Consider the following 55314-nt stretch of genomic DNA (forward strand, 5'->3'; position numbering starts at 1 on the left):
GACCTCAGCAACGGCGTCGACACCCAGGTCACCGTCGACGCGTCGTTCGTCGAGGCCCTSACGACCCTCGGCCTCACCCCCGCACCCGTCGGCGACGGCACCTTCGACGCCACCACGGGRACSTTCGCGTTCCCGATCACCGGCGGCAACGTCGACTACTACGACCCCGCCTCCGACGTGCGCCCCTACGTCCAGGGCGAGATCGACCACGACGGCTCGGGCCTTCGCGTTCCCGATCACCGGCGGCAACGTCGACTACTACGACCCCGCCTCCGACGTGCGCCCCTACGTCCAGGGCGAGATCGACCACGACGGCTCGGGCCTGTCGCTGACCGCCGGCGACACCGTCGTCGAGCTCACCGACTTCCGCATCGACCCGGGCGAGTCCAAGCTCTACGGCACCGTCACCGCCAACGGCGAGGTCGCCGCCGAACCACGACGGCTCGGGCCTGTCGCTGACCGCCGGCGACACCGTCGTCGAGCTCACCGACTTCCGCATCGACCCGGGCGAGTCCAAGCTCTACGGCACCGTCACCGCCAACGGCGAGGTCGCCGCCGAGGACGCTTACCTGTTCAACCTCTACGGCGGCAGCCTGAAGCCCCTGCAGATGGAGGGCTCGAACGCCGTCCTCGAGGGCACCACGGTGCACATCAGCCCCGATGCCGCCGCGCTGCTGAACCAGACCTTCAACACCGACGCCGTCCAGGACGAGATGCTCGTCGGCGTCGCGAAGATCACCGTCGCGACCGAGTAGTCGGCGNGCACATCAGCCCCGATGCCGCCGCGCTGCTGAACCAGACCTTCAACACCGACGCCGTCCAGGACGAGATGCTCGTCGGCGTCGCGAAGATCACCGTCGCCACGGAGTAACCCTCCCGGGCGGATCCGTGACGACGAGCCGGCTCCGCCCTGACGGGCGGAGCCGGTGATCCCGGTGGGCCCCCTCTCGCACTCTGTGCGGGAGGGGGCTTCTCCCGTTGAGAGGGGCGGTGCTCGGGGACGGCGGCTCCCCAGACGCCGAGGTCGGAGCGACTAGCACGAAGCGCAGGTGCCGCCGGCGTCGCGAGGTCACCTGTCGCCGGAGGTGGACGTCCCCGGCCCTGTCGTTCAGATGAGAGCTTCGTCGCGCTGCGATGGACAGCGACACGCCCGGGCTGTACTGTCTCGTCTCGTGCCGACAGTCGGCACGTTCGTCGCCTCGTCGACGTCGAGCACCCCGAGAGAGGACTCCACCGTGTCGAATCGCACCCTGACCGACATCCGTGCACCGCGCCTCCTCGGGGGCACCGGTCCGAGCCGCTATCTCGCGCAGCACGCACTGCCCGAGCAGCAGCAGATCACCGTGCTCGAACTCGACACCCTCTCGTAGGCCGCCCGCGTCATCCGACGCCCCGCGCCCACGAGGGCCGGGGCGCATCTCTCGCATCCACCGACACTGCAGGGTCGGCGTGCGTCCGTCCGCCCCGGACGACGACACCCCACCCCACAGAGGACCGAGAGGACCATGGAGAAGATCACTGCCCGGCTGTTCAGCTGGGCGAGCCTGCTCGAGGACAAGACCGAGCAGCAGGCCAGGACGACGTCGACGATGCCGTTCATCTACCCGCACCTCGCACTGATGCCCGATGCCCACCTGGGCCTCGGCGCGACCGTCGGGTCGGTGATCCCGACACTCGGCGCCGTCATGCCGGCCGCCGTCGGCGTCGACATCGGCTGCGGCATGATCGCCGTGCGCACGCAGTTCACGGCGGACGACCTGCCGTCCGACCGCAGGCCCCTGCGTGAGCAGATCGAGCGGGCGGTGCCGACCTCGGCCGGCGCCTACAACCGCAAGGTCGTCGCGACCGCCGAGCCACGCGTCGCGGAGCTCGAGGCGCTGGCCGCCGAGTCCGGCTTCGACCCGGCGTCGTACGCCCGCAACTGGCAGCTGCAGCTCGGCACGCTGGGCAGCGGCAACCACTTCATCGAGGTCAGCCTCGACGAGACGGATGCGGTGTGGCTGTTCCTGCACTCGGGCAGCCGGGGCGTCGGCAACAGGATCGCGCAGGCGCACATCAGGATCGCCCAGGCGGCCATGAAGCGCTGGTGGATCACGCTGCCCGACCCCGACCTCGCCTACCTGGTCGAGGGCACCGCGGAGTTCGACCGGTACATCGCCGAGCTCGGCTGGGCTCAGCGCTTCGCCCTGCTGAACCGCGAGGAGATGATGGACCGGGTCGTGCGCCAGTTCACCGACTGGGTCGGCTCGCCGGTGGAGGAGCAGGAGCGGATCAACTGCCACCACAACTTCACGCAGCGGGAGCGGCACTTCGGCAAGGACGTGTGGCTCAGCCGCAAGGGCGCCATCTCGGCGCGAGCGGGGCAGGCCGGGCTGATCCCCGGCAGCATGGGCACCGCCTCCTACGTCGTCGAGGGCAAGGGTCATCCCGTCGCCCTCGAGTCGTCACCGCACGGCGCCGGGCGGGCGTACTCGCGGAGCGCCGCACGCCGGAAGTTCACGCACGACGAGCTCCGCACCGCGATGGAGGGCATCGAGTACCGCGACACCGACGCGTTCCTCGATGAGATCCCCGCGGCGTACAAGCCCATCGACCAGGTCATGGCCGACGCGGCCGAGCTCGTGACGATCCGGCACACGCTGCGCCAGATCGTCAACGTCAAGGGCGACTAGCCGGGCGCGCAGGAGGTGCGGGTCATCTCGGACGAGGATTCTTCCGGCTGGGAGACCGAGATGATCCGACACCTGCGAACCGGGGTCGGCCCCGCAGGAGGTCGCGCGGTCTCCGTCGTGCGAGGGATATTCCCCGTGCGGTGAGCGACGATCCAGGGCCCGGTGCCAGGGTGAGGGGCATGCGTGTTCGTCTGAGCCCCCTCGTCGCCACCGCGTCAGCCGCCCTCCTGGTCGTCGGTCTCGCCGGCTGCACCTCCGAGGGCGCGGCGCCGCCCACCGAGACCGTCACGGCGACGGAGACCGTGACACCGACACCGACACCGGCGCCCACGGCATCCGGAACCCCAGCCCCGGCGCCCGCGCCCAGCGCCCCGGTGACGTCGACGCCCGGCCCTGACGGGGCCTCCGGAGGCGGGGGAGACCTCGGCGACGGGGCGGCAGGCTCCGTGGGCGACCGCTGCACCGTCGACGAGCTGCAGGGCGGCATCGACGACGGAGGCGGTGGTGCCGCCGGCAGCGTCGGCGTCGCACTCATCCTCACGAACGTCGGCGACCGCACCTGCGAGCTGCAGGGATGGCCCGGCGTCTCGTTCGTCGGCGGCGGCGACGGCACCCAGCTCGGAGCCTCCGCGACACTGGACCGCTCCACGGCGCATCCGACCGTAGAGATCGCCCCCGGCGGCTACGCCCAGGCCATCCTGACGATGGTGCAGGCGGGGAACTACGACGACGCCGAGTGCGAGCCCCAGCAGAGCGAGGGATTCCGCGTCTACCCGCCCGGATCGACGGCGTCGCTGTACATCGAGGCCGGGGGACGGCTCTTCACGGCCTGCACCTCCCCTGACGTGCAGCAGCTCTCGGTCGGGGCGATCGAGCCCGGCCCCTGACCGCCGTCCGGCCCGATCCGAGCACCATCGAGAGGAACCCCCATGCCCGCCAGATCGCGATCCCGGGTCCTCGCCGTGCTCGTCATCGGTGTCGTCGTGGCGGGCGCGGCCTCCGGGTGCACGGGCGTGCCCGGAGACGCCGACGGGCACTCGACCGGCGCCGGTCCCTCCGTCGCCGCGTCGCCGACGGCGGAATCGGAGACCCCCTCAGGAGGCGCGGAGGCCGGCTCGGACGCGCTGCCCCTCCCTCGCGACGAGATACCCGACTGGGCGGCGACGGCCCTCCCTCCGCAGGGCGGGGCGCCTCGCGTGATCGCTCAGAGCGGAGGGCTCGGCCCCAGCACGTCGACTCGGCTCACCGTGTCCGCGCCGGAGGCGCCCGCGGGTCGATACGCCGTCGACGTGGCGTGCCTCGGCGCCGGGACCGTCACCGTCCACCTGACGGAGCCCGAGGACGCCGCCTCTCCGGACGCCCCCGACGCGACCTGCTCCGATGAGACGATCAGCTTCGAGTACGACAGCAGCCCCGATGCGCCTCGCCTCAGCCTCGGCCTCGTCGGCGATCCGACCGTCTACGCCGTGGCCGTCGCGCCCGTGACGGACTGATCGGTCGCCCCCGGGTCCGGCCGGGCCGCACGCCGATGGGCGGCGCACCGCCGCGCGGCGTAGCGTCCACTGCTGTCGCCCGATGCACCTAGCGCTTCGGACTCACCGCACGGTCGGCCCGACACCGTGCGACGCGGCAGGCGTCCCCCGTGGCCCGAACCACGGGGGACGCCACCCCCTGTACCCCTCGCATTGCCAGCTAGGCGACACCTGTCGCGCGTAGTTTGGGAGCGTCGATCGGGGATTCGGGTCCTCGGTCGACGGGCGGGGCCACCACGTCGGGTACGTGATGCCGGCCCCGCCGCCTCTGTCCTCAGGGTCTGCGCGATGTGGCGTGTCGCGCTCCCTCGGGCTGTTCAGGCGTCAGCCGTTCCCGCACTCCCTTGAGGTCTCGAACTCGCCCTCGAGGGGACCGCGGGGTGATCGTCCGGCCGTGACGATCCGCGTCCGGACTTCCCGTCGTGTCGGGAGTCGGCGTCTTCGGCTGGGTCTGGCCTTCCGCTAGTCGGGGCGTCCGTTCTGCGGTTCGTCCGTCGGGACGAGCACGTCGCCCACCACGACCTCGGTGTTGCAGTCGAAGGGGCCGGCGGTGGCGGGTCGCGAGATCTGCCACCAGCGCCGGTCGAAGCGGTCGCAGACGGCGCTGGTGGCGTCGCCGGCGACGGCGACGTACTCGAGCGTGCCGCCCGGAGTCTCGCGGACGACTCCGGCAGCACCTTCCCTCTCGCCTCGATCGACGATGGACGCGGCCGTCGGTGCAGGCGTCGGAAGCGCGTCAGTCGCGCTCTGCGGAGTGGCCGAAGCCGAGGGGGTGGTGGGCGGGGGCGCCGAGTCGCTCGTGCACGAAGCGGATGCGAGCACCAGCGCCGCAGCGAATACAGGAGTCACCAGCCGGAATCTGATCGTCACACGATGAGATTAGGTCACCAGCCCTGCCCACTCGTGCAATGTCTTCCGTCCTCTGAGCGCGTGCTCGGCGAGTTCCGGGGCGGCATCGCGGCCGGTGAAGAGCGGGGTGACCGGTGTCGAACGTTCTCGCCCACGAGAATCAGTCCACTTCACGGACGGCCAGGGCGTTATCGATGTGATGGAGGCGCGAGGCACGCTCCGTGACCACAGGTGGCCGTAGACGACCATCTCGTCGTGACGGAGGACGATCCGCACCCGGTGGTTGCGAATCGCCGCCACGACTCCGATGACTGCTGCTGAGGCTCCCGTGACGGTCTGAGGCCAGCCCGGGGAGACCCAGGTGCCCTGCCAGATCGAGACCCCTCCGGCGACGATCAGGAACAGAGCCACCCCGAGACCCATCCGTCTGGCGAGTCGCAGCGGCCGGATGACGATGTCCGAGCCTGGGTCCCGGCCCTCGGAGTCCATGCACATCAGAGAACTCCCGCATGAGGCGCATGTCAAACGGTGAACAGGGTCGACATCGTCAACGGCACCATCAGTCCGAGCATCGTCCGCTCGATCACGACACTGGATCGGTGTCGTCGGGCGAGTGCCTGCACGACCGTGCGCTTCCGGGTGCCGGGTGCTAGCTTCCCGCCATGACCTGGCCCGCCGTGCACATCTCGCGACCCTTCGACCATGACGTCGAGACGGTGTCCGGGGTCGCCGGGCATCCGGAGGATCTCCCCCTCTGGGCGGCCGGTCTCAGCGCCGGCATCCGAGAGGAGGACGGGCGATGGTTCACGGACTCGCCCATGGGCGTCGTCGAGGTGGCCTTCACCGGCCCGGTCGCGTCGGGGATCCTCGATCACGACGTGACCCTGCCGGATGGGACGGTCGTGCGGAACGCCTTCCGGGTCGTCGCCAACGATGGCGGCAGTGAGGCGATCTTCACCCTGTTCCGCCGCGACGGCATGTCCGAGGCCGAGTTCCAGGCCGACGCCGACGCCGTCCGCGGCGACCTCGACAGGCTGGCGCTGCTGCTCGAGAAGCGCTTCCCGTCCGCCCGGTAGGCGGTCCCGCCCCCGCCCCGTGTCGAGCGCGATGCCGGACGGGTCCGCGGACCTCGTCAGGGACGAGGTGACCGGGCTCAGTGCCCGGCGCCGAGCTCGCCGGCGAGGCGGGCGTGCATCCCGCGGGAGGCCTCGTTCATGCCCTCGATGACGGCGTGTTTGCCGTGCCGGTCGTACCTGGTCGTGATCGCATCGAGCGCTGCCACGGTGGAGGCGTCCCAGATGTGCGAGCCGGAGAGGTCGATGACGACGTCCTCCGGGTCGTCGGCGTACTCGAACCGGGTGGTGAGGTCGTTGCTCGAGGCGAAGAACAGCGCGCCGGTGACCGTGTAGCGGGCTCGGCCGTCGCCCTCGTCGTTCGTCGCGAGCGTCCGCTCGACCGTCGCGAGGTGCGCCACCCGGTGGGCGAAGACGATCATCGCGGCCACGACGCCGAGCACGACGCCGATCGCGAGGTTGTGCGTGATCACGACCACGGCGACCGTGAGCGCCATGACGATCGTCTCGCCGAGCGGCATCCGCCGGAGTGTCGACGGCCGGATGCTGTGCCAGTCGAAGGTGCCCACGGAGACCATGATCATGACCGCCACGAGGGCCGCCATGGGGATCATCGCCACGACGTCGCCCAGGCCGACGACGAGGATCAGCAGGAAGACGCCCGCCATGAAGGTCGAGATGCGGGTGCGGGCGCCGGAGGCCTTGACGTTGATCATCGTCTGGCCGATCATCGCGCAGCCGCCCATCCCCCCGAAGAGGCCGGAGAGGATGTTCGCCCCGCCCTGGCCGAGGGTCTCGCGGGTCTTGCCGGAGCGGGTGTCGGTGATGTCGTCGACGAGCTTGGCGGTCATGAGCGACTCGAGGATCCCGACGAGCGCCAGTGCGACGGCGTAGGGGGCGATGATCGTGAACGTCTCGAGGGTGAGCGGCACCGACGGGAGGAGCAGCGACGGCAGGCTGTCGGGCAGCTCGCCCTGATCGCCGACGGTCGGGACGGCGATCGCAGCGGTCACGGTCGCCGCCGTGAGCAGCACGATCGCCACCAGCGGTGCCGGGACGACCCTGGTCAGGCGCGGCGCGAACACCATGATGCCGATGCCGACCGCCACCATCGGGTAGACGATCCAGGGCACGTCGACGAGGTTCGGCAGCTGTGCCGTGAAGATGAGGATCGCGAGCGCGTTGACGAAGCCGACCATGACGCTGCGCGGGATGAAGCGCATGAGCTTCGCCACGCCGAGCAGGCCCAGCGCGACCTGGAGGACCCCGCCGAGGATGACCGTCGCGATGAAGTAGTCGACCCCGTGCTCGCGCGCGACCGGGGCGATGACGAGCGCGATCGCACCGGTCGCCGCGGTGATCATCGCCGGCCGGCCTCCGAGGAACGCGATCGACACCGCCATGACGAAGGAGGAGAACAGGCCGACCCGCGGATCGACGCCGGCGATGATCGAGAACGAGATCGCCTCGGGGATGAGGGCCAACGCGACGACCAGGCCGGCGAGCACCTCCCGGCTGAGGATCCTCGGGCTGCGCAGGGCGGTCAGCACCGAGGGCTCGGCGCGAGACCGGGCCGAGACGGGCGCTTCGGGGGAGATGGTCATGGGGGCTCCTGACGGAGACGGGGCTCTCATCGTGGGAGCCGATCGGATGATGTCGGGGGTCGGGCGCGTCATCGCGCACGTCGCCTGCTCGACCGCACCGGAGAGCGCGGGAGAATGGCGGAGGAGGTCACGTCGACCGGCTGTCCAGCCGGTGACCAGAACTCTACCCTAACGTAAGGGTCGATTTGGAAAGGCGGTGTCCGATGGTCTCCGGGCGCAGCATGATGCACATCGGCGAACTCGCCGAGCGGTCCGGGATGTCGCTGCGGAGTCTGCGGCACTACGACGAGATCGGCCTCGTGTCCGCCTCCGGCCGGACCGAGGGCGGGTTCCGCCTCTACACCGAGACCGACTACGACCGGCTCATCCTGATCCGGCGGATGAAGCCTCTCGGCTTCAGTCTCGACGAGATGGCCGACCTCCTGCGCATCATCGACGCACTCGAGGAGGACCCCGACGGCACCGATCGATCGGAGCTGCGGGCCGGACTGACCGGCTTCATCGAGCAGGCGGTCGAGCGGCGGGAGAAGCTGCGCCGTCAGCTCGACATGGCCGACGAATTCGTGGAGCTCCTCCGCACCCGCTGACGCTCGGCCGGGCGTCACCTGGTCGTGGCGGCGGATGTCCTGCGAGCACGGTCTAGGTTGGGCCCGGGGCACCCACGGAAGGAACCGCCATGAGCATGGAAGGCGCGGCCTGGAGCTCGCTCTACAAGATCTCGACCGCCCGAGACGGCGATCACGGCTTCTCCCGCGAGTCCGTCCGCCGGATCATGACGTTCGCCGTGCCGTACCGCTCCAAGCTGGTGGTCTTCATCATCCTCTCCGTCGTGGGCGCGTTCCTCGCGGTCGCGACGCCGGTCCTCGCCGGTCGGGTGGTCGACGTGATCGTCGCCCGCGGCGCGGTCTCCACGATCGTCCGGCTCGCGGTCGTCATCGCCCTCGTGGCCGTGGCCGACGCCGCCGTGTCGCTCGTGACGCGCTGGTACTCGGCACGGATCGGCGAGGGCGTGATCCTCGACCTCCGCACCGCCGTGTTCGACCACGTGCAGAAGATGCCGATCGCGTTCTTCACGCGCACGCGGACGGGCGCCCTCGTGAGCCGTCTCAACAACGACGTGATCGGTGCGCAGCAGGCCTTCAGCGGCACGCTGTCGGGGGTGGTCACGAACCTCGTGGCGCTGGTCCTCACCTTGAGCGTCATGCTCAGCACGTCCTGGCTCGTGACGGTGCTCGCGGTCGTCATGCTCCCGATCTTCCTCGTGCCCGCGCGCCGCATGGGCAGCCGTCTCGCCGCCCTGCGCCGCGAGGCCGCCGATCACAACTCCGCCATGAGCACCCAGATGACCGAGCGCTTCTCGGCGCCCGGAGCCACCCTCGTCAAGCTCTTCGGCCGCCCGGACGAGGAGTCGGCGGAGTTCCGCGTCCGCGCCGCCCGCGTCCGCGACATCGGGGTCCGGACCGCGCTCCTGCAGTTCGTCTTCGTCACCGCGTTGACCCTCGTCTCCGCCCTCGCCCTGGCGCTCGTCTACGGGCTCGGCGGTGCCCTCGCGCTCGCCGACCAGCTCGACACGGGCGAGGTGGTCACCCTGGCTCTCCTCCTCACCCGCCTGTACGTGCCCCTCACCGGTCTCGCGAACGCGCGGGTGGAGATCATGAGCGCCGTGGTCAGCTTCGAGCGCGTCTTCGAGGTGCTCGACCTGGAGCCGCTCATCCGCGAGAAGCCCGACGCCGCCTCCGTCCCCGAGGGCCCGGTGAGCGTCGAGTTCGACGACGTCCGCTTCGCGTACCCGTCCGCCGACAAGGTGTCGCTCGCCTCGCTCGAGGAGGTCGCGACGCTCGACACCCGCGGCGGTGAGGAGGTGCTGCACGGCGTGTCGTTCCGCATCGAGCCGGGGCAGACCGTCGCCCTCGTCGGCACGTCCGGTGCCGGCAAGTCGACGATCGCGCAGCTGCTCTCGCGCCTGTACGACGTCGACGGCGGCGCGGTGCGGCTCGCGGGGACGGACGTGCGCGACGTGACCTTCGCCTCGATGCGCCACACCCTCGGGATGGTGACGCAGGACGGCCACCTGTTCCACGAGACCATCCTGTCCAACCTGCGCCTCGCGAGGCCCGAGGCGTCCGAGGACGAGGTCTGGGACGCCGTCCGCCGCGCCCGCCTCGAACCGCTCATCCGGTCGCTGCCCGATCAGCTGGACACCATGGTGGGCGAGCGCGGCTACCGGCTGTCCGGGGGAGAGCGCCAGCGGATGACCATCGCGAGGCTCCTGCTCGCCCAGCCGCGGGTCGTCATCCTCGACGAGGCGACCGCCGCGCTCGACTCGACGTCGGAGGCCGCCGTGCAGGCCGCGCTCAGCGAGGCGCTCGAGGGCCGGACGGCGATGGTGATCGCGCACCGTCTCTCCACCATCCGCAGCGCCGATCAGATCCTCGTGATCGAGGACGGCTCGATCATCGAGCGCGGCACGCACGAGGAGCTGCTCGCCGCGGAGGGGCGCTACGAGGAGCTGCACCGGACCCAGTTCGCCGTGCAGAAGAACGTCGCGGCCGACGAGGAGGCGCGGAGCGGGTCGTAGCCCCGAGCCCCAGCCGCGGCGGGGAGCGAGCAGACTGGGCTGATCCTCCTCGAAGAAAGAAGACCATGTCAGCGCTGACAGTCCTGTTCATCGGCGGCACCGGCATCATCAGCTCGGCGGCCGCCGTCCGAGCCGTCGAGCTCGGTCACGAAGTCACCCTGCTCAATCGGGGGTCGTCCTCGCTCCGACCCGCGCCTCCCGGGGTCGAGGTGCTGACCGGCGACGTCGCGGATCCGGCCTCGATCCGCTGGGCCCTCGGCGACCGGTCGTTCGACGTCGTCGTCGACTTCGTCGCCTTCACCCCCGACCAGGTGCAGGCCGACATCGACCTCTTCACCGGTCGCACCGGCCAGTACGTGTTCATCAGTTCGGCGTCGGCCTATCAGAAGCCGGTCGCCGCGCTGCCGATCCGCGAGTCGTCGCCGCTGCGCAACCCGTTCTGGCAGTACTCCCGCGACAAGATCGCCTGCGAGGACCTCCTCGTCGGCGCCTACCGCGATCAGGGCTTCCCGGTCACGATCATCCGGCCCTCGCACACCTACGACCGCACCTCCCTCCCCGTCACCGGCGGCTGGACCGTCGTCGACCGGATGCGCCGCGGCCTCGAGGTCGTCGTCCCGGGCGACGGGACGTCGCTCTGGACCCTCACGCATCACGCCGACTTCGCACGGGCGTTCGTCGGACTGCTGGGACTCCCGGCCGCGGTCGGCGACGTGTTCCACATCACCTCCGACGAGGCCCTGCCGTGGGACCAGATCTACACGACCCTCGCCGCCGCGGCCGGGGTCGACGACCCGAGGCTCGTCCACGTGGCGAGCGAGAGCGTCGCCGTCGTCGAGCCCGAGTGGGGCCCGGGGCTCCTCGGCGACAAGGCGCACTCGGTCGTGTTCGACAACTCGAAGGTCAAGGCGTTCGTCCCCGGCTGGCAGGCGACGACGTCGTGGGCCACGGGCGCTCGCGAGATCATCGAGTGGTTCGACGACGACTCGTCACGTCGCGAGACCGACCCGGCGGCGGAACGGGCCTTCGACCGCCTCCTCGCGGGCGCTCGCGGCTTCGGCGGAGAGGGAGAGGACCCCCTCGGCACCGGCGAGTGAGACACGGCCGACGCGACGGGGATCAGAGCCGTCGCGGTGGCCGGTCGGGGTGGACGGTCGGTCCCGAAACCGAGGCCGTTCCGGCGCGTGAACCGCGCGCCTCCCTGGATGATTACAACGCATGGACCTCGGGTTGTCGACGTGGCCGTGAACGTCCCTCGCAATTCGTACAGAGGCGTCGACGGAACCCGCTCGGCATCCGATCATCACCCCGCGGATGCCTCTCGGACCGCCGCGTCCGGCACGTCGGCGCGGAGGCGTCGCACGCTCGGTGCCGAGAGCGCTGCCGCGGTCGCGAGGACGATGACGAGTGCGCACGCGACGAGCGTCGACCGCGCGCCGAACACGTGCGCGGCCGGGCCCACGAGGATCTCGCCGAGGGGGATGGCGACGAACGAGCCGACCATGTCGTACGAGTACACCCGGGCCAGCGCCTCCCGGGGGATGCGGGTCTGCAGCGACTGATCCCACGAGATGGCGAAGATCTCGAGGGCGACGCCCCCGAGCAGGAAGGCCGCGACGAGCACCGGCAGGGCGGGAGCCAGCCCGAGGGTCGCGACCGGCACCGCGGTCACGGCCATGAGCCCCACCCCGACGGCCAGTGCCCGGCGCGGGCGCCAGCGGAGGGCCACGAGCGCCCCGACGGCCAGGCCGACGGTCTGGGCTGCGACGACGAGGCCCCAGGCGGCGCGCCCGAACGACTCGTCGGCGACGACGGGGCCGAGCACCGTCGTCGCTCCGACGAAGGCGGCGTTGAGGACGGCGAACTGCGCGACCACGATCCACACCCACGAGCGGCGGGTGAACTCGTGCCAGCCCTCGCGCAGGTCGGCGAGCACCGTCGTCGGCCCTCCGCCCTCCGAGACCGGGCGAGCCGCCGCGGGCAGTCGCAGTCGCGCGAAGAGGGCGCCGGCCACGGCGAAGCCCGCCGCGTCGACGGCGAGCCCCCACCCCGGTCCGACGACGGCGACGAGACCGGCTCCGGCGGAGGCGCCGAGGATGCCGCCCGTGCTCAGTCCCAGCCGGAGGAGCGCGTTCGCCGGTCGCAGCAGCGCCGGCGGAACCGTCTCGGGCACCAGCGCCGCGGCCGCCGGCAGGCTGACGGCGGCGACCGCTCCGTTCAGCACGCTCAACACCACGAGCAGCGGGATCGTCGCCGCCCCGGTGATGACGAGCGCGGCGACCACGGCCTGGGTCGCCGCGGCCGCCAGGGAGGCTCCCACGAGCACGACGTCGCGCGGCAGCCGGTCGGCGATCACGCCGCCGAGCAGCAGCACCGCCACGTTCGCGATCGACCGGGCGGCGACGACGAGGCCCAGGTCGGCCGCCGAGCCCGTGAGGTCGAGCACGGCGAAGGCCAGCGCGATGGGTGCGACGGAGTTGCCGAGGATGCTGGTCGTCCGCGCGGCGAGCAGCCACCGGAAGGCGCGATGCGCGAGGGGACCGCCTCGCGCGCCGGCGGTTCCGGGAGCCGAGGAGGCGCCTCCTCGGTCTCCGGTCATCGTCGCCTCATCGGGAACAGCGCCGCCGTCATCGACACGGGCCGCGTGCCCGGCGTGCGCGGGGGCTGCGCCGCCGCGTGCAGGAGGGACGACGCCTGGCCCACGTGATGGACGACGCGACGCCAGGTCTCGGGGTCGACCCACAGCTCGGCGTCGGTCGAGATCTGGTGCCCTCCGGTCCTGAGGCGCGAGCGCCGACGGAGCTCGTCGACGAGAGCCTCGACGTATTCGGCACGCAGGTCGTCGCCCGCGACGGCCGGAGTCGGCTCGGGCGGGAACGGCCGCGCCGACGACAGATGCCGGTAGCGCTTCGCGTCGCCGCCCCGGATCCGCACCACGTCGACGACGGTCACGAGCCCGACGCGCTCGAGGACGCGCAGGTGGTAGCTCGCGGTCGCCTGCGAGACCCCCAGCTCGCGTCCGGACTCGGCGGCGCTCATGGCCGCCCCCGTCAGGAGCGAGAGGAGGCGGAGGCGGATCGGGTGAGCGGTGGCGCGCAATTCGTCGAGGTCGGACATGCGGCAATCGTGGGCGCTCGCCGGCCGACCGTCAAATGTCTCTTTGGGGGTCGTGGCGGGAGACGAGGAGGCGCCCCGCTCGGCTGTCGAGCGGGGCGCCTCGGGGGATGGTGCGGCGGTGCGAACGGATCAGGTGCGGTCGCGGCCTGTCCGGTCGTCCGCGCTGCTGCCGGGTGCGGCCCCCTCGGCCACGGTCGCGTCGGACTCGGACTCGGACTCGGACTCGGACTTGGCCGTCGCGTCCGCGTCGGTCGTCGCCTCGGCCTCGGCCGCGGCGTACGAAGCGCTGAGCGCCTCGTCGGGCTCGTGCTCGACCCAGGCCAGATCGTCCTGCGAGTGGTCGTAGGCGGCGGGGACGAGCGCGAAGTCGTCGCCGTACTCCTCGAGGCCGTTGCGGACGCTGTGCCGCACGACGCGTTCGGCGTACTCGTCGCGGAGGATGAGCGGGTCACGACGGAGGTCCTTCGTGAACGCGATCATGATGAACGCCATGATGATCGCGAACGGCAGCGCCGCGATGATCGTGACGTTCTGCAGCGCGCTGAGACCCGCCCCGTCCTCACCTCCCGCGACGAGCAGCACCGCCGCGATGGCCCCGACGAGGACACCCCAGGTCACCGTCACCCAGCGCGACGGCTCGGGGCGGCCCTGCTGCGACAGGGTGCCCATGACCAGCGAGGCCGAGTCGGCTCCGGTGATGAAGAAGATGGCGACGAGCACCGCGGCGATCACCGTCGTGACACCGGCCAGCGGCAGGCTGCCGAGCATGCCGAACAGGACCTCCTCCGGAGGGCTGCTGGGCAGCGGCGCGTCGTTCATCCGCTGATCGATGGCGGTGACGCCGAAGATGGCGAACCAGATGAACGACACGATCGACGGGACGACCACGACGACCGAGACGAACTGGCGCAGGGTGCGGCCGCGCGAGATCTTGGCGATGAACATGCCGACGAAGGGGGACCACGAGATCCACCAGGCCCAGTAGAAGATCGTCCAGCTGGAGAGGAACGCCTGCGCCTCCTCGCCCTGCGAACCGGAGCGGCCGATCATCATCGGCAGATCGCCGACGAACTGCGCGGCGACCGACGGGATGACGTTGAGGATCAGCATCGACGGTCCGACGAAGAAGACGAACAGCGCCAGCAGGAGCGCGACGACGGTGTTGATGTTCGACAGCGCCTGGATGCCCCGCGAGACGCCCGAGACGGCGGAGATGATGAACGCGATCGTGAGCACGGTGATGACCCCGACGAGCAGGGCGTTGCCGGCCTGGCCTATGCCGCTGATCAGCTCGACTCCGTGGCCGATCTGGAGGGCGCCGAGACCGAGCGAGGCCGCCGTGCCGAAGAGCGTCACGATGATCGCGAAGATGTCGATGGTCTTGCCGATGGGGCCCTGGGTGCGGTCCTCGCCGAGCAGCGAGGCGAAGATCGAGGAGATCAGCGGCGTCCGGCCACGACGGTAGGCGCCGTAGGCGATCGCCCCGCCGATCAGGGCGTAGAACGACCACGCCTGCGGACCCCAGTGGTACAGGACCTGCGTCAGGGCCGTGTGCATCGCCTCGACGGTCTCGGCCTCGTCGGTGCCCGGCGGCGGGCTCTCGAAGAACGTCAGCGGCTCGGCGGCGCCCCAGAAGACGAGGCCGATGCCCATCCCGGCGGCGAACAGCATCGAGATCCACGAGAACATCGAGAACTCGGGGGCCTCGTCGTCGCGGCCGAGGCGGATGCGACCGAAGCGGCCGAAGCCGACCCAGAGCATGAAGACGAGGATCACGGTCGCGATCGAGGTGAAGAACCATCCGGTGTACTCGATGATCCAGCCGAGCACGGCCGTCGCCGTCGAGGCGAGGCTGTCGCCGCCGAGGACGCCCCAGGCGAGGAACGCGACCGTGAAGAGGATCGCGACGCCGAAGACGACCCGATCGGTGCGGAACACGCGACCGGTCTGCTCGACGCCGAGACCGGGTATGAGGGCCGGGTGGACGCCGACGGGCGGTGGTTCGGTGAGGTCACGGACGAGGCGTCGGGCGCCTCCGGCGGTGCGTTCATGCGGGTTCGCGCCGGTCGGATCGGTCGGTTTCGGGGCCTGCTCGTTTCCTTGCATGAGATGAAATTGTCCGTGATGCGAAGGGAAACGTCTAATCGAGGTGGCCGAGCGGACCGGCGGCGAGCCCTGAGAAGCGACCGGGATCCGCCCCGATGTCATCCTCCCGGCGGGCCGGTGGTCCTCGAGACCGACGCGATCACGACGCTCTCCCGCGATCCTGGTGACATGACACGACGCCTCGGCCACGCCCTCGTCTGGTGGTCGCTCGCCGCGGCCGTCGGTCTGCTCCTCGGGGGAGCGACCTCGTTCGCGCAGCAGCACCTGCCCGACGGGCTCCGCTCGTTCGCGAACTCGAACAGCGGGTGGACGCTGCTGGCCTTCGCCGTGGTCGTGGTCTCTACGCGGTGGTCGAGCGCCCGCCCCTGGTGGGTCGCCGCGGGCGTCGGACTCGTCGTCTTCCATGCTCTCCTCCAGGGCTATGCGATCGTGTCGACCCTCCGCGGATTCCCGGACTCCTACGGGCCCGGCGACTTCTTCTTCGTCGTGGCGTCGCTCGCGGGCCCGGTCATCGGGCTGGCGGGGCTCTGGTGGCGTTCCGCCTCGGGCGTGCGGCGGGCGGTGGGGGCCGCGGTGTTCGCGGCGGTCATGATCGGCGACGGCGCCTGGGGGCTCCTCCGGGTCGTCGAGACGACGGGGTGGCTCTACTGGGTGCTGAGCATCGCCGTCGGCCTCGGCTTCCTCGCCTGGACGGCGAGCCGCCTCCTCGCGGCCCGGCGCGACCGGGGGCTCGCGGTCGGCCTGACGATCGTGGGCGCCGCCCTGTTCGCGGCGCTCTTCAGCGCCCTCTGACCGGCCGGAACGATCCGTGACGGGCCGTTCCCTCGCGGGTGCGGAAGCGGACCCCATCGGAGGCGCGGCGTCCGGGAGGAACGCGGAGTACTGTGGCCGAGCACGCCGCGGATGGCCGCGGATCGTGCCTCGGATCAGACCCTGCCGAGTCCGTCGACGGCGACCGCCGCTCGACGGTCGTCGTCTCGGGGCCGGTGCTCCGCAGACCCGATGCGCACGAGGTCCGCATGATCGTCTCCCCCCGTCATCTCATCGCCCGGCCGCTCATCGGCTGGTGGCTCTCGACGAGCGCCGCATCGTGGCGTCGCCACGACATGCCCGCCGACTCCCCGCACGTCAACGCACGAGGAGCCGACCCCGACCGCGTCCTCCTCGCGGGGGATGGAGCGGCGACCGGCCGCGCCGTGCTCACCCACGACCTCGGGCTGCCCGCATCCCTCGCGCGGGCGCTCACCGGGCGCACGGGTCGGGCGACCGACGTCGACGCCGTCGTCACGGGCGACATGACCGCGCACAGCTGTCTGTCCGCTCTGGCCGACGTCGATCTCGAGCGCTTCGACGTCGTCGTCCTGATGGTCGGCGCGAACGAGGCCCTCGCCCTGACACCGGTCCCGGCGTGGGAGGAGGCCCTGGGCGCCCTGCTCGACGACGTCGCCGGGCGGTCGCCGGCGGCCACGCGCATCCTCGTCCTCCCGATCGCCTCCTTCGGGGCCGTGCCGGGATTCCCGCGATCACTGGCGCGCGTGGTGGATCGGCACGTCCGGACGATGAACGAGGCGACGTCGGCGCTCGTGGCGCGCCTCCCCGGGGTCGAGGTCGTCCCCGTCGACGCGTCGGCAGCCTCAGAGCCCGAGGGGTCCTCCGCGTACCGCCGCTGGGCCGAGGCGATCGCGGTGCGCGTCAGCGCCTCCCTCGATCCGGCCCGGGCGGCTGCGCGCAGCACGGAGGAGGACGACGAGCGGAGGCGTCAGGAGGCGCTCCTCGCCCTCGCCGATCGCCGCCCCGTCACGGAGGAGGACGCCGGGCTCGACGCCCTCGCCGAGAGGGCCCGGCAGGCGTTCGGCACGTCGATCGCCGCGGTGACGCTCGTCGAGAGCGACGTTCAGGTCATGCGCGCGGCTCGGGGCATCGACCCGGTGGTCCTGCCCCGGGACGAGGCGTTCTGCGACCTCACGATCCGGCGCGCCTCGCACTTCGTCGTCGAGGACGCGAGTCTCGACTCCCGATACGCCGACTACTCGATCGTGGCCGGCGATCCGGGCGTCCGATTCTATGCGGGATACCCGATCGAGTCGCCGGACGGACACCGCGTGGGGGCGCTGTGCATCATGGACACCGAGCCGCGGAGGTTCACACCCCACGACGCCGCGCTGCTCCGCAGCATGGCCGAGGGGGTCCAGGCGCACCTCTGGCGCGACCGGGACTGACCGGTCGCGGCGTGCGCCGGCGCGGTCGGACGGGTACCGCCTCGCCCCGGGACGACGACGCGGCACCGTGCTCCCGCACCCGCAGGGGTGGCGAGGCGCACGATGCCGCTCGTCGTCAGACGTCGATCTGGGGCGGTGTCAGCGCTTCTTCACGTTCGACACGGCGTCCTCGGAGTGGCTGACGCCCTCCCGCTTGTCCTTCTTGTCGGCGCGCTTCTCCTTGAGTGAGCGGACCGCCGTCTTGGCTGTTCCCTTTTTCGCTGATTTCTCTGCCATGGTGGTGCCTCCGTACCTGGACCTCGATGGTCCGGTCGCTGGAGCCTAGGCGCAACGGGCCCCGCCGCACGCCCCCGCAGGCGGGTTGGCAGCTTCGGGCCCGGCCGTGTCGGTGCCGGACGCTACCGTGGTCCCCGCGCATCCGCCTCCGACCCGCGCGCCCCGCCCGCCCCGAGACCCAGGTGACCGACATGAGCGACGACCTCGCCGACCGCCCCCCGACTCCGCCCTCACCGGCCGCGACGCCCTCCCGCAGCGACCGTCTCGACGACCTCCCCTTCACGTCGAAGCACCGCCGCCTCCTCGTCGGCTCGGGCGTCGGCTGGGCCCTCGACGCCCTCGACGTCGGTCTGCTGTCGTTCGTCATCGCCCAGCTCGCGGTGGTGTGGCGCGATCAGGCCGGTCAGCTGGCCTGGGTCGCCTCCGCCGGCTTCGCGGGGATGGCGATCGGAGCCGCGGTCGGCGGTTCGCTGGCCGATCGGCTCGGCCGCAAGACCGTCTTCGCGCTGACCCTGCTGCTCTACGGGCTGGCGACCGGCCTCTCGGCCCTCTCGTGGTCGGTCGGCGTCCTGCTGGTGCTCCGGTTCGTCGTCGGGCTGGGTCTCGGGTCGGAGCTCCCCGTCGCCTCGACGCTCGTCAGCGAGTTCTCGCCGCGCCGCATCCGCGGTCGCGTCGTCGTGCTGCTCGAGGCGTTCTGGGCCGTCGGCTCGATCGGGGCCGCCCTCGTGGGCTTCCTGGTCATCCCGACCAGCGACGACGGCTGGCGCTGGGCTCTGCTGATCGGGGCGGCGCCCGCCCTCTACGCCGTGTTCGTCCGCCTCCGCATGCCCGAGTCGGTGCGCTACCTCGAATCGCGGGGGCGTCACGCCGAGGCCGAGCGCACGGTCCGCGACTTCGAGGAGGCCGCGGGCGTGGCCGCCCCGGCGACGATGCCATCGGAGGAGGCGCGGGTCGTCGCCTCATCGCCCCGCACCTCGGTCGCCGAGCTCTTCGGCGCCGGGATGGCGCGCCGTACGGTGCCGATCTGGATTGTCTGGTTCATGACCAACTTCTCGTACTACGGCGCCTTCGTCTGGCTGCCGACGCTGCTCGTGGCGCAGGGATTCCCGCTCGTGCGCTCGTTCGAGTACGTCCTCATCATCACCCTGGCGCAGCTGCCCGGCTACGCGGCCTCGGCCTGGTTGATCGAGAGATGGGGGCGTCGGGGCACGCTGGCGTCGTTCCTGCTCGGCTCGGCGATCGCGGCCGGGTTCTTCGGCTTCGGCGCGGTCAGCGGCAGCGTGACGCAGATCCTGGTGTCCGGGATGCTCCTGTCGTTCTTCAACCTCGGCGCGTGGGGCGCCCTCTACGCCGTGACCCCCGAGCTCTACCCGACCGCCCTGCGCGGCACCGGGGCCGGGTGGGCCGCCGGCGTCGGCCGCCTCGCCTCGATCGCAGCGCCGCTCTCGGTGCCGCCCGTGCTGGCCCTCGGCGGTCCGCCGACCCTGTTCGTGGTCTTCGGCGCCGTGTTCGTGATCGGGGCCGTCGCCGCGACCCGGCTCCCCGAGCTGCGCGGCACGAGGCTCGCCCGATGAGCCCGCGCAGGCGTCGCCGACCCCTGACCCGTCGTCGCGCCGTCGGGCTGGCCGTCGTGCTGCTGGCCGGGGTCGTCCTCGTGGCGTTCCCGCGCCTCCTCGACGGGGGCGCCGGCGGGGGATCGGGCGATGGCCCCGGCGGGGGAGCCGTGCCGACGAGCGTCCCGACCGAGGCGGCCGAGGCCGTGGTCGAGCGGGTCGTCGACGGCGACACCGTGGTGGTCCGCGTGCAGGGCGAGCGGGAGCGCATCCGGCTGATCGGGGTGGACACCCCCGAGACGGTGAAGCCCGACGCGCCCGTCGACTGCTTCGGACCCGAGGCGAGCGACGAGACCACCGGTCTGCTGCCCGGGGGGTCGACGGTCTGGCTCGAGTCCGACGCCTCGCAGGGCGACGCCGACCGCTACGACCGGCTGCTGCGCTACGTGTGGGCTCCCGACGGCACGATGCTCAACGAGCATCTGATCGCCGACGGCTTCGGTCGCGAGGACACCTACGACGACCCCTACCGCTACCGCTACCGCGACCGGTTCGTGGCGGCCGAGGCCGAGGCCGAGCGCGCCGACCTCGGCCTCTGGGGCGCCTGCCGATAGGGCCCGCGGCGGGTCGCCGTGCCCTCGGTGGGGTCAGCGCGGACCGGCCACGGTCGACGCGGGCGAGCCGGCGCCGGACGTCGTCGCCCTGCGGAGGCCGGGCCACCAGAACCGGTCGCCGAGCACGAACACCAGGGCCGGGACGAGCACCGTCCGCACCACGAGGGTGTCGAGCAGCACGCCGATGCAGACGATCACGCCGACCTGGGTCAGCGCCACCACGGGCAGCACTCCGAGCACGGCGAACACCGCCGCGAGCAGGATCCCGGCACTCGTGATGACGGCCCCGGTCGACGCGAGCGCCCGGATCATGCCCTCGCGGGTGCCGTGGACCAGAGCCTCCTCGCGGGCCCGGGTGGTGAGGAAGATGTTGTAGTCGACTCCCAGGGCCACCAGGAACAGGAACGCGTAGAGCGTCACCGCCGTGTCGAGCGCGGGGAACCCGAGCACGTTCTGGAACAGCCACGTCGACGCCCCGAGGCTGGCGAAGAACGTCGCCAGCACCGACGCGATGAGCAGGACCGGAGCGACGAGCGAGCGCAGCAGCACCGCGAGGATGGCGAAGACGATCGCGAGGATGATCGGCGCGATGAGGTCGATGTCGGCCTGCGCGGCGGTCTTCGTGTCGTAGGCCGTCGCGTCGCTTCCGCCGACCAGCGCCTCCGCCGTCTCGCCGCCGTCCTCGGCGTACGCGGTGCGCAGGCGCTCGATCGTGGCGAAGGCGGCGTCGCTCTCCGGCTCGGCGGTCAGCTGCAGGTCGACGCGGGTGAGTCCGCCCGACGTCTCGGCGGCCGTCGCCGTGTCGACCCCGTCCGTCCCGGCCGCGATCGCGGTCGCCCGGTCGCTCGCGGCCGACGGCACGAGCACGGTCGTCCGACTCGTCAGACCGGCCGAGAACGAGTCGTCGACGATCTTCTGCGCGGTGACCGACTCGGGGTCGCCGAGCAGCTGATCGGTCTGCGAGAGTCCGACGGTGTATCCGCTCAGCCCCAGGCAGAGCACCGCGATGCCGGCGACGGCCGACACCGCCACGACGGCCGGACGGCGCGAGACGCCCCGACCGAGACGGTCCCAGAACCCGCGTCGGGGGGCCGTGCGGCGGGTGACGCCTCCTGCGCTCTCGGCGGCGTCGCGCGAGACGTCGGCCGGGTCGACCGGGCCCACCGAGGAGGCGCGGGGCACGAAGGGCCAGAAGAGCCCGCGACCGCAGACCACGAGGGCCGCCGGCAGCGCCACCAGCGCGAAGACGATGGCGATGACGACTCCGACGGCGCAGGCGAAGCCCAGCGCCCGGTTGCCCGAGAGCGAGGCGAGCAGCAGGGTGAGGAGGCTCAGCGCGACGGTGCCGCCGCTGGCCGCGATGGCCGGGCCCGCGCTCGTGACCGCGGTGCGCATGGCACGGTGCCGATCGGGCTCGCGCAGCAGCTCCTCGCGATAGCGGGCCACGAGCAGCAGCGCGTAGTTCGTGCCGGCGCCGAAGACCAGGACGGAGAGGATCCCCGAGATCGACGCATCGATGGTGATGCCGAGCGGCGCGGCCAGAGCGGCGGCGACGCGCCCGGCGAGGGCGTCGGCGGTTCCGACGACGGCGAGCGGGACGATCCAGAGGACGGGGCTCCGGTACGTGACGATGAGCAGCACGGCGACCACGATCACGGTGACGAGGAGCAGTCGGAAGTCGGCGCCGGCGAACGCGTTCGCGATGTCGTCCTGGAACCCGATCGGGCCCGTCAGAGAGGCCTCCAGACCCTTCGGCAGATCGGCCCCCGCGGCGTCGCGGAGGGACGTCGCGGTCGCCGCCACGTCGGCGTCGGCCTCGTCGGCGTCGAGGGGCACGGCCACGAGCGCGGCCGTCCCGTCGTCGCTGATCTGCGGGCGCACGGCCTGCGGCGTCGTCGACAGGTCCGCGAGCGCGCCGGCGCGCTCGTCGATCGCGGCGAGGTCGTCCGCGTCGAGGGTGTCGCCGCCGTGGCTGAACACGAGGATCCCCACGGTCGTGTCGGCGCTCGGGAAGCGCTCGAGCAGGGCCGTCACCTCGGCCGACTGGCTCGAGGCCGGCACGCCGGAGGGGGGTGCGGCGTCGCCTTCGCTCGAGGGCAGGAAGGCGAAGAGGAGGGCGACGGCCACGGCGGTGGCCGCGAGCACGGCCCAGGCGGCACGGGGGCCGCTCACGAATCGGGCGAGGGTGCGCACGGTGATCCTTCGTTCGGTGAATGTCTTAGCTGCTAAGACTATTGCCCATCCCCGGGTCGGTGCGCAAGAATCGAGGGGCAGGAGGCCCGATGCCCGACCCGACCCACCCGACCGACCCGACCCCCCAGACCCGACCGATCGACTCGACCCGACCGACCGACTCGACCCGCTCGCCGCTCGCGGACGACATCGTCACGTCCATGCAGCGGCTGACCACCGAGTCGCAGAAGGTCGCGCAGGCGTTCGCGACGCAGCAGGGCCTCGGGCACATCGACCTCGAGGCTCTGCTGCACGTCATGCAGGCCGAGCGGGGCGGCGACCCCGTCACGGCCGGCCGCCTCGGCGAGCTGCTCGGCGTCACCTCGGGTGCGGCGACCGGGGTCATCGATCGTCTGGAGCGGGTCGGCCACGTGCAGCGCAGTCGCGACGACGCCGACCGCCGCCGGGTCCTCGTCCGCTACTCCGACCGGGCCCGCGCCGTGGCCGGCGCCTTCTTCGGCCCCCTCGGCGTGATGAGCGACGAAGTCATGTCGGGATTCGACGAGGCGGAGCTCCGCACCGTCCGCCGATTCCTCGACGGCATGTCGGCCGCGATGGCCGAGCGGGCGCGCGAGGTGGGGCGCTCCGCCTGAGCCGACCCGCGCCTCCTCGGCGGCAGCGGGTAACCTCGTGCGGGTACTCGGAAGGCAGGTGGCACGTGACCGACCACGTCTCGGCGCTCGACCTCTTCTCGATCGGCATCGGCCCGTCGAGCTCGCACACCGTCGGACCCATGCGGGCCGCCCGGCAGTTCCTGCTGGCGGTCGAGGCCGACGGCCGACTCGCCGACGTCGCGAGGGTCGAGGCCGTCCTGTACGGCTCGCTCGCCGCCACCGGCGCGGGGCACGGCACTCCCTCGGCAGTCCTCGCGGGTCTCGCCGGGATGGAGCCGGAGTCGTGCGACCCCGACGTCGTCACCGGGATGCAGAGCTCGGTCGAGCACGGCGGCGGTCTGCGCCTTCTCGGGCGGCACCAGATCGCCTTCGCGCCGAACGACCTCCGCATGGCGCCGCTCACGCGCATGCCCCGGCACCCGAACGCCCTGAGCGTCGAGGCCTTCGACCAGGCCGGTGCGACCATCGCGCGCGAGGTCTACTTCTCGGTCGGCGGCGGTTTCGTCGTGCGAGACGGCGACGACGACGAGCACGCCGTCCCGACGGCCGAGGCGCCCTTCGCGTTCGTCGACGCCGACGACCTCCTGCGGCTGTGCGACGCCGAGGGGGCCACGATCGCCGAACTCGCCTGGCGCAACGAGGTCGCCCTGCACGGAGCCGAGGGCGCCGCGGTCGGTCTGGCCTCGCGCTGGGCGGCCATGCAGGCGTGCGTCGACGTGGGCCTCGAGGCGACGGGCGTCCTGCCCGGCTGGATGAAGGTCCCGCGCCGCGCCCGCCAGTTCGCGACGATGCTGCGGCAGCACGAGCAGCGGGCGACCGGCTACGCCCTCGGCGGCTCCGCGCTCGAGCAGGGCCGCGCCTCCTCGCTGCTCGTCTCGGACCTGCCCGCGCAGTGGTTGCAGGCCTACGCCATGGCCGTCAACGAGGAGAACGCGGGCGGCGGCCGGGTCGTCACGGCTCCGACCAACGGCGCCGCGGGCATCATCCCGGCCGTCGGCTACTACGCGATGCGGTTCCACGGGGCGACGGTCGACGAGCTCGCCCGCACGTACCTGCTGACGGCGGCGGCGATCGGATCCCTCTACAAGCGCAACGCGTCGATCTCGGGTGCCGAGGCCGGCTGCCAGGGCGAGGTCGGGTCGGCCTCCTCGATGGCGGCCGGCGCGTTGACGGCCCTCCTGGGAGGCACGCCCCGGCAGGTCGAGAACGCCGCCGAGATCGCGATGGAGCACCACCTCGGCCTCACCTGCGACCCGGTCGGCGGATTCGTCCAGGTGCCGTGCATCGAGCGGAACGCCATCGCGGCCGGCACGGCCGTCGCCGCCGCCCGGATGGCGCTGCTGGGCGACGGCAGCCACGTCGTCAGTCTCGACACCGTGATCGAGACCATGCGGCAGACCGGGCGCGACATGAAGGACAGCTACAAGGAGACCAGCCGCGCCGGTCTCGCCGTCAACGTCATCGAGTGCTGAGGGGTGGCCGGCCCGGCGGCTCGGCCGGCGATGTCGGCGGCCGCCGTTAGCCTCGACGCATGACCCCGCCTCGCCGACCCGCCACCCGCTCCGTCGCATCGGTCGAGCACGGCACGGACGCACCGCGACTCGACCCGGTCGACCCCCGGGGGCTCGTCGACCTCGGCACCGATCTGCTCGGGGCCCACGACTCCCGCGAGCTCGAGCGCTACATCGACGCCGACCTCACCGACCGCGACCTCGAGGGCACGTCGTTCAGCGACTGCGTGTTCGAGTCCCCGCGGCTCGGGGCGACCCGCCTGCGCGGCGCCCGGTTCGTCGAGTCGGTGCTCAGCGACTCGTTCGCCCCCGAGCTCGCGGCCGCCCGGAGCACCTGGCGCGACGTCCGCGTCGAGCGCCCCCGGTGGGGTTCGGCCGAACTGTTCGACGCCGATCTGCGGTCGGTCCGCCTCGTGGGCGGCAAGATCGATTACCTCAACCTGCGGGGCGCTCGGCTCACCGACGTCGTCATCGAGGGGTGCAGCATCGGCGAGCTCGACCTGAGCGGCGCGACGACGCTGCGGGTGGCCCTGGTCGACTGCCGGGTGGGTGCGCTCGACGTGACCCGCGCCTCCCTGACCCACACCGATCTCCGCACCACCGACTTCTCGCGCATCGACGGTCTGGCGGGGCTCTCCGGCGCCACCATCGACGACCTCCAGCTGTCGCTGCTCGCCCCCGTCATGGCCGCCCATCTGGGGCTGGTCGTCGACTGAGGGCGTCGCCGTGCGACGCCGTGCTACGCCCACGTCGAACACCGGTGCTGCGCGGGGGTCGCCGGTGCTATCGTCGCAGCCAGAGCAACGCGCTCCGGGGTCAGTGCAAATCTGAACCGGCGGTCACAGTCCGCGACCCGAGGCCTCTCGTCACCGAGGGGCCGAGGTTGAACCGGTGGAATCCCGGTACCGACGGTCATAGTCCGGATGAGAGGCAGCGCGGGCCCGACGACTCGTCCGCGAGCCGCGGGCCGAGGCGACCCCGCGTCGCGTCCCCGGAGAGCACCACGCCGACCGGAGGACGCCATGACCCACCCCACCGCCACAGCCCGCACCGCGCGCGCTGCCGATCCCGCCGCCGCGTCGGCTGCCGCGGAGGCCTCGCCGTCGGCGGATCGCGACGTCGTCGGGCGCACGCGCGGGGCGGTGGTCTGACGTGTTCACCGGACTCGTCGAGGAGCTCGGCAGCGTCGTCCGCGTCGACGATCAGGGCGACAGCGTGCGGTTGACCGTCCGCGGCCCCCTCGCGGTCGCCGACGCCGATCACGGGGACTCCATCTCGGTCAGCGGCGTCTGCCTCACGGTCGTCGAGCACGACGCCGAGACCTTCACCGCCGACGTCATGCGGCAGACCCTCGTCATGAGCACGATCGGCTCCTTCGGCCCCGGCGACGCCGTGAACCTCGAGCGCGCGGCGCGTGTCGGCGACCGTCTCGGCGGGCACATCGTGCAGGGGCACATCGACGGCACGGCCCGCGTCGTCGAGATCGAAGACGGCGACGCCTGGCGGCGCGTGCGCTTCGACCTCTCCGCCGATCTCGCTCCGCTGCTGGTCGACAAGGGCTCGGTGACGCTCGACGGCGTCAGCCTCACGGTCAGCGCCATCAGCGAGCCCGGCGCCGAGCAGGGCTGGTTCGAGGTGAGCCTCATCCCCGAGACCCTCGCCGTCACGACCCTTGGCGCCAAGACGGTCGGCGACGCGGTCAACGTCGAGACCGACGTCCTGGCCCGTCATGTGAGGCGCATGCTGCGTCTCGACGCGATCTCCGCCGAGGCGCGCCCGTGACCGGCCCCGTCGAGAGCGTTCCGACCGCGACCGCCCCCGCTCCGCCGATAGACGCCGAGGAGGCGCGGGTCGACCGGACTCCGGCCCTCGCCTCGATCGAGACCGCGCTCCGGCACCTCCGGCGCGGTCGCCCCGTCATCGTCGTCGACGACGAGTCGCGCGAGAACGAGGGCGACGTCGTCCTCTCCGCCGAGCTGGCCACGCAGGAGTGGCTGGCGTGGACCGTCCGGGTGTCATCCGGCTTCATCTGCGCCCCGATGACGAACGCCGAGGCCGACCGCCTCGATCTGCCCCCGATGGTCGCGCGCAACGAGGACGACCGCGGCACGGCCTACACGGTGAGCGTCGACGCGGCGTCCGGCGTGACCACCGGGATCAGCGCCTCCGACCGGGCCACGACCCTGCGCGCGCTGGCCTCGGCGTCGAGTGTCCGCGACGATCTCCACCGCCCGGGTCACGTCATCCCGCTGCGCGCCCGCGACGGCGGGGTGCGCGAGCGCGACGGTCACACCGAGGCGTCGGTCGACCTGATGCGGGCGGCGGGTCTGCGCCCCGTCGCGGCCATCAGCGAGATCGTCGCCGACGACGGCGAGATGATGCGCCTGGCGGGTCTGCTCGAGCTCGGCGCCCGCGACGGGGTCCCGGTCGTGACCATCGCCGAGCTGATCCGCTGGCTCGGCGACCGGGATCTCGACGATCTCGGCACCCCCGACGACACCGGCACCCCCGACAGCACCATCACCCCCGACGACACCGGCACCCCCGACAGCACCATCACCCCCGACGACACCACCAGCGAAGGAGACCGCGCATGAGCGGCGAAGGCTCACCCACCGAACTCGAGGTCGACGGCACGGGGGTGCGCGTCACCATCGTCGCGGGCACCTGGCACCAGTCCATCAGCGACGGCCTGCTGGCCGGAGCGCTCGCCGCGGCCGAGCGTCTCGGAGCGACGGCCACGGTGCTGCGCGTCCCGGGCAGCTTCGAACTGCCGGTCGTCGCGAAGGCGGCGCTCGAGAACGGCGCCGACGCCGTCGTCGCCCTCGGCGTCATCATCCGCGGAGGCACCCCGCACTTCGAGTACGTGTCGGACGCCGCGACGTCCGGGCTGCTGCGGGTGAGTCTCGACACGGGCAAGCCCGTCGGCTTCGGCGTGCTCACCCTCGACGACGAGCAGCAGGGACTCGACCGCGCCGGTCTGCCCGGCTCCAAGGAGGACAAGGGCGCCGAGGCCACCCACGCCGCCATCGCCACGGCGGTGCAGCTGAGAACCCTCGCCGCCCCGCGCGCCTGACCCCGCGCCTCCTGACCCGCGCCTCCTGACCCGCGTCGGCCTGACCCGCGCCGGCCGGCCCCGCGCCGGCCGGCCCCGCGCCCGGTGGGGCGGGTCCGGCCCGCCGGGCGACGCGACCGGCGGCGGTCGGCCGCTACGCCAGGACCTCGTCGAAGAACGCCCGCATCTGCGCCCACGAGCGTCGGTCGGCGACGGCCTGGTACTGGGCGCCGTGCTCGGGCGAGTCGACCTCGGGCACGGCGAACGCGTGCATGGCGCCGCTGTACGTGACGATCTGCCAGTCGGGCGCTCCGGCGTTCCGCAGCTCGTCCTCGAAGGCGACGACCGCGTCGTCGGGCACGACCGGGTCGGCAGAGCCCGTCATGACCAGGATCGGCGCGGTCACGGCGCCGGGCAGCGCGGGCGCACCGGTCGACAGCCCGCCGTGGAACGAGGCGACCGCCGCCACGGGGGCCCCGGAGCGAGCGAGCTCGAGGGCCGCCGAGCCTCCGAAGCAGTACCCCATGACGGCGATGCGCTCGGGGTCGACCCCCGGCTCGGCCCGCAGGCGCTCGAGGCTCGCGAGCAGGCGGGCGCGGAACGCCTCGACGTCGCCGTACCAGCGACCGGCCTCGGCAGCCGCGCCCTCGGGTCCGGGCCGGACGCCCTTCCCGTAGACGTCGCCGGCCAGCGCGACGTACCCGAGGCGGGCGAGCATCCGAGCCCGCACCTTGACGTGGTCGACGACGCCGAACCAGTCGTGGATCACCAGGACGCCGGGCCGCAGCTCGGACGTCGACGTCTCCGACGGCCCCGAGGAGGCACGGGCCGGCCTGGCGAGGAACCCCTCGAGATCGGTGGTCCCGTCGCGGTAGACGACGTCGCCGGCCTCGACGCCACCCGGGTCGGGCACGGTGGCGAGCAGTCGTTCGAGGTCGGGGGAGAGGGTCTGGGGGGAGTCGGTGTCGGTCACGTCGTCACGGTACTCTCGAGCTCAGCCGACGAGCCGGGTGACCGCCTGGCGGACGACCACGCAGCGTCGTTCGTGCGGGCCGGTGTGCAGGTTCGAGGCGTCGGGGGTCACGAACCAGGCGAGGACGAGGCCGAAGACCATCGTCAGCAGCTCGTCGGCGTCCCACTCGGAGGGGATCGCGCCGGCCTGCTGCGCTTCGCGCACCGCCTCGCGACGTGCCTCCAGCTGGTCGTGGTCGACGACTCCCGGGCTGGGCAGCGAGGCGCCCTCGATCTGACCCCAGAGCAGCAGCCGTGCGTCGTCGGGGTTCGTCGCCAGGTGGTCGTACAGGCGCGAGGCCCATCGCGGCAGGTCGTGCGCGTCGAACGGGATCGCGGCGAGCCACCGGTCGATGCTCTCGCCGAGCGTCGCGTCGAAGAGCACGCGCTTGGTGCTGAAGTGCGCGTAGAGGCGCTCCTTGCTGGCCTCGGCCTCGCGCGCGATGGTGTCGATGCGCGCTCCGGCGAGTCCGCGGGCGGCGAACTCCGCTCGCGCGGCATCGAGGAGGCGCTCGCGCGGTGGTGTGGGGCGTCGGGGCATCCCCAGATCATAGGTGCGGCGAGGGTCGGCCCGCGCGTCGATGCGCGGGCCGGCCCGACCACGCCGTCCGCATCGAGGAGGCGCGGTGTCAGCGACCCCCGCCGGTCGCGTCGGCGGCCCGTGCCATCGGCACATGGGGGATGGCGTCCTCGATGAACTCGTCACCGTCGACGACGAACCCGAAGCGCGCGTACCAGTCGGCGAGGTGGGCCTGGGCGTCGAGACGGATCAGCCGCCCCTCGCACTCGTCGACGGCTCGACGCATGAGCTGGGCGGCGAGCCCTCGGCCACGGGCCCTCGCGGCGGTGGCGACGCGGCCGATCCGGCGGTCGTCGCCGTCGTGCAGCACGCGGAGGGTGGCGAGCACTGCGTCGTCGCTCTCGGACCACATCTGCAGGGCGTCGGGCTCGAGGTCGCGCCCGTCGAGCTCGGGGTAGGCGCATCGCTGCTCGACGACGAAGACGTCGACGCGGAGGCGCATGAGCGAGTAGAGGGTGGCGGGTGGCATCGCGGCGAGTCGGGCGGTGCGGTGGGTGACGTTCACGGGATCAGGGTATCGGCGGCCCCCGACACGGCCGAACGGGTGAAGCTGGCGGGGGTAGACGGGTGATTCTGCCCCCCTGATGACCCCGTCGAGCGCGACGGTGTGATGGTCTGGGGTGTCGTGCCCGACACGGCATCCCCGTCCGCCCCGACCGACCGACCCCCGCGCGTCCGCGTTCGCGCCTCCCGGAAGACCGATGACCACCGCCCACCCCCGACCGAACAGCCCCGATTCCCCCGACGCCGGCGCCGGCGTCGCGAGCGCGTCGCCCGACGGCACCGATCCTCTCGCCGTGGTCGACCCCACCGACCCCATCGACGTCAGGGATCCGCTGGACGCTCCGAGACCGGCGGGCGGGTTCCGCAGCCGCGTCGTCGTCTTCGGCGACGTGCTCGACGACATCATCGTCACCGCGACGACCCCGATGGTCCGCGGCACGGACACCGACGCGCTGATCCGGCACCGGGCCGGCGGCGCGGCCGCGAACACCGCGGCGTGGCTCGGCTCGCTCGGCACCGAGGTCGACTTCGTCGGACGGGTCGGGATCGCCGACCGGCATCGGCACGCGCAGCTGCTCGCGGACGCCGGGGTGGCACCGCGGCTGACCTACGACGCCCATCATCCGACCGGGACGGTCGTCATCACCGTCGACGGCGACGAGTCGTCGATGTACACCGACCGCGGGGCGAGCGCGACCCTCGACCCCGACGAGGTGCCCGACGAGCTGCTGCGCTCGGCGGCCGTCCTGCACGTCACCGGCTACTCGGTCGTCCACTCGCGGACGCCGGTCCCGCTCCGCCGTCTCCTGGCCCGCGCGCGCGACGCCGGCGTCGCCGTCTCGGTCGATCCGGGCAGCAGCGGGTTCATCGACCGGTTCGGCGCCGAGGCGTTCCTCGAGACGGTCCAGGGCGCCGATCTGCTCTTCCCGAGTCCCGCCGAGGGGCGTCTGCTGACGGGCCTCGACACCGAGCACGAGATCGCCGAGTCCCTCGCCGGTCGGTTCGGGGTCGTCTGCGTCGTCCGGGACGACGGAGGCGCGGTGCTCGCCCGTCACGGCCGTCCCGTCGTCGACGTGGCGACCCTCGCCACGCGGATGGTCGACCCGGTGGGTGCCGGAGACGCGTTCGTCGCCGGCTTCATCGACTCGTGGCGCACGAACCGCAAGCCCGGCGTGGCCGCCCGCCGGGGCGCCCGTGCCGCGGCCCGCGCGTTCGCCGTCACCGGCGGCCGCCCGCCCGCCTGAGGAGCGTCGCCTCCGCCTGAGACTCGCGCGCCGCCGGCCGGGCCTCAGTGAGCGGTCTCGGCCCGGACGGTCAGCGTCTGCACGCGGGGCGGGGACTCCGGCGTCAGCCGGATCTCGAAGCGGAGCAGCCCGCGGCGGCCCGCGCGGCGCCAGACCAGATGCGACGGGGCCTTGGACTCGTCGACGGGGGCGTCCGCGACCGTGCCGCGCGCGCCTCCTCGGTCCTCCGCCGGGGCGTCCCCTGCGGCGTCGATCCGGGCGATGCCGCCCACCGCGGCGACGGCCTCCGCCCACTGCCGACGGCGTCGTCCGAGGGGCACGTCGAGCTCGATGTTCTCGGCGAGCCAGTCGCCCGGCTCGTCGTCGCCGAGCACCAGCCCCTCGACGGCGTCGCGGGCGGCGAGCGTCTCGGGCCACGGGGCCGTCGCGACGCGCGACGAGGCCGTCTCGGCCAGCAGCCCGTCGAGGGCGAGGGTGACGGGCACCGACACCTGCGCGTAGGTGGCGTTCTCGAAGCCGATCGCTCCGACGCCCGTGGCGGCGTGCCACCGCATGTGGGCCGAGAAGCCGGGGTACCCGCCCGAGTGCGAGACGATCGCGCCGTGATCCGGGTGGTGCTCGACGAAGAGACCGAGGCCGTACCCGCCGGGGTGCGCGCCGAGGCCGGGGACGAACCGCTGGATCTGCTGCATCTCCCGGCGGGAGGCGCGCGAGAGGACGCCCTCGTGGTCGCCCTCCGCCTCGGGGTCGAACGCCGAGCCGAGCCAGCGCGCCCAGCGCGCGAGGTCGTCGGTCGTGCTGAAGAGCCCGCCGATCGACGAGAACGCGCCCGGACCCGAGAACGGCAGGGGCTCCCATCCGTCGCCGACGCGTCGGTGTCCGACCGCGAGGCCGCCGGCGGCGTCGACGTCGGTCGTGAAGCCGGTCGAGGCGAGTCCGAGCGGTTCGAGGACGTCGCGCTCGATCACCTCGCGGTACGTCCGACCCGCGGCCTCGGCGATCACGCGGCCGAGCAGGGCGTATCCGAGGTTCGAGTAGGCGAAGGTCGTGCCGGGCACGCTGTCGAAGGTCAGGCCCCGCCGGAGGACGGCGTCGAGACCGGCGTCCGTCAGCGACTCCTGCCGGTCGCCCCACGGGTCGTCGGTGGGGAACCCGGCCGACATCGTCGCGAGCATGCGGATGGTGGGCACCGGCGAATCGGCGGTGGGCAGCGCGACCTCGCGGAACGCCGGGACCCAGTCGGTGACGGGCGCGTCGAGATCGACCTCGCCGGCGTCGCGGAGGGCGAGCAGCGCGGTCGCCGTGAAGCTCTTCGTGCACGACGCGATCCGGTACGCCGTGTCGGGGCCGGGCCTGCGTCCGTCGAGCGTGCCCGACGCGCCGCGGTGGGTCACGCCGTCGCGGTCGAAGGTGGCCCAGACGGCGCTCGGGGCCTTCCGCTCGGTCTCGCGGGCGGCGAAGACCGCGTCGATGCCGGAGGCGCGGGTCGAGCCGGTCACGACTGCTCGGTCTCGACGGGCGTCCGTCGCATGGTCTCGTACGCGTCGAGCGCTGCCCGGCGCGAGGCCTTGAGGTCCACGAGGGGCTCGGGGTAGTCGTCGTCGTCGACCTCGGGCACCCACTGACGGATGTAGTCGCGATGCTGATCGAACTTGCTCGCCTGCAGCACCGGGTTGAAGACCCGGAAGTACGGTGCGGCGTCGGCGCCCGATCCGGCCGTCCACTGCCAGTTCGCGGGGTTGTTGGCCTCGTCGGCGTCGACCAGGGTGTCCCAGAACCAGGCCTCGCCGACCCTCCAGTCCACGAGCATGTTCTTGATCAGGAAGCTCGCCGTCACCATTCTGACGCGGTTGTGCATCCAGCCGGTCGTCCAGAGCTGCCGCATGCCGGCGTCGACGAGCGGCACGCCGGTGCGGCCGTGCCGCCAGGCGTCGATCTCGCTCTCGGGCACGTCGGCCCAGGGGAAGCTCTCGAACTCGGGTCGGTAGCTGACGGTCGCGAGATCGGGCGACGTGAAGAGGATGGTGTGGTTGAACTCGCGCCAGACGACCTCGCGGAGGAACGACTGGGCGCGTTCGCGCGAGGCGTCCGGCAGGGCCCCGCGCATCCGGTGCCAGATCTGGAACGGGCTGATCTCGCCGAACCGGAGGCGCGGCGACAGCCGACTCGTCGCCTCCTGCGCCGGGAAGTCGCGGTCGCCGTAGTCGGCCAGGGCCCCGGTCGCGAAGTCCTCGAGGGTGTCGAGGGCGGCGGCCTCGCCCGGGGTCCAGGTCTCGCGGAGGCCAGCGGCCCAGTCGGGGCGGGTGGGGAGCAGACCCCAGTCGTCGAGGGCGTCGCTCGCCACCGACGCCGCCGGTGCGGTGAGCGACCGGGGCTCGTCGAGCGGCTGACGCGGCTCGGGGCGATCGAGGCAGGCTCGGTAGAACGGGGTGAACACCTTGAAGGGCTGACCCTGGCCGGTCTGGATCGTCCAGGGCTCGAACAGCAGGTTGGCCTGGAAGCTGTCCGCGACGACTCCGCCGTCGCGCAGTCCCGCCTTGAGACCGGCGTCGACCTGACGGGGCCCGTGACCGTACCGACGGTTCCAGAAGACGGCGCCGGCGCCCACGTCGGCGACCAGCTGGGTGATCGCGGCGGCGGCGGCGCCCCGTCGCAGCGTCAACGTCACGCCGATCGCGCGGAGTGACTCGTCGAGGGCCGCGAGGCTGTGGTGCAGCCACCATCGCGACGCACCGCCGAGGGGCCGGACCCCCTCGGATTCGTCGTCGAGCACGTAGACGACCACGACCGGCTCGCCTCGCTCCATCGCAGCGTGCAGGGCGGGGTTGTCGGCCACGCGGAGGTCGTCGCGGAGCCAGACGATCGAGGGTGCGCTCACGCGGGGTTCTCCTGGTCGGTGAGGGGTGCCGGACCGCCGCCGGCGAGCAGCCGGGTGCAGAGGTCGGTCAGGGCGACGAGATCGTCGTGGGGGAGGCTGCCGCCCACACGGCGGCGGATGGTGGCGGCGTGGGCGACGGCGGTCCGCCGGTAGAGCTCGTAGCCGTGGTCGGTCAGGGCGACGATGATGCCGCGCGCGTCGGCCGGGTCGTTGAGCTTCTCGACGATGCCTCGGGCGGTCAGGCGGTCGACCATGCGGCTGATGCTCGGCTGCGTGAGCAGCAGGTGGCGGGTCAGATCGCGGATGCGCGCCCGGCGCTCGGGCTGGTTCGACAGGTTGAAGAGCACGTCGTACTCGTTGAACGAGATCTCCTGAGTCGGGAAGCAGTCGTTGAGCTCGCGCATCACGCTCACCTGCGCGCGGAAGAGGGCCTCCCAGGCCCCGACGGCCACGGATGTCTCGCTCATCTCCACCTCGCATTCGTTTCCGTCGAGTCTACGAAGGCAGAGGGGCGCCGTCCCGCCACGCGCCGGTCGATGCGCGGGACGACAGAGGGCCGGTCGCCTGACGGCGACCGGCCCTCTTCCCTTGCACCAAGAGTGTCCTGCGTTCTCGTTCCACCTCCGCCGCCACAGCAAACGACTTCGGTTCGCACAACCTATAACGAATCGGTAACGGGGGTCTAGTCCTCAAGCCAAGGATTCGCTGGGAACCGTCGCCGCGCCTCCTCGGGGAGGCGCCGCGGCGGACCGTCCGGTCTCAGAAGACGTCGGGCGACGGGGTGGAGGCGTGTCGGATCGACACGTCAGCGTGGCGGTCGAACCGGTAACCGGCGCCGCGCACGGTGCGGACGATGTCCTCGAACGCGCCGAGCTTCGACCTGAGGCGTCGCACATGCACGTCGATGGTGCGCTCGTTGGGAACCTCGTCGTCGCCGTCGGCCCACAGGCTCGAGATGAGCTCGGCCCGCTCGATGGTGCGGCCCTCGCGCAGGACGAGGTACTGCAGCAGCTCGAACTCCTTGTAGGTCAGAGGAGCGACGTCCCCGTCGAGCAGCAGTCGCTTGCGGGAGATGTCGACGACCACGCCGCCGCGGGCGCCGGGCTCGTCGTCCTCCTCGACCTCCTGACGGCGCGCGGCGAGGGCCGAGGGGTCGTGCAGGGCCAGCCGCACCACGTCGACGTCGCGGCCACCCGAGTCGCTCGGAGCCAGGGCCACGGCGGCGTGGGTCTCCGCCGAGGGGGCGATCGAGCTCACGAGCGCCTTCAGCTGCGAGACGATGGCGCCGAGGTCCGTGCCGTCGGCGGCGGCCTTGAGCTCGTCGATCCCGACGTAGAGCACGAACCCGCGGGCCTCGGTGCCCTCGGGCACGGCCCGGCGTCGAGGCGACGCCGGGGGAGTCGCGGCGGTCGGGGCGGGGGAGGCCTCGTCGAGGGACGGGGCGGCGCTCAGACGACGGACGGGCGGGATGCTGCGGGCGGCGGTGACGGGACGGTCGAGGGTGAGGGACATGGGTACGCGGATCCTTGCGTGCGGGTGAGAGGTACGCCGCCGACGGTGACGCCATCGTTCGTCGGGGGTGCCGCTCGGTTCGTGTCGGTGCCCGCTGCCGGTCGGGCAGGTCGCGGGCGGTCGATCCCGGAGGATCGAGGGGATGCGCGTCGGAGTGGTGACGCGGGTTCATCCGGGAGTCGGCGGCTCAGCAGCGGGGTGGGGCTGCGAGCTCAGCGTGCTGCGGAAGCAGCGGCGACTCGGCGAGGTGTGGCCGGATCAGGCGCACATTCGACACAGGACGGCGTGCATCGGCATCATCATGCCGGTGCTCCCGGGGGCCTCAACGGAGGTCGGGATGAACACGCTGTCAGTCATGGGCTTGATTGTGTTACAGCGTGCGTCGCGCTGTCAAGCGCCACGCGGTATGAGGCCTGGCGGCCCGGGACGACGAACCGCGCCCCCGGGATCGGGGGCGCGGTCGAGGAGCACCCGCAGGAGGCGCGGGTCGGCGGGCGCGGGTCAGGCGAGCCCGTAGAGGCGGTCGCCCGCGTCTCCGAGCCCGGGGACGATGTAGCCGTTGTCGTCGAGGCGCTCGTCGACGGCGCCGAGCACGACGTGCACGTCGCGTCCGGCCATGGCCTTCTCGACGGCGGCGAGGCCCTCGGGTGCGGCGAGGATGCAGACGGCGGTGACGTCCACGGCGCCGCGGTCGAGCAGGTAGTCGATGGCAGCGATGAGCGAGCCGCCGGTGGCGAGCATCGGGTCGAGCACGAAGCACTGGCGGTTCGAGAGATCGTCGGGCAGGCGCTCGGCGTAGGTCGTGGGCTCGAGCGTCTCCTCGTCGCGCACCATGCCCAGGAACCCGACCTCGGCGGTCGGGACGAGCTTCGTCATGCCCTCGAGCATGCCGAGGCCCGCGCGCAGGATCGGGACGACGAGCGGACGCGGCTGGCTGATCTCGAGACCGGTGGTGGGGCCGACCGGGGTGACGATGTCGACGGGCGTCGTCCGCACGTCGCGCGTGGCCTCGTAGGCCAGGAGGGTGACGAGCTCTTCGGTCAGGGCCCGGAAGGTCGGTGACGGCGTGTTCTCGTCACGGAGCACGGTCAGCTTGTGGGTGATCAGGGGATGGTCCGCTACGTGCACTCGCATAGGCTCAACGCTAGCGGAGTCGACCGGCCCGCACCGCCGTCAGAGAGGCCGCCGAGGCGTGATCGCGCATCCCCCCGTGTTCGACGACTGGATGGGCCTGGCGCTCGCCGAGGCCGATGCATGCCGCGTGTCGGACGACGTCCCCGTCGGCGCCGTCGTCGTCGACGCGTCGGGCGTCGTGATCGCCACGGGGCGGAACGAGCGCGAGCTGCGGCGCGACCCGACGGCGCACGCCGAGGTGCTCGCGCTGCGCGAGGCCGCCCGCGCGACCGGCGACTGGCAGCTCACGGACGTGACCCTGGTCGTGACCCTCGAACCGTGCCCGATGTGCGCCGGGGCGATCCTGGCCGCGCGCGTGCCGAGGGTCGTGTTCGGCGCCTGGGACGACAAGGCCGGTGCGGCGGGCAGCGTGTACGACATCGCCCGCGACCGTCGTCTGCCGCATCGGTCGGAGGTCGTCGCCGGCGTCCGCGAGCCCGAGTGCCGCGCCCGTCTCGACGACTTCTTCGCCGCCCGCCGCTGATCCCGGTACGGCGTCGGGCGCGACCGCCGAGGAGGCGCGGTGTCAGTCCGCGGCGCGGATGACGATCGCGTCCGTGGGCGGGTCGACGCGACCGGGCCGGACCCACACGTCGGGCTCGACGTAGATGACGCGGGCGATCGGCACGGCGGCGCGGATGCGCGTCTCGACGGCGTTGATGGCGCTCGAGACGTCGGCCAGGACGGTGCGTCCCGGCATGGCGACCTTGACGCCGACGAGCAGCTCGTCGGGGCCGAGGTAGAGGGTCTTCATGTGGATGATCGTCTCGACCTCGGGTCCGTCGGTGATGGCGGCGCGGATCTTCGCGACGTCGTCCGCCGAGGCGCCCTCGCCGACGAGCAGGCTCTTCGTCTCGATGCCGAGGATGACCGCGACGGCCACGAGCAGGACGCCGATCGCTAGCGTGCCGATGGCGTCGAAGACGCCGTCGCCGGTGATCCAGGTCAGGACGACGCCGATCATCGCGAACGACAGTCCGAGCAGTGCGGCGGCGTCCTCGAGCAGCACGACGGGCAGCTCGGGCGCCTTCGCGCGGCGGACGAACGAGACCCAGCTCTGCTGGCCCTTGCTCGGTCGCGACTCGCGCACGGCGGTGCGGAGCGAGAAGCCCTCGAGGGCGAGCGAGACGGCGAGCACGAGGACGGGCAGCCAGGGCACCTCGAGCGGGTGGGGCTCGCGCAGCTTCTCGACGCCCTCGTAGAGCGAGAACACCCCGCCGACGCTGAACAGGATGATCGAGACCACGAACGCGTAGACGTACCGCTCGCGCCCGTAGCCGAACGGGTGCTCGGCGTCGGCCGCCTTCTTGGCCTTCCGACCGCCGAGCAGCAGGAGCACCTGGTTGCCGGAGTCGGCCAGCGAATGGACCCCCTCGGCGAGCATCGACGACGAGCCCGAGAAGGCCCAGGCGATGAACTTCGTGACGGCGATGCCCAGATTCGCGCCGAGCGCCGCGATGATCGCCTTGTTGCCGCCGGAAGTGCTCATGTCGTCGATCCCCTCGTGTGTCCGCGTCGATCTTAGGATGGCCTGATGGTCACCACGCTCCCCACGACAGCGATTCTCGGCGCCGGCTCGATGGGAGGCGCGATCCTGTCCGGTCTGCTGCGACCGGGGGTCGAGGTCGACGGCGGCGTCCGGGTCACCAACCGCACCGAGGCGAAGGCCGTCGCGCTGCGGCACGGCCCGGTCACCTCGCTGGCGACCGAGAGCGACCCGCGCGCCAACGCGTCGGCCGTCGTCGGCGCCCGGCTCGTGCTGATCGGCGTGAAGCCGCACATGGTCGTCGACCTCCTGACCGAGATCGGACCGGTGCTCGACCCGGGGGCGGTCGTGGTCAGCCTGGCCGCCGGCGTCACCACGGCCACGATGGAGGCGGCCCTCCCTCCGACCGTCTCGGTCCTGCGCTCGATGCCCAACACCCCGTCGGTCGTCGGGCTCGGGGTCACGGGCCTCAGCGCGGGCTCGCGGTCCAGCGACGACGACCTGGCGCTCGCCCGGTCGCTCTTCGAGGTCGTCGGCGAGGTCGTCGTGGTCGACGAGGACCGCATCGACGCTCTCAGCACGATCTCGGGCTCCGGCCCCGCCTACGTGTTCCTGCTCGTCGAGAGGTTGCAGGAGGCGGCGGTCGGCCTCGGCTTCACCCCCGCGCAGGCCGCCACGATGGTCCAGGGCACCTTCCGAGGTGCGAGCGAACTGCTCGCGACGAGCGACCTGCTGCCCGCCCACGACGCCCCCGCCGAGCTCCGGCGCCGCGTGACGAGCCCGGGCGGTACGACCGAGCGCGCCGTCGCCGTGCTCGACGACGCCGGGCTCGCCGACCTGTTCGACCGGGCGACCGCCGCGGCGCTCGAGCGCAACCGGGAGATCGCCGAGGGCCGCTGACCTCGTCGACCCGCGCCTCTTCGGCTGCGGGTCGAGAGGGGTGTCCGCGGATCGGGAGGGATCTCAGCGGGTCGGGGCGGTGTCAGCCCTCGAGAGCGGCGAACCGCTCGATGGCCGCGCTGTCGCCCGAGACGATGATCAGATCGTGGTTGCTGATCACGGTGTCGGGGGTGGCCTCGCTGAATGCGCCGCCGGGGCTCTTGACGCCCACGATGGTGACGCCGTACTTCTTGCGGATGTTCGAGGCCGCGAGGGTCGACCCGCGGACGGGCTTCGGCGGGTACATCTTGACGATGGCGAAGGCGTCGTCGAACTCGATGTAGTCGAGCAGACGACCCGAGACCAGATGCGCGACGCGCTCCCCGGCCTCGCGTTCGGGGTAGATGACGTGGTTCGCGCCGATGCGCGCGAGGATCTTGCCGTGCGACTGGCTGATGGCCTTCGCCCAGATCTGCGGCACCTTGAGGTCGACGAGGTTCGCGGTGATCAGGACGCTCGCCTCGATCGACGAGCCGACGGCCACGACGGCGATCGAGAAGTCCTGCGCGCCGATCTGCTTCAGGGCGTCGATGCTGCGCGCGTCGGCCTGCACGGCGTGCGTGACGCGGTCGGCCCACTTCTGCACGAGACCGGCGCTGGTGTCCACTGCGAGCACGTCGCGGTCCTGTCGCTCGAGCTGGCCCGCGGTCGCCGCGCCGAACCGGCCGAGGCCGATGACGAGGACGGGGGCGTCGTGCTTGATCTTGTCAACCAACGATCGGTCGCTCCTCGGGTCGCGTGAACAGCTGGCGTCGCTGGCTGGCTGCCAGGGCGACGGAGAGTGTCACTGTACCAACGCGGCCCATCCACATCGTGGTCGCGAGGATGTACTTGCACGAGTCGGGCAGCTCGGTCGTCAGGCCGGTCGACAGGCCCGACGTCGCGAAGGCGGAGATCACCTCGAACAGCACGTGCTCGAGGGGCTCCTTCGTGATGTGCATGATGAGGATGCTCGCCACGGCCACGATGGTGGCGCCCCAGAGCACGACGCTGACCGACAGACGCAGCACGTCGCTCGGGATCCGCCGGCCGAAGGCCTCCATCGAGCGGTTGCCGCGGGCCTCGGCGAACGCGGCCAGGAACAGCACGGCGAGGGTGGTCACCTTGATGCCTCCGGCCGTCGAGGCCGAGCCGCCGCCGATGAACATCAGCATGTCGGTGACGAGCAGGGAGGATCCGTTCAGGTCGCCGATGTCGATCGTCGAGAACCCGCCGGAACGGGTCATCTGACTGAGGAACAGCGACTGGAAGATCGTCGGGAAGGCGGCGATGCCGCCGAAGGTGTCGGGGTTGTCGAACTCGAGCACGATGAACAGCAGGGCCCCCGCGAAGAGCAGGACGAAGCTCGTGACGAGGGTCAGCTTCACGTGCACCGACCAGCGGCGGGGATGCCAGGGGTTCCGGGCCAGGGCGTAGATGACGGGGAACCCGATGCTGCCGAGGAACACGCCGATCATGATCAGCGTCAGGAACCAGTAGTCGTTCTCGAACGGGGCGAGACCCTCGGCGTTCGGCGAGAAGCCCGTGTTCGTGAAGGCCATCGCCGAGTAGTAGAAGCTGTCGAGCACGGAGTCGCCGAGCGGGATGCCGTCGATCACGAGACGGGGGATCAGCAGCAGCGCGATCACGGTCTGGATGACCGCCGAGCTCAGCGCGACGGTGGCGAGCAGCCCGCCGACCTCGCCGAGCCGCACGGCCTGCCCCTCGGGCACCGGACCGGCGTGCACGCGCAGGGGGTTGCTGTCGGAGGCGGCCATCAGACGGGCGCGCAGGCCCAGCTTGCGCGACACGACGAGACCCATGATCGACGCGAGCGTCAGGACGCCGATGGCGCCGATCTGCACGCCCACGAAGATGACCACGTGCCCGAAGAGCGACCAGTGCGTCGCCATGTCGACGGTGGCCAGACCCGTGACGCAGATGACCGACACGGCCGTGAAGAGCGAGTCGGCGAGGGGCGTCGCGCGACCGTCGGCGGCGGCGACGGGCAACGAGAAGATCGCCGTGAAGACGAGGATCAGACCGGTGAAGATCATGATCGCGAAACGAGCGGGCGAGTGCCGCCCGATGTCGTCGACGTAGTCGGTGATGCGGCGGACCGGGCCGCGGCCCGAGGAACGGACGGGACCCTGCCGGATCGCTCGGGGGATGCGCCGGGAGGCGGAGGAGGCGCGCGTCACGTGTAGATGGTACTCCGGGGTGGTCGTCGTTACTGTGGCAGCATGCCTGACCTCTTCGCCGTGATCGCCGACGGGACCCGCCGAGACCTCCTGGCGGTGCTGCTCGAGGCCCGAGCCGCAGGCGAGTCGGCCACCGGCGACGTCTCGGTCGGCGAGCTGGTCACCCGCCTCGGCATCAGCCAGCCCACGGTCTCGAAGCACCTGCGCGTGCTGCGCGACGCGGGGCTCGTGCACGTGCGCGAGGGCGGGCAGCACCGCTTCTACGGCATCGACACCGAACCCCTCGAGGCGATCGAGGACTGGCTCATCCCGTTCCTCGGGGCCGAGGTGGAGGTCGACGCCTCGGTGGCCGGGGCGTTCGCGGCCTGGGCGGGAGCCGGCGTACCCGCCCCCATCCGCCGGGCCGCCGAGAGCATCCCCGACGCGGGCGACGTGGGGAGCTCGCTGGGACGCGCGGTCGCCGATGCGCAGCACCGCGCCTCCTCGGCCCTGCACGACGCCACGAACGTGCTCGACGAGCGCGTGATCGTGCCAGTCCGCAAGCGGCTGGGCCGCGGCGCCTGACCGTTGCACGACGCCTCGTGCGCCCCTAGAGTGACCACCAGGCGCACCAGTCACATGGTCGCGCCTGCGCGCTCGGGGGTCCCCGGGCCGAGACGAGGGGGAGACATGGCGGACGACCTGTCGGACGTGAGGTTCCTCACGGTGGCCGAGGTGGCCGACATGATGCGCGTATCGCGCATGACGGTCTACCGGATGGTCCACTCGGGCGAGCTCCCCGCGATCCGGTTCGGCCGCTCGTTCCGTGTTCCCGAGTCGGCGGTGGCGGCGGTGCTCCGCATCGGCGTCGCCGACGTCGGCTGACTCGCTTCGACTTTCGGCGGCGGCCCTAGTAGACTGCCCCGAGGTATTTTTCCGCGGTTCTGTTTCGGACCCGGTCGGTCCAATCCAGAAATCAGTGAGGTCTCTATGGGTTCTGTCATCAAGAAGCGTCGTAAGCGCATGGCGAAGAAGAAGCACCGCAAGCTGCTTCGCAAGACTCGTCACCAGCGACGCAACAAGAAGTAGTCGCACCACCGTCGATGCCCCCGCAGGCCCAGTGCCTGCGGGGGCATCGACGCGTCCGCCCCTTGCTAACGTGGGTCCGTGACCGCACCGAGAATCACCCTGCTCACCAAGCCCGGCTGCCATCTCTGCGACGAGGCGCGCGGCGTCCTCGACGGGGTGCTCGCCGAGAGCGAGTTCGCGGCGGCCTCCCTCGGCTACCGAGAAGAGAACATCCTCACCGACGCCGCCCTGCGCGACGCGTATGCCGAGGAGATCCCCGTCGTGCTCATCGACGACCGCGTGCACACGATCTGGCGAGTCGAGCCCGAGCGGCTGCGCGCGGCGCTGCGCCGTGCCATCCCGGGGGCCCGCCTGGCCTAGTCGCGGAGCCGGGCGACGGACTCGCCGCCGGGTCAGGGGCGGCGGAGGGTCTCGCGGGGGTACTCGCCGAACTCCGCGGCATAGGCTGCCGAGAAGCGCCCCGCGTGGCCGAAGCCCCAGGCCGACGCGACGTCGGCGATGTGCGTGATGTCGGGGTTCGAGCGCAGGAGCTCCTCTCGGACCTTCTGCAGCCTCACCTGTCGGATGTAGCCGTGCGGGGTCGTCTCGAACAGGCGCTGGAACGCCTGCTGGAGTCCTCTCGCGCTCAGGTCGGCGGCACGCGCCACCTCGACCGGAGTCAACGGCAGGTGCGCGTTCTCGTGGACGAACTCGACGGCCGTGCGGATGCGTGCGTTCTTCGGCAGCAGCAGCTCCGGCGGGAGGCGCGTCTCGTCCTGGGGGTAGAGCTCCAGAAGCGACAGACCGGCCAGGCGCCCCATCTCGGCCTGCAGGAGGGGGCTGGCGTTCAGATCCAGGACGCTGCGGGAGATCAGGCTGACGCTGTTCCGCCACAGTCGCATGGCCTGCGGGCCCGGATCGGCCCGGTGGTCGAAGGTCAACGACCGAGCGGGGATGCCCTGCTCTTCAGCCAGCTGCTCGACGAGGCGGCGGTTCATCTGGACCAGTCGCTGGTCGTAGTCCTGGAACCGGAATCGGAACGCCTGCTGCGGCCACATCCTGGCCTGACCCGGCACGAGCGAGATCTCGTCTCGGCCGACGTCGAGGACCCCCTGCCCCTTGGTGATCCATTGGATGACGATGTCGTCGCCGGCGGCCATCTCGCCGATGAGCAGGCCCTCGAACTGGACGTTCCGCAGGGTCATGGCGCCGTCGCCCGCCGCCTGATAATGGAACGAGAAGTCGTTCTCGGTACGGTCTGCGCGCCACTCCACACCGGCGTAGGCCGCGGCGAGGACGTCTCTGGCGACGTCGAGGTCCGTGCCTCGTTCGTCTATCCGTATGCGCTCAGGCCTGTCATCGTTCACCGAGGCCCATTCTGGCATGCGGGGTGGCTCCCCGGTGGTCCGAATGTCCGCGGAGGGCGCCTAGAACGTGTCGGACGACTCGTAGACCGACAGGAGCATGGCCGCAGCCGTCCGGGCCGTCCGGACGGGGGCCGGCGACTCCTTCGCCCGCACCGTCAGGGCGGCCCCCTCGAGCAGCAGCACGAGGGCGTCGCTCATGAACACCGGATATCCGGCTCGGGCGCAGAGGGAGGTCATGAGGTGCTCCACCTCGACCAGATGACCCGAGGCGAGGGCCGTGGCGACGTTCTGCCCGGTGCCGACACCCGTGAGACACGGGCAGCAGCCCGCCTGATCGTGCTCGATGTAGAGGAACACCTCGAGGATCTGATCGCGGGGGTCCGCCTCCGCGGTCAGCGAAGCGAGGAGATCGCGGAACCAAGCCTGGTGTCTCGCCTCGCACACCGCCTGGACGAGGTCGCTGCGCGTGGCGAAGACGCTGCGCAGCCGGTCGAGGGAGAGCCCGGCGCTGCGGGCGACCGCCGCCGGGGTGAGCCGCGTGAAGGATCCCGTTCCGACCATCTCCTCGGCCGCGGTCAGCACAGCGTCCCGATCGGCGGAGGCGGTGCTGAGGTGGGGCAAGGGGGCTCATTCATGGTCACTCGTGGAGAGTTGCGTCGCCATCCACTGTAGGTGTCCGCGTCGGACCACGCCCGTCGTGTATCCCCGTTCGGTGGTCACCGAGCCGCGCTGTCCCGAATGCGCCCCCGCCCCGGAGTCTCAGACGGTCCGCGGAGACCGGCGACGGCCCAGGATGACGCCGAGACCGATCATCCCCACGGCGAGGACGAAGTGCAGCCAGTCGTCGGCCGTGTTCAGCGGCACGAAGTTCGCCTGGCTGTCCTTGTCGATGACGAGGCCGTAGATCCAGAGCACCGCGTAGACGATCCCGCCGACGATCAGGTAGAGCTTCGACGCCCTGACCGTGCGCGCGAGCGCGACACCGGCGATGCCGAACAGGAGGTGCACGATGTTGTGGAGCACCGAGACCTGGAACAGACCCAGCAGCATCGCGCCGGAGCCGTGTCCGGCGCCGTGCAGGTCCCCCACGTCGGTGGTGAGGCCGGGGACGAACCCGGCGACCCCCACCACCAGGAACACCACGCCGACGATCAGCGCCGCCTTCTGCACGGGCGTCTCGGCGACGGGGCGACGGTCGCGGGCGTCGGAGGGTGAACTGGTCATCAGGGACTCCTTCGAGTTGACGTTCGCAGGGCGGTTCTCCTTGCTCCGGCAGACGGTAGGCGGCGATCGGAGGCGGATCCGGGGGTTGCACGACTCGTCTGGGCGCGGTAGTGAGACGGCCCGGACGAGAGAGAGCCCGCGCATCCGGGATGCGCGGGCTCTCTCTCGTCGAGCGTCTACTCGAGGCGTCGTCTACGGCGTCAGGCGGGTGGGCCCGCGGAACAGGTAGGTCACCTCGCGGAGATTGGGCTGGTGCAGCATGAGCATCAGCACGCGGGCGAGGCCCATGCCGAAACCGCCGTGCGACGGGGCCCCGTACCGGAAGAAGTCGAGATAGCCGCCGAGCTCCTCCGGCTTCATGCCCTTCTCGCGGATCTGCGCCTCGAGCACGTCCACGCGGTGCTCGCGCTGCGCGCCGGTCGTGATCTCGGTGCCGTTGTAGATGAGGTCGTAGCTCTTGGTCAGCTGCGGGTCGTCCTCGTGACGCATGTGGTAGAACGGCCGGATCGAAGCGTCGTAGTCCGTGAGGAACACGAAGTCGTGGTCGTGGGTCTCCTTGACGTAGGCCGCGATCTGCCGCTCGCCCTCGGGGTCCATGTCGGCGTCGGCCCGGGGGACGACGTAGCCGCGTTCGGCGACGATCCGCTTCGCCTCGGCGAGCGGGATGCGGGGGAACGGCCTCGAGGGCACGACGAGGTCGACGTCGAAGAGCTCCTTGATCTCGGCCCCGTGCTTCTCGACGACCGCGGTGAAGGCGGCGACGAGCAGCTCCTCCTGCATGGCCATGACGTCTTCATGGCTCTCGATGTAGCTGATCTCGGCGTCGACGCTGGTGTACTCGGTCGCGTGACGCGAGGTGAACGACGGGTCGGCGCGGAACACGGGCGCGATCTCGAAGATCCTCCCGAAGCCGGCGCTCTGAGCCATCTGCTTGAAGAACTGTGGGCTCTGCGCGAGGAACGCGCTGCCCTCGAAGTAGTCGATCTTGAACAGCTCGGCGTTCGACTCGCTCGCCGACGCCATGATCTTGGGGGTGTGGATCTCGATGTAGTCGCGCTCCACCCAGTAGGTGCGCATCGCGTGCTCGAGGGTGGTCTGAACGCGGAAGATCAACGCGTTGCGCGGCACCCGCAGATCGAGGAACCGCCAGTCCATGCGCTTGTCGATGCCGCTGTCGGCGGCGATCGGCGTCTCGGGGTCGGCCGCCGAGTCGACCACGAGGGTCTCGATCCGCACCTCGATGCCGCCGAGCTTGACGCGCTCGTCGTGCTTGAGCGCCCCGGTCACGGTCACGAAGCTGCCCTGGGCGAGACCGGAGATCGCGTCGGCGATCTCGTCGACCTCGCCGTTCGCCTCGAGGACGTCGGCGGCCGTCCGCGGGCGGACCAGCTGCACGGCGCCCGACTCGTCGCGGAGGACGACGAACTGCACCTTCTTCTGATCGCGGACGGTATCGACCCAACCCGCCACCGTCACGGTGCCGTCGGGGAGGGGGGAGAGGTCCTTGATGGGGGTGCGTTCGATCACGAGGCCGACTTTACAGGCCGAGCGCGCCTCCGCGGTTCCCGAGAGGGAGGTGAGTGCGAGCCCCCGACCTAGACTGGGCGGCATGCCCGCGCAGCACATCCACCTCGTCCGGCACGGTGAGGTGCACAACCCCGAGCACGTCCTCTACGGCCGACTCGACGGCTTCGGTCTCAGCGACCTCGGGCATCGGATGGCCGCCTCGTCGGCCGCCATGCTCCACGAGCAGGGCGCCCCCGTCGTCGCCGTGCGGTCGAGTCCCCTGCAGCGCACGCGCGAGTCCGCCGCCCCCTGGGCCGAGCGGTTCGGGCTGACGGCCGGCGTGGACGACCGTCTCATCGAGCCGACCAACAAGTACGAAGGGCGGCGATCGGACTTCACGGTCGCGAAGCAGCTCGCCGTCCCCGCCGAGTGGCCGTGGATCGTCAACCCCCTGAAGCCCAGCTGGGGCGAGGCCTACGTCAGCATCGCCGCGCGCATGCTCGCGGCGGTCGAGGACGCCTGGTCGTCGGTCGACGGCGGCGACGTCGTCCTCGTCAGCCACCAGCTGCCGATCTGGATGGTGCACCGCAGCGTCACGGGCGCCCGGCTCTTCCACGATCCGCGTCGACGTCGATGCTCGCTGTCGAGCGTCACGACGCTCGCGCGGCGGGGCGACCGCTTCGTCGAGGTGGGCTATCAGGATCCCGCGCGAGACTTGCTGGATTCCGCCGTCGACCTGGGAGCAGTGTGACCACCCGTAAGACCTCCATCCCCCGCCGGTCGTCGCCGATGGGTCGTGCGCTCGCGGGCGCCGCCGTCGTGGCCCTCGCTCTGACGGGCTGCACCTCGCAGAACGACGACCTCGCCGCGAACTTCGGCGACGGCACCACCGAGAACTACATCTCGGGCAGCGGCACGGTCACCGAGATCGCCCCCGACGATCGGGGCGAGCCCGTGCAGTTCACGAGCGAGACCGACACGGGCGACGCGGTGTCGCGCTCCGACTACGACGGCGACGTCGTCGTCCTGAACTTCTGGTATGCCGGCTGCCCGCCGTGCCGCGCCGAGGCACCGGATCTCGAGCAGGTCCACGACGACTACGCCGACCAGGGCGTCCGGTTCCTCGGGGTCAACGTCCGCGACCAGGCGGCCACGTCGCAGGCCTTCGCGCGCACGTTCGACGTCGGCTACCCCTCCGTCGTCGACACGAACGACGGGGCCGTCCAGCTGGCCCTCGCGGGGACGATCGCCCCGAACTCCGTGCCGACCACGATCGTCCTCGACCGGCAAGGCCGCATCGCCGCGCGCATCCTCGGAGGCCTCGACGGACCGAGCATCCTCGACACCCTGGTCTCCGACACCCTCGCCGAGAAGGCCTAGGTGTACCAGGGCAATCCCTTCTTCGAGGCGGTGACGGGCGGTCAGCTGCTCGTCGCGCTGCCCGTCGCCCTGCTGGCCGGTCTCATCTCGTTCCTGTCGCCGTGCGTCCTCCCGCTGGTGCCGGGGTACCTCGGCTACGTCGGCGGGCTGACCGGCCGATCGGCGCCGGTGGCCCGAGGCGGCCTCGCCCCGACCGCCGACGCGGTCGCCGCGGCGGCCCGCCGCGATCGCCGACGGGTCGTGCTCGGGGTCCTGCTCTTCGTCGGAGGCTTCACGGTCGTCTTCGTCGGCGCGAACCTCGCCTTCGCGGCGGCGGGCTTCTGGCTGATCCAGTGGCGCGATCTGATCGTGCGGCTCATGGGAGTCGTGGTGATCGTGCTGGGGCTCGTCTTCATCGGGCGGCTGGAGTTCTTCCAGCGGACGCTGAAGCTGCCGGTCACACCCGCCACGGGTCTCGCGGGCGCGCCGCTGCTCGGCATCGTCTTCGGCATCGGCTGGACCCCGTGCATCGGTCCGACCCTCGCCGCCATCACGGCGATGTCGCTCGATTCGGCGTCGCTCGGCCAGGCCGTCCTGCTCGGCCTCTTCTACTGCGTCGGTCTCGGCGTGCCCTTCCTGCTCGTCGCCCTCGGCTTCGGCTGGGCCTCGCGCTCGATCTCGTTCGTCAAGCGGCACATGCGCGCCGTCAACATCGTCGGAGGTTCCATCCTGATCGTCATCGGCCTGCTCATGGTCACGGGCCTCTGGTCCGATCTGATGTCACGACTGGGGTCGGTGATCGCGAGCTATGGCACGATCGTCTGACCGCGAGCCCCTCACCTCGGCCGACGAGACCGACGCCTCCGCCGACCCGCTGAGACCGAGCGACCACGTCGACTCCGTCGCGGCGCCGGCATCGGGCGGCGGCGTCGCCCAGCCGCGTCTCGGACCGATCGGCTACCTGCGGTTCTTCTGGCGCCAGCTGACCAGCATGAAGACCGCGCTGTTCCTGCTCATGCTGCTCGCCGTCGCGGCCATCCCGGGCTCGCTCGTGCCTCAGCGCACGTCCGATCCGAACGGCGTCGTGCAGTACCGCACCGACAACCCCGACCTCTTCCCGATCCTCGACAAGCTCGGGGTGTTCGACACCTACTCGTCGCCGTGGTTCTCGGCCGTCTACCTGCTGCTGTTCATCTCGCTGATCGGCTGCATCATCCCGCGGACGAAGCACCACTTCGAGGCGCTCCGGGCGCGTCCGCCCAAGACGCCGGCTCGCCTGTCGCGTCTCGCCGGCTACCGCACGGTGACGATCGAGCAGGGCGGAGGAGGCGCGGATCGGCCCTCCGTCACCGCCGCCGCCGCGGTCGAGGCGGCCCGAGCCCAGTTGAAGCGCGCCGGCTACCGCACCGAGGTCTTCGGCGACTCGGTCAGCGCCGAACGCGGGTATCTGCGCGAGACGGGCAACCTGGTGTTCCACGCCGCCCTGGTCGGCGTGCTCCTGACGGTCGGCGTCGGGGGCGGGTTCGGGTACGCCGGGCAGCGCGTGGTGGTCGAGGGGCAGACCTTCACGAACGTGCTCGGCTCGTACGACTCGTTCAACCCCGGTCGATGGTTCGACGATTCGCAGCTCTCGCCGTTCAGCATCACGCTCGACCGGTTCACGACGGACTACGAGGAGCAGAACAAGGACGCCCTCGGGCAGGCGACCGACTACACCGCCGACGTGACGACCCGGACGCGGGGCGGCGATGACGACGAGAAGCGTCAGATCAAGGTCAACAGCCCCCTGGCCATCGGCGACTCGAACGTCTACCTGCTCGGCAACGGCTACGCCGTCGACGTGACGGTGCGCGACGGCGACGGCGATCTGGCGTTCCGCGACACGGTGCCGTTCCTGCCTCAGAACACCAACCTCATGTCCCAGGGCGTCATCAAGGTGCCCGACGCGGTGCCCGAGCAGCTGGGCATGATCGGCTTCTTCTACCCGTCGGCGGTCGACACCGAGTCGGGCATGCTGGCGTCCAGCTACCCCGACACCCTGAACCCCGTGCTGAGCCTCAACGTCTACACGGGCGACCTCGGTCTCGACGACGGCGTGCCGCGGTCCGTCTACGCGCTCGACACCGTCGGGCTCACGGAGGTCGCGGGCGCCGACGCCGACACCAGTGCGATCCGCGTCACCCCGGGCGAGACGGCCGATCTGCCGAACGGTCTCGGCACGGTCACGTTCGACGGAGTCAAGCGGTTCGCCTCGTTCGACGTGCACCACGACCCCTCGCAGCTGTGGGTCCTCCTCTTCGCCGGCCTCAGCTTCGCGGGGCTCCTGACCGCGCTGTTCGTCCCGCGTCGTCGGGTCTGGGTGAAGGCCCGCGACACGGGATCCGGTCTCGTGCTCGAGTACGCCGGTCTCGCCCGCGGTGAGGACCCGACGCTCGAACGGGCCGTCGGCGACATCACGCGCACCCATCTGACGGGGCTCGGCGTGCCCGAACAGGCGGCCAAGGCCGTCGCCTCGGGCGAGGCAACCGCTTCGACGTCGAGAGACGCCGACTCCTCGTCCGCCGCCGACGGACGTAAGCTCTCCTCGTGACCGCCGACCTCGCCTACTACTCGCTCGTCGCCGTCTACTCGGCGATGGCCATCTACACGATCTCGTTCGTGGCCTACGCGCTCGATCTGGCGAAGCGGTCGGGCGACGCTCAGCTCGCCGCCACCGACGCCGCGCGTCTCGACGGCCGTGCTGCCGCCTCCGCCTCGGCCACGGCCTCGAGGGGTTCCTCGACCGTGGTGCTCGATCGTCCCGTCACGACCCCCGGTCGCGACGGCGCCGATGCGTCGGGGCGCCGTCGGCCGTCGCGGTTCGAGCGGGTGGCCACCTCGCTGATGGTGCTCGGCCTGCTGGTGCACGTCGCCTCCGTCGTCATGCGGGGCGTCGCCGCCGAGCGGGTGCCGTGGGCCAACATGTTCGAGTTCTCGCTGACGGGCACGGCGATCATCGTCGGCGTCTACCTGCTGGTGAAGCAGTTCGTCGACATCTCGTTCCTCGGTGCGTACGTGATGGGCCTGAACCTCATCCTGCTCGCCATCGGCACGGTGAACTACTACGTGGCGGTCGTCCCGCTCCAGCCGGCGCTGCAGTCCGCGTGGCTGGTCATCCACGTGCTCGTCGCCATCCTCGGGACCGGCTTCTTCGCCATCGCGGCGGGTCTGTCGATCGTCCAGCTCATCCAGACGCGGCGCGAGCAGGCGAAGCTCGCCGGTCTCGGCTTCATGCAGACGCTCCCCGGCGCCGACCGTCTCGAGGATCTCGCCTACCGCGTCGCCCTCGTGGGCTTCGTGCTCTGGACCTTCACGCTCATCGCCGGCGCCGTCTGGGCCGAGCGGGCCTGGGGCCGCTACTGGGGCTGGGACACCAAAGAGGTCTGGACCTTCATCATCTGGGTGCTCTACGCCGGCTACATCCACGCTCGCGCCACGCGCGGCTGGCGGGGATCCCGGTCGTCGTGGCTGTCGATCATCGGCTTCGCGGCCGTCATGTTCAACTTCTCGGTCGTCAACGTCTTCTTCAAGGGCCTGCACGCGTACTCGGGTCTCTGACCCGCTGACGCCGCACAGCCGGTGCGTCATAGTCCGCGGTCGGCCAGCAGCTCGTAGGAGGCGCGGAGCCGCTCGATCCAGACCCTCCGTCGGTCGTCGTCCGCCGCGTGGCGACGGAGGAGATCGACATCGACGTCGATCCGTCGCACATCCACGGCTCCGTCGACCGGCAGGAGCGGCGCCCGGGTCACATCCGCCGTCAGCAGGGCGGCGGTGCCGAGCCCGCAGTCGTGCCGCAGCTCCGGCACGGCGGCGGCGAGGTGCGCCCCCATGCTGAGGCCCACGGACGTGTCGAGGGCGCTCGAGACGACGACGGGCAGGCCCGCGTCCGCGACGATGCGGAGCGCGGCCGACACGCCGCCGAGCGGCTGGGCCTTGATCACCAGCAGGTCGGCCGCACCGGCACGGGCGACCGCGAGGGGGTCGGCGGCCTTGCGGACGCTCTCGTCCGCGGCGACGGGCACGCCGAGGCCGGCGGTGCGGCGCCGCAGCTCCGCCAGCTCGGGCACGCTGGCGCAGGGCTGCTCGACGTACTCCAGGCCGTACGGAGCCAGGGCGAGCAGCGCCTCCTCGGCCTCGTCGACGGACCACGCGCCGTTGGCGTCGATGCGGACCCGTCCCGCGTCGCCGACGTGGTCGCGAGCCGCGGCGACGCGGGCGACGTCGTCGGCGAGGCCCTCGCCCGGGTCGGCGACCTTCACCTTGACGGTGCGGCACCCGGGGTACCGATCGAGCACGGCCCCCACCTGGTCGGGCGCGACGATCGGGAGGGTCGCGTTGACGGCCACCCGGGAGGCGCGGGTCGCGTGCTCGGCGCCCCAGCCGAAATCGATGGTCGCCGCGAGCCAGGCGCTCGCCTCGGCGGGCCCGTACTCGACGAAGGGGCTGAACTCGGTCCAGCCGTTCGGGCCCTCGACGAGCAGCGCCTCGCGCGCGTCGAGCCCGCGGAACCGGGTGCGGAGGGGGAGCCGGACCACGTGCGCTCCGTCGATCAGATCGGCGAGCGGGGGCAGCGGGGGAGTCGGGGCGGCGAGCGGGTGGGGGCTGCTGTTCGGCACGCGGTTAGTCTCCCACCAGCGTCGGTCCTCCGGCCCGCCGACGGGTTCCCTCGGGCGGGCGCGAAGGGTTCGGTAGGGTCGTGGGCCATGGCCGCCTCCGAGAACGACCCGACCGCCCGCCCCGAGGGGCTCGACATCCTGGCCGAGGAGAACTCGGGCGTCGAGGTCTCCGACCGTCCCACCGGTTCCCGTCGCCTCGGCCTCGTGACCCTCCTGCTGTCCCTGGGCCTGCTCCTCCTCGACGGGATCGCCGTCGCGCTCCTCGCCGCCGACCTGGTGACCCCGGCGGCGACCATCGCCCTCGTGACGATGCTCGCGTCGATCGTGGTCGGGGTGATCGCGCTCGTCGCGGTCGTGCTCCGGCGCGGTCGCGTGCCCGCCGTGGCCGCCGTGCTGCTCAGCGTGCTGTCGAACCCGTTCGTCCTCGTGTTCCTGCTCGCCCGGGTGCTGCCCGGATTCTGAGCCGGGGCACGCTCTCCGGCGCCCGGTCGTAGGCTGAGGGGATGAGCGACGCCGTCTCCGACCTGTTCGATCCGACCGAGTGGCGAGAGGTCGAGGGCTTCGACGGCCTCACCGACGTCACGTACCACCACAGCGTCGACGGGCGGGTCGCGAGGGTCGCCATCGATCGCCCCGAGGTGCGGAACGCCTTCCGACCGCACACCGTCGACGAGCTCTACCGGGCCCTCGACCATGCCCGCATGAACAGCCGCATCGGCGTGGTCCTGCTGACCGGCAACGGCCCGAGCGCGAAAGACGGCGGCTGGGCGTTCTGCAGCGGTGGAGACCAGCGCATCCGGGGTCGCGACGGCTACAAGGCCGAGAGCGACCAGGCCGACGTCGCGGACCCCGCCTCGGCCGGGCGCCTCCACATCCTCGAGGTGCAGCGGCTCATCCGCTTCATGCCGAAGGTCGTCATCGCCGTCGTGCCGGGGTGGGCGGCCGGTGGCGGTCACTCGCTGCACGTCGTCTGCGATCTGACGGTCGCCAGCCGCGAGCACGGTCGCTTCAAGCAGACCGACGCCGACGTCGGCTCGTTCGACGCCGGCTACGGCAGCGCCTACTTCGCGAAGCAGATCGGTCAGAAACTGGCCCGTGAGGTGTTCTTCCTGGCCGAGGAGTACAGCGCCGACCGGGCGCACGAGATGGGCGCCGTCAACCGCGTCGTCGCCCACGCCGATCTCGAGCGCGAGGCCCTCGCGATGGCGCGGACCATCCTGACGAAGTCGCCGACGGCCATCCGCATGCTCAAGTTCGCCTTCAACGCGACCGACGACGGCATCGTCGGTCAGCAGGTGTTCGCAGGCGAGGCGACCCGCCTGGCCTACGGCACCGACGAGGCGGTCGAGGGTCGGGACTCGTTCCTCGAGAAGCGCGAGCCCGACTGGTCGCCGTTCCCCTGGCAGTACTGATGCCGGTCGTGGCGTCCCTCGGGCGGCGCCGGCCGGGGAGGCGCGGCGCATGACCCGCCCCCTCCGCCCGGTCGACGCCCGCGACCCGGCCGCGGTGCTCGAGGCGCTCCGCGTCGCCCTGGCCGGCGGTCCGGCCGTCGCCCCGCGCATCGACGGCAGCGTGCCGATCGATCTGCCGGAGGCCGTGCCCGTCGCCGTGGCGCTCGTGGTCGAGACGAGCGGCTCGACCGGTCGCGCCAAGCGCGTCGCGCTCTCGGCGGACGCCGTCCTCGCCGGCGCGGCGGCGGCCGACCAGGCGCTCTCCGGCCCGGGGCGGTGGCTGCTCGCCCTGCCGGCGCACTACATCGCGGGGCTGAACGTCCTCGTGCGGTCGATCACAGCCGAGACGGAGCCGGTGATCCTCGGGCCGGGTCGCTTCGATCCGGAGGACTTCGTCCGGGCGGCTGCTCGCCTCGACCACCCGGTGCGGTACGTGTCGCTCGTGCCGGCCCAGCTCGCGACGCTCCTCGACGCCGCCGACGCCGAGGGCCGCGCGCACGCCGCCGGCGTCCAGGCCGTCGGCGACGTCGCGGTCGGGCGGGTGGCCCGGCCCGGTGTGGCCGAGACCCTCCGCGGCTTCGCGGCCGTGCTCGTGGGCGGGCAGGCGACGCCGGCGTCCCTGATCTCCCGAGCGCGCCTCCTCGGCGTCAGGGTCGTGCGGACGTACGGGGCGAGCGAGACGAGCGGGGGCTGCGTGTACGACGGGGTCCCGGTCGGTCGCACCCGCGTCGAGGTGGTCGACGGCCAGATCGAGATCAGCGGACCGTCGCTGTTCGACGAGTACCTCGACGACCCCGACCGGACGGCCGAGGCGGTGACGACGCGTGACGGCCTCCGCTGGTACCGGACCGGAGACGGCGGCGTCCTGTCCGACGACGGGGTGCTGAGCGTCGTCGGGCGCCTCGACGACGTGATCGTCTCCGGCGGCGAGAAGGTGTCGCTCGGCGTCGTCGAGCGACATGTGCGCGAGCGACCGGGTCTCGAGACGGCGGTCGTCGTGCGGGCGGAGCATCCGCGGTGGGGCGAGGTGCCCGTCGTGGTGACGACGGAGGACGCGCCCGATCTGACGGACCTCCGGCGGGCGCTCGTCGAGCGGGCAGGACGCGCTGCGGCTCCCGATCGCATCGTGGTCGTCGACGAGCTGCCGCTGCTGCCGAGCGGGAAGCCGGACCGCGTCGCGCTGACCCGCGCGGTCGCGGACGGCTCGGCGAACTAGGATCGAGGCCGTGGCGAAGACGAAGACAACCAAGGCCCGACGCGGCGGACGACCCGGTGGGCGTCCCGGCAGACAGCCCGTCCGACGGGTCACCGCGCGCGACTGGATCGGCGGAGCGCGTCTGCGGACCCTGCCTCTGGCCGTCGCACCCGTCGCTCTCGGCACCGGCGTCGCCGAGGCCAACGGGTCGAGCGACCTCCTGCTGGCCGTGCTCTGCCTCGTCGTCGCGGTCTTCCTGCAGATCGGCGTCAACTTCGCCAACGACTACTCCGACGGCATCCGGGGCACCGACGCGTTCCGGGTCGGCCCGTCGCGACTGACGGCGTCGGGCGGTGTCCGCCCCCGCACGGTCCTGCGCGTCGCGCTCGTCTCGTTCG

At 71.9% G+C, this 55314-nt stretch carries 59 protein-coding genes, 1 pseudogene and 1 riboswitch (1 of these 61 only partly in view); of the genes and pseudogenes, 36 read left to right on the top strand and 24 right to left on the bottom strand.

Annotated elements, in window-relative coordinates; genetic code table 11:
* The coding region (locus tag ASF17_RS15935) for a hypothetical protein (protein ID WP_235476361.1) at positions 1-210 on the bottom strand (210 nt) is incomplete at its 3' end.
* Positions 211-608: 398 nt separating this feature from the next.
* Between ASF17_RS15935 and ASF17_RS15485 the strand changes: the two genes are divergently transcribed.
* The 5 genes from ASF17_RS15485 to ASF17_RS04040 all read left to right on the top strand — a co-directional run bounded on the left by ASF17_RS15485 (position 609) and on the right by ASF17_RS04040 (position 4165).
* Positions 609-755, top strand: a complete 147-nt coding sequence (locus ASF17_RS15485; RefSeq protein WP_156357303.1) for a hypothetical protein — start codon at positions 609-611, stop codon at positions 753-755.
* Between the two features lie 480 nt (positions 756-1235).
* Positions 1236-1370, top strand: a complete 135-nt coding sequence (locus ASF17_RS16075; RefSeq protein WP_255354989.1) for a hypothetical protein — start codon at positions 1236-1238, stop codon at positions 1368-1370.
* Positions 1371-1505: 135 nt separating this feature from the next.
* Complete coding sequence (locus ASF17_RS04030) at positions 1506-2672, top strand: RtcB family protein (protein WP_055795671.1); 1167 nt, start codon at positions 1506-1508, stop codon at positions 2670-2672.
* A 179-nt stretch (positions 2673-2851) separates the two neighbouring features.
* Complete coding sequence (locus tag ASF17_RS16080) at positions 2852-3559, top strand: DUF4232 domain-containing protein (RefSeq protein WP_055795673.1); 708 nt, start codon at positions 2852-2854, stop codon at positions 3557-3559.
* A gap of 42 nt (positions 3560-3601) precedes the next feature.
* Positions 3602-4165 carry a lipase chaperone gene (locus ASF17_RS04040; RefSeq protein ID WP_055795675.1) on the top strand — a complete coding sequence of 188 codons (564 nt, stop codon included), beginning with the start codon at positions 3602-3604 and terminating at the stop codon, positions 4163-4165.
* A 501-nt stretch (positions 4166-4666) separates the two neighbouring features.
* Here ASF17_RS04040 and ASF17_RS04045 read toward each other — a convergent pair.
* Entirely contained in the window at positions 4667-5053 is a 387-nt protein-coding gene (locus ASF17_RS04045; RefSeq protein ID WP_156357304.1) for a hypothetical protein, read from the bottom strand.
* A gap of 662 nt (positions 5054-5715) precedes the next feature.
* Between ASF17_RS04045 and ASF17_RS04055 the strand changes: the two genes are divergently transcribed.
* Positions 5716-6129 (top strand): hypothetical protein, encoded by a 414-nt coding sequence (locus tag ASF17_RS04055; protein WP_055795681.1) that lies wholly within the window; start codon positions 5716-5718, stop codon positions 6127-6129.
* A 77-nt stretch (positions 6130-6206) separates the two neighbouring features.
* Here ASF17_RS04055 and ASF17_RS04060 read toward each other — a convergent pair whose 3' ends face one another.
* On the bottom strand, positions 6207-7730 hold the full coding sequence (locus ASF17_RS04060; protein ID WP_055795683.1) for a SulP family inorganic anion transporter: 1524 nt from the start codon (positions 7728-7730) through the stop codon (positions 6207-6209).
* 203 nt (positions 7731-7933) lie between these two features.
* Between ASF17_RS04060 and ASF17_RS04065 the strand changes: the two genes are divergently transcribed.
* The 3 genes from ASF17_RS04065 to ASF17_RS04075 all read left to right on the top strand — a co-directional run bounded on the left by ASF17_RS04065 (position 7934) and on the right by ASF17_RS04075 (position 11405).
* On the top strand, positions 7934-8317 hold the full coding sequence (locus ASF17_RS04065; protein WP_055795686.1) for a MerR family transcriptional regulator: 384 nt from the start codon (positions 7934-7936) through the stop codon (positions 8315-8317).
* An 89-nt stretch (positions 8318-8406) separates the two neighbouring features.
* Entirely contained in the window at positions 8407-10308 is a 1902-nt protein-coding gene (locus ASF17_RS04070; protein ID WP_055795688.1) for an ABC transporter ATP-binding protein, read from the top strand.
* A gap of 65 nt (positions 10309-10373) precedes the next feature.
* Entirely contained in the window at positions 10374-11405 is a 1032-nt protein-coding gene (locus ASF17_RS04075) for an SDR family oxidoreductase (protein ID WP_055795690.1), read from the top strand.
* A gap of 206 nt (positions 11406-11611) precedes the next feature.
* Here ASF17_RS04075 and ASF17_RS04080 read toward each other — a convergent pair whose 3' ends face one another.
* The 3 genes from ASF17_RS04080 to ASF17_RS04090 form a co-directional block, all read right to left on the bottom strand.
* The gene (locus tag ASF17_RS04080) at positions 11612-12907 is read right to left on the bottom strand and encodes an MFS transporter (protein WP_055795693.1); all 1296 of its coding nucleotides are present in this window, start codon (positions 12905-12907) and stop codon (positions 11612-11614) included.
* The gene (locus tag ASF17_RS04085) at positions 12904-13425 is read right to left on the bottom strand and encodes a helix-turn-helix domain-containing protein (RefSeq protein WP_055795695.1); all 522 of its coding nucleotides are present in this window, start codon (positions 13423-13425) and stop codon (positions 12904-12906) included. Before ASF17_RS04085 ends, ASF17_RS04080 begins: the two co-directional genes overlap by 4 nt.
* Positions 13426-13554: 129 nt before the next feature.
* The gene (locus ASF17_RS04090) at positions 13555-15531 is read right to left on the bottom strand and encodes a BCCT family transporter (RefSeq protein ID WP_055795697.1); all 1977 of its coding nucleotides are present in this window, start codon (positions 15529-15531) and stop codon (positions 13555-13557) included.
* A 168-nt stretch (positions 15532-15699) separates the two neighbouring features.
* On the opposite strand from ASF17_RS04090, the gene ASF17_RS04095 reads away from it, so the two are divergent.
* Both ASF17_RS04095 and ASF17_RS04100 read left to right on the top strand, forming a co-directional pair.
* Positions 15700-16323: a DUF6518 family protein gene (locus ASF17_RS04095; protein WP_156357305.1), complete on the top strand. Its 624-nt coding sequence runs from the start codon at positions 15700-15702 to the stop codon at positions 16321-16323.
* Positions 16324-16550: 227 nt separating this feature from the next.
* On the top strand, positions 16551-17750 hold the full coding sequence (locus tag ASF17_RS04100; RefSeq protein WP_156357306.1) for a GAF domain-containing protein: 1200 nt from the start codon (positions 16551-16553) through the stop codon (positions 17748-17750).
* A gap of 138 nt (positions 17751-17888) precedes the next feature.
* Here the strand turns inward: ASF17_RS04100 and ASF17_RS15825 are convergent, their stop codons facing one another.
* The gene (locus tag ASF17_RS15825) at positions 17889-18026 is read right to left on the bottom strand and encodes a hypothetical protein (protein ID WP_200913432.1); all 138 of its coding nucleotides are present in this window, start codon (positions 18024-18026) and stop codon (positions 17889-17891) included.
* Between the two features lie 191 nt (positions 18027-18217).
* Between ASF17_RS15825 and ASF17_RS04110 the strand changes: the two genes are divergently transcribed.
* Both ASF17_RS04110 and ASF17_RS04115 read left to right on the top strand, forming a co-directional pair.
* Positions 18218-19600 carry an MFS transporter gene (locus ASF17_RS04110; protein ID WP_055798116.1) on the top strand — a complete coding sequence of 461 codons (1383 nt, stop codon included), beginning with the start codon at positions 18218-18220 and terminating at the stop codon, positions 19598-19600.
* Positions 19597-20193 (top strand): thermonuclease family protein, encoded by a 597-nt coding sequence (locus tag ASF17_RS04115; RefSeq protein WP_055795706.1) that lies wholly within the window; start codon positions 19597-19599, stop codon positions 20191-20193. Before ASF17_RS04110 ends, ASF17_RS04115 begins: the two co-directional genes overlap by 4 nt.
* A 33-nt stretch (positions 20194-20226) precedes the next feature.
* Here the strand turns inward: ASF17_RS04115 and ASF17_RS04120 are convergent, their stop codons facing one another.
* Positions 20227-22386 (bottom strand): MMPL family transporter, encoded by a 2160-nt coding sequence (locus tag ASF17_RS04120; RefSeq protein WP_055795707.1) that lies wholly within the window; start codon positions 22384-22386, stop codon positions 20227-20229.
* 89 nt (positions 22387-22475) lie between these two features.
* Between ASF17_RS04120 and ASF17_RS04125 the strand changes: the two genes are divergently transcribed.
* From ASF17_RS04125 to ribH, 7 genes and pseudogenes are all read left to right on the top strand, one after another.
* Positions 22476-23018, top strand: a complete 543-nt coding sequence (locus tag ASF17_RS04125) for a MarR family winged helix-turn-helix transcriptional regulator (RefSeq protein WP_200913433.1) — start codon at positions 22476-22478, stop codon at positions 23016-23018.
* 65 nt (positions 23019-23083) lie between these two features.
* Positions 23084-24511 (top strand): L-serine ammonia-lyase, encoded by a 1428-nt coding sequence (locus ASF17_RS04130; protein ID WP_055795710.1) that lies wholly within the window; start codon positions 23084-23086, stop codon positions 24509-24511.
* A 59-nt stretch (positions 24512-24570) separates the two neighbouring features.
* The gene (locus ASF17_RS04135) at positions 24571-25266 is read left to right on the top strand and encodes a pentapeptide repeat-containing protein (protein ID WP_082475051.1); all 696 of its coding nucleotides are present in this window, start codon (positions 24571-24573) and stop codon (positions 25264-25266) included.
* Between the two features lie 86 nt (positions 25267-25352).
* Positions 25353-25490, top strand: a riboswitch (FMN riboswitch).
* Positions 25491-25572: 82 nt separating this feature from the next.
* Positions 25573-25701, top strand: coding sequence for a hypothetical protein (locus ASF17_RS16085; RefSeq protein WP_255354987.1), 129 nt, complete (start codon positions 25573-25575; stop codon positions 25699-25701).
* 1 nt (position 25702) lies between these two features.
* Positions 25703-26332 (top strand): riboflavin synthase, encoded by a 630-nt coding sequence (locus ASF17_RS04140; RefSeq protein ID WP_055795713.1) that lies wholly within the window; start codon positions 25703-25705, stop codon positions 26330-26332.
* A gap of 47 nt (positions 26333-26379) precedes the next feature.
* Positions 26380-27027, top strand: a pseudogene (gene ribB, locus ASF17_RS04145) (3,4-dihydroxy-2-butanone-4-phosphate synthase); the annotation flags it as partial.
* Positions 27028-27143: 116 nt separating this feature from the next.
* Complete coding sequence (gene ribH, locus ASF17_RS04150; protein WP_055795715.1) at positions 27144-27626, top strand: 6,7-dimethyl-8-ribityllumazine synthase; 483 nt, start codon at positions 27144-27146, stop codon at positions 27624-27626.
* Between the two features lie 133 nt (positions 27627-27759).
* On the opposite strand, the gene ASF17_RS04155 is transcribed toward ribH, so the two are convergent.
* The 3 genes from ASF17_RS04155 to ASF17_RS04165 form a co-directional block, all read right to left on the bottom strand.
* Positions 27760-28578 carry a dienelactone hydrolase family protein gene (locus ASF17_RS04155; protein WP_055795717.1) on the bottom strand — a complete coding sequence of 273 codons (819 nt, stop codon included), beginning with the start codon at positions 28576-28578 and terminating at the stop codon, positions 27760-27762.
* 21 nt (positions 28579-28599) lie between these two features.
* Positions 28600-29157 (bottom strand): TetR family transcriptional regulator, encoded by a 558-nt coding sequence (locus tag ASF17_RS04160; RefSeq protein WP_055795719.1) that lies wholly within the window; start codon positions 29155-29157, stop codon positions 28600-28602.
* Between the two features lie 88 nt (positions 29158-29245).
* Positions 29246-29701 (bottom strand): GNAT family N-acetyltransferase, encoded by a 456-nt coding sequence (locus tag ASF17_RS04165; RefSeq protein WP_235476363.1) that lies wholly within the window; start codon positions 29699-29701, stop codon positions 29246-29248.
* Positions 29702-29897: 196 nt separating this feature from the next.
* On the opposite strand from ASF17_RS04165, the gene ASF17_RS04170 reads away from it, so the two are divergent.
* A complete protein-coding gene (locus tag ASF17_RS04170) occupies positions 29898-30944 on the top strand; it encodes a carbohydrate kinase family protein (protein WP_082475053.1) in 1047 nt (348 codons plus the stop codon).
* Between the two features lie 44 nt (positions 30945-30988).
* Here the strand turns inward: ASF17_RS04170 and ASF17_RS04175 are convergent, their stop codons facing one another.
* The 5 genes from ASF17_RS04175 to upp all read right to left on the bottom strand — a co-directional run bounded on the left by ASF17_RS04175 (position 30989) and on the right by upp (position 36468).
* A complete protein-coding gene (locus ASF17_RS04175; protein WP_055795721.1) occupies positions 30989-32443 on the bottom strand; it encodes a serine hydrolase domain-containing protein in 1455 nt (484 codons plus the stop codon).
* Positions 32440-33822, bottom strand: a complete 1383-nt coding sequence (locus tag ASF17_RS04180; RefSeq protein WP_055795723.1) for a cryptochrome/photolyase family protein — start codon at positions 33820-33822, stop codon at positions 32440-32442. The genes ASF17_RS04175 and ASF17_RS04180 overlap by 4 nt, the downstream gene beginning before the upstream one ends.
* Complete coding sequence (locus ASF17_RS04185; protein ID WP_055798130.1) at positions 33819-34289, bottom strand: MarR family winged helix-turn-helix transcriptional regulator; 471 nt, start codon at positions 34287-34289, stop codon at positions 33819-33821. The genes ASF17_RS04180 and ASF17_RS04185 overlap by 4 nt, the downstream gene beginning before the upstream one ends.
* 292 nt (positions 34290-34581) lie before the next feature.
* Complete coding sequence (locus tag ASF17_RS04190) at positions 34582-35334, bottom strand: winged helix-turn-helix domain-containing protein (RefSeq protein WP_082475055.1); 753 nt, start codon at positions 35332-35334, stop codon at positions 34582-34584.
* A gap of 501 nt (positions 35335-35835) precedes the next feature.
* Positions 35836-36468: a uracil phosphoribosyltransferase gene (gene upp, locus ASF17_RS04195; protein WP_055795725.1), complete on the bottom strand. Its 633-nt coding sequence runs from the start codon at positions 36466-36468 to the stop codon at positions 35836-35838.
* 91 nt (positions 36469-36559) lie between these two features.
* On the opposite strand from upp, the gene ASF17_RS04200 reads away from it, so the two are divergent.
* Positions 36560-36991 (top strand): nucleoside deaminase, encoded by a 432-nt coding sequence (locus tag ASF17_RS04200; RefSeq protein WP_055798136.1) that lies wholly within the window; start codon positions 36560-36562, stop codon positions 36989-36991.
* 42 nt (positions 36992-37033) lie between these two features.
* On the opposite strand, the gene ASF17_RS04205 is transcribed toward ASF17_RS04200, so the two are convergent.
* Complete coding sequence (locus tag ASF17_RS04205; protein ID WP_055795727.1) at positions 37034-37996, bottom strand: cation diffusion facilitator family transporter; 963 nt, start codon at positions 37994-37996, stop codon at positions 37034-37036.
* Between the two features lie 45 nt (positions 37997-38041).
* Between ASF17_RS04205 and proC the strand changes: the two genes are divergently transcribed.
* Positions 38042-38893 carry a pyrroline-5-carboxylate reductase gene (gene proC, locus ASF17_RS04210; RefSeq protein ID WP_055795728.1) on the top strand — a complete coding sequence of 284 codons (852 nt, stop codon included), beginning with the start codon at positions 38042-38044 and terminating at the stop codon, positions 38891-38893.
* An 82-nt stretch (positions 38894-38975) separates the two neighbouring features.
* On the opposite strand, the gene ASF17_RS04215 is transcribed toward proC, so the two are convergent.
* Together ASF17_RS04215 and ASF17_RS04220 are read right to left on the bottom strand one after the other, a co-directional pair.
* Positions 38976-39647: a potassium channel family protein gene (locus ASF17_RS04215; protein WP_055795729.1), complete on the bottom strand. Its 672-nt coding sequence runs from the start codon at positions 39645-39647 to the stop codon at positions 38976-38978.
* Positions 39640-41022, bottom strand: a complete 1383-nt coding sequence (locus tag ASF17_RS04220) for a TrkH family potassium uptake protein (protein WP_055798139.1) — start codon at positions 41020-41022, stop codon at positions 39640-39642. Before ASF17_RS04220 ends, ASF17_RS04215 begins: the two co-directional genes overlap by 8 nt.
* Before the next feature lie 132 nt (positions 41023-41154).
* Here ASF17_RS04220 and ASF17_RS04225 point away from each other — a divergent pair, with 132 nt between their 5' ends.
* The 4 genes from ASF17_RS04225 to ASF17_RS04235 all read left to right on the top strand — a co-directional run bounded on the left by ASF17_RS04225 (position 41155) and on the right by ASF17_RS04235 (position 42540).
* Positions 41155-41676, top strand: coding sequence for an ArsR/SmtB family transcription factor (locus ASF17_RS04225; RefSeq protein WP_082475057.1), 522 nt, complete (start codon positions 41155-41157; stop codon positions 41674-41676).
* Between the two features lie 105 nt (positions 41677-41781).
* A complete protein-coding gene (locus tag ASF17_RS04230) occupies positions 41782-41976 on the top strand; it encodes a helix-turn-helix domain-containing protein (RefSeq protein ID WP_055795730.1) in 195 nt (64 codons plus the stop codon).
* A 105-nt stretch (positions 41977-42081) separates the two neighbouring features.
* Positions 42082-42180, top strand: a complete 99-nt coding sequence (locus ASF17_RS15215) for a 30S ribosomal protein bS22 (RefSeq protein ID WP_003792170.1) — start codon at positions 42082-42084, stop codon at positions 42178-42180.
* Between the two features lie 78 nt (positions 42181-42258).
* Complete coding sequence (locus ASF17_RS04235) at positions 42259-42540, top strand: glutaredoxin family protein (RefSeq protein WP_055795731.1); 282 nt, start codon at positions 42259-42261, stop codon at positions 42538-42540.
* A gap of 32 nt (positions 42541-42572) precedes the next feature.
* Here ASF17_RS04235 and ASF17_RS04240 read toward each other — a convergent pair whose 3' ends face one another.
* From ASF17_RS04240 to aspS, 4 genes are all read right to left on the bottom strand, one after another.
* A complete protein-coding gene (locus ASF17_RS04240; RefSeq protein WP_162236411.1) occupies positions 42573-43526 on the bottom strand; it encodes an AraC family transcriptional regulator in 954 nt (317 codons plus the stop codon).
* A gap of 60 nt (positions 43527-43586) precedes the next feature.
* Positions 43587-44147, bottom strand: a complete 561-nt coding sequence (locus tag ASF17_RS04245; protein ID WP_156357307.1) for a TetR/AcrR family transcriptional regulator — start codon at positions 44145-44147, stop codon at positions 43587-43589.
* Positions 44148-44285: 138 nt separating this feature from the next.
* Positions 44286-44750: a DUF4383 domain-containing protein gene (locus tag ASF17_RS04250; RefSeq protein ID WP_055795737.1), complete on the bottom strand. Its 465-nt coding sequence runs from the start codon at positions 44748-44750 to the stop codon at positions 44286-44288.
* 192 nt (positions 44751-44942) lie between these two features.
* On the bottom strand, positions 44943-46277 hold the full coding sequence (aspS, locus tag ASF17_RS04255) for an aspartate--tRNA(Asn) ligase (RefSeq protein ID WP_055795738.1): 1335 nt from the start codon (positions 46275-46277) through the stop codon (positions 44943-44945).
* An 82-nt stretch (positions 46278-46359) separates the two neighbouring features.
* Between aspS and ASF17_RS04260 the strand changes: the two genes are divergently transcribed.
* Genes ASF17_RS04260 through ccsB form a run of 5 tightly spaced genes read left to right on the top strand, consistent with a single transcriptional unit; the run spans position 46360 to position 51212 of the window.
* Positions 46360-47007 carry a histidine phosphatase family protein gene (locus ASF17_RS04260; protein ID WP_055795739.1) on the top strand — a complete coding sequence of 216 codons (648 nt, stop codon included), beginning with the start codon at positions 46360-46362 and terminating at the stop codon, positions 47005-47007.
* A complete protein-coding gene (locus ASF17_RS04265; RefSeq protein WP_326934167.1) occupies positions 47004-47636 on the top strand; it encodes a TlpA family protein disulfide reductase in 633 nt (210 codons plus the stop codon). The genes ASF17_RS04260 and ASF17_RS04265 overlap by 4 nt, the downstream gene beginning before the upstream one ends.
* Positions 47637-48440 carry a cytochrome c biogenesis CcdA family protein gene (locus ASF17_RS04270; protein ID WP_055795741.1) on the top strand — a complete coding sequence of 268 codons (804 nt, stop codon included), beginning with the start codon at positions 47637-47639 and terminating at the stop codon, positions 48438-48440.
* Positions 48424-50205: a cytochrome c biogenesis protein ResB gene (gene resB / locus ASF17_RS04275; protein WP_055795743.1), complete on the top strand. Its 1782-nt coding sequence runs from the start codon at positions 48424-48426 to the stop codon at positions 50203-50205. The genes ASF17_RS04270 and resB overlap by 17 nt, the downstream gene beginning before the upstream one ends.
* Positions 50202-51212 (top strand): c-type cytochrome biogenesis protein CcsB, encoded by a 1011-nt coding sequence (ccsB, locus tag ASF17_RS04280; RefSeq protein WP_369814552.1) that lies wholly within the window; start codon positions 50202-50204, stop codon positions 51210-51212. The genes resB and ccsB overlap by 4 nt, the downstream gene beginning before the upstream one ends.
* 26 nt (positions 51213-51238) lie before the next feature.
* On the opposite strand, the gene ASF17_RS04285 is transcribed toward ccsB, so the two are convergent.
* Positions 51239-52270: an o-succinylbenzoate synthase gene (locus ASF17_RS04285; RefSeq protein WP_235476366.1), complete on the bottom strand. Its 1032-nt coding sequence runs from the start codon at positions 52268-52270 to the stop codon at positions 51239-51241.
* 87 nt (positions 52271-52357) lie between these two features.
* Here ASF17_RS04285 and ASF17_RS04290 point away from each other — a divergent pair, with 87 nt between their 5' ends.
* The 4 genes in view from ASF17_RS04290 to ASF17_RS04305 are tightly spaced (at most 49 nt apart) and all read left to right on the top strand, a layout consistent with a single transcriptional unit that may run on beyond the window.
* A complete protein-coding gene (locus ASF17_RS04290) occupies positions 52358-52732 on the top strand; it encodes a hypothetical protein (protein ID WP_055795745.1) in 375 nt (124 codons plus the stop codon).
* 41 nt (positions 52733-52773) lie between these two features.
* Entirely contained in the window at positions 52774-53682 is a 909-nt protein-coding gene (locus ASF17_RS04295; protein WP_055795747.1) for a 1,4-dihydroxy-2-naphthoyl-CoA synthase, read from the top strand.
* Positions 53683-53731: 49 nt separating this feature from the next.
* Positions 53732-54937: an AMP-binding protein gene (locus ASF17_RS04300; protein WP_055795749.1), complete on the top strand. Its 1206-nt coding sequence runs from the start codon at positions 53732-53734 to the stop codon at positions 54935-54937.
* Between the two features lie 10 nt (positions 54938-54947).
* Positions 54948-55314, top strand: partial view of a 1,4-dihydroxy-2-naphthoate polyprenyltransferase gene (locus ASF17_RS04305; RefSeq protein ID WP_235476367.1) — the 5' end (the start) only. 578 nt of this gene lie beyond the right edge of the window; 367 of the gene's 945 nt are visible here — the first part of the coding sequence; it begins with the start codon at positions 54948-54950; its stop codon lies beyond the right edge, outside the window.

The sequence above is a fragment of the Frigoribacterium sp. Leaf263 genome, assembly GCF_001422285.1.
Lineage (GTDB): Bacteria > Actinomycetota > Actinomycetes > Actinomycetales > Microbacteriaceae > Frigoribacterium.

Coding starts and splice junctions, on each gene's coding strand:
- ASF17_RS15485 (WP_156357303.1), top strand. CDS start 609: ATGGAGGGCTCGAACGCCGTCCTCGAGGGCACCACGGTGCACATCAGC.
- ASF17_RS04030 (WP_055795671.1), top strand. CDS start 1,506: ATGGAGAAGATCACTGCCCGGCTGTTCAGCTGGGCGAGCCTGCTCGAG.
- ASF17_RS16080 (WP_055795673.1), top strand. CDS start 2,852: ATGCGTGTTCGTCTGAGCCCCCTCGTCGCCACCGCGTCAGCCGCCCTC.
- ASF17_RS04040 (WP_055795675.1), top strand. CDS start 3,602: ATGCCCGCCAGATCGCGATCCCGGGTCCTCGCCGTGCTCGTCATCGGT.
- ASF17_RS04055 (WP_055795681.1), top strand. CDS start 5,716: ATGACCTGGCCCGCCGTGCACATCTCGCGACCCTTCGACCATGACGTC.
- ASF17_RS04060 (WP_055795683.1), bottom strand. CDS start 7,730: ATGACCATCTCCCCCGAAGCGCCCGTCTCGGCCCGGTCTCGCGCCGAG.
- ASF17_RS04065 (WP_055795686.1), top strand. CDS start 7,934: ATGGTCTCCGGGCGCAGCATGATGCACATCGGCGAACTCGCCGAGCGG.
- ASF17_RS04070 (WP_055795688.1), top strand. CDS start 8,407: ATGAGCATGGAAGGCGCGGCCTGGAGCTCGCTCTACAAGATCTCGACC.
- ASF17_RS04075 (WP_055795690.1), top strand. CDS start 10,374: ATGTCAGCGCTGACAGTCCTGTTCATCGGCGGCACCGGCATCATCAGC.
- ASF17_RS04080 (WP_055795693.1), bottom strand. CDS start 12,907: ATGACCGGAGACCGAGGAGGCGCCTCCTCGGCTCCCGGAACCGCCGGC.
- ASF17_RS04085 (WP_055795695.1), bottom strand. CDS start 13,425: ATGTCCGACCTCGACGAATTGCGCGCCACCGCTCACCCGATCCGCCTC.
- ASF17_RS04090 (WP_055795697.1), bottom strand. CDS start 15,531: ATGCAAGGAAACGAGCAGGCCCCGAAACCGACCGATCCGACCGGCGCG.
- ASF17_RS04095 (WP_156357305.1), top strand. CDS start 15,700: ATGACACGACGCCTCGGCCACGCCCTCGTCTGGTGGTCGCTCGCCGCG.
- ASF17_RS04100 (WP_156357306.1), top strand. CDS start 16,551: ATGATCGTCTCCCCCCGTCATCTCATCGCCCGGCCGCTCATCGGCTGG.
- ASF17_RS15825 (WP_200913432.1), bottom strand. CDS start 18,026: ATGGCAGAGAAATCAGCGAAAAAGGGAACAGCCAAGACGGCGGTCCGC.
- ASF17_RS04110 (WP_055798116.1), top strand. CDS start 18,218: ATGAGCGACGACCTCGCCGACCGCCCCCCGACTCCGCCCTCACCGGCC.
- ASF17_RS04115 (WP_055795706.1), top strand. CDS start 19,597: ATGAGCCCGCGCAGGCGTCGCCGACCCCTGACCCGTCGTCGCGCCGTC.
- ASF17_RS04125 (WP_200913433.1), top strand. CDS start 22,476: ATGCCCGACCCGACCCACCCGACCGACCCGACCCCCCAGACCCGACCG.
- ASF17_RS04135 (WP_082475051.1), top strand. CDS start 24,571: ATGACCCCGCCTCGCCGACCCGCCACCCGCTCCGTCGCATCGGTCGAG.
- ASF17_RS16085 (WP_255354987.1), top strand. CDS start 25,573: ATGACCCACCCCACCGCCACAGCCCGCACCGCGCGCGCTGCCGATCCC.
- ribH (WP_055795715.1), top strand. CDS start 27,144: ATGAGCGGCGAAGGCTCACCCACCGAACTCGAGGTCGACGGCACGGGG.
- ASF17_RS04160 (WP_055795719.1), bottom strand. CDS start 29,157: ATGCCCCGACGCCCCACACCACCGCGCGAGCGCCTCCTCGATGCCGCG.
- ASF17_RS04170 (WP_082475053.1), top strand. CDS start 29,898: ATGACCACCGCCCACCCCCGACCGAACAGCCCCGATTCCCCCGACGCC.
- ASF17_RS04185 (WP_055798130.1), bottom strand. CDS start 34,289: ATGAGCGAGACATCCGTGGCCGTCGGGGCCTGGGAGGCCCTCTTCCGC.
- ASF17_RS04190 (WP_082475055.1), bottom strand. CDS start 35,334: ATGTCCCTCACCCTCGACCGTCCCGTCACCGCCGCCCGCAGCATCCCG.
- upp (WP_055795725.1), bottom strand. CDS start 36,468: ATGCGAGTGCACGTAGCGGACCATCCCCTGATCACCCACAAGCTGACC.
- ASF17_RS04200 (WP_055798136.1), top strand. CDS start 36,560: ATGGGCCTGGCGCTCGCCGAGGCCGATGCATGCCGCGTGTCGGACGAC.
- ASF17_RS04205 (WP_055795727.1), bottom strand. CDS start 37,996: ATGAGCACTTCCGGCGGCAACAAGGCGATCATCGCGGCGCTCGGCGCG.
- proC (WP_055795728.1), top strand. CDS start 38,042: ATGGTCACCACGCTCCCCACGACAGCGATTCTCGGCGCCGGCTCGATG.
- ASF17_RS04225 (WP_082475057.1), top strand. CDS start 41,155: ATGCCTGACCTCTTCGCCGTGATCGCCGACGGGACCCGCCGAGACCTC.
- ASF17_RS04230 (WP_055795730.1), top strand. CDS start 41,782: ATGGCGGACGACCTGTCGGACGTGAGGTTCCTCACGGTGGCCGAGGTG.
- ASF17_RS15215 (WP_003792170.1), top strand. CDS start 42,082: ATGGGTTCTGTCATCAAGAAGCGTCGTAAGCGCATGGCGAAGAAGAAG.
- ASF17_RS04250 (WP_055795737.1), bottom strand. CDS start 44,750: ATGACCAGTTCACCCTCCGACGCCCGCGACCGTCGCCCCGTCGCCGAG.
- ASF17_RS04260 (WP_055795739.1), top strand. CDS start 46,360: ATGCCCGCGCAGCACATCCACCTCGTCCGGCACGGTGAGGTGCACAAC.
- resB (WP_055795743.1), top strand. CDS start 48,424: ATGGCACGATCGTCTGACCGCGAGCCCCTCACCTCGGCCGACGAGACC.
- ASF17_RS04290 (WP_055795745.1), top strand. CDS start 52,358: ATGGCCGCCTCCGAGAACGACCCGACCGCCCGCCCCGAGGGGCTCGAC.
- ASF17_RS04295 (WP_055795747.1), top strand. CDS start 52,774: ATGAGCGACGCCGTCTCCGACCTGTTCGATCCGACCGAGTGGCGAGAG.
- ASF17_RS04300 (WP_055795749.1), top strand. CDS start 53,732: ATGACCCGCCCCCTCCGCCCGGTCGACGCCCGCGACCCGGCCGCGGTG.